This window comes from Streptomyces sp. NPDC030798 (assembly GCF_055572275.1).
This window is the reverse complement of sequence record NZ_JBVIDR010000027.1, coordinates 1-46910: the sequence shown is the minus strand read 5'-3', so window position 1 is coordinate 46910 and position 46910 is coordinate 1. Positions and strand designations below refer to the sequence as shown.

Annotated in this window: 36 protein-coding genes and 1 pseudogene; 7 read left to right on the top strand and 30 right to left on the bottom strand. The window is 71.3% G+C overall.

Features of this window, described 5'->3' with window-relative positions:
• Positions 1 to 197, bottom strand: a pseudogene (locus ACZ404_RS36525) (serine hydroxymethyltransferase); the annotation flags it as partial.
• A gap of 306 nt (positions 198 to 503) precedes the next feature.
• Between ACZ404_RS36525 and ACZ404_RS36520 the strand changes: the two are divergent.
• Positions 504 to 1301 (top strand): IclR family transcriptional regulator, encoded by a 798-nt coding sequence (locus ACZ404_RS36520; RefSeq protein WP_468447650.1) that lies wholly within the window; start codon positions 504 to 506, stop codon positions 1299 to 1301.
• Positions 1302 to 1535: 234 nt separating this feature from the next.
• On the opposite strand, the gene ACZ404_RS36515 is transcribed toward ACZ404_RS36520, so the two are convergent.
• The 9 genes from ACZ404_RS36515 to ACZ404_RS36475 all read right to left on the bottom strand — a co-directional run bounded on the left by ACZ404_RS36515 (position 1536) and on the right by ACZ404_RS36475 (position 15775).
• The gene (locus ACZ404_RS36515; protein ID WP_468447648.1) at positions 1536 to 2141 is read right to left on the bottom strand and encodes a sarcosine oxidase subunit gamma; all 606 of its coding nucleotides are present in this window, start codon (positions 2139 to 2141) and stop codon (positions 1536 to 1538) included.
• Positions 2134 to 5397 carry a sarcosine oxidase subunit delta family protein gene (locus tag ACZ404_RS36510; protein ID WP_468447647.1) on the bottom strand — a complete coding sequence of 1088 codons (3264 nt, stop codon included), beginning with the start codon at positions 5395 to 5397 and terminating at the stop codon, positions 2134 to 2136. Before ACZ404_RS36510 ends, ACZ404_RS36515 begins: the two co-directional genes overlap by 8 nt.
• A gap of 11 nt (positions 5398 to 5408) precedes the next feature.
• A complete protein-coding gene (locus tag ACZ404_RS36505; protein ID WP_468447645.1) occupies positions 5409 to 6641 on the bottom strand; it encodes a sarcosine oxidase subunit beta family protein in 1233 nt (410 codons plus the stop codon).
• A gap of 22 nt (positions 6642 to 6663) precedes the next feature.
• Positions 6664 to 7524 (bottom strand): bifunctional methylenetetrahydrofolate dehydrogenase/methenyltetrahydrofolate cyclohydrolase, encoded by an 861-nt coding sequence (locus ACZ404_RS36500; RefSeq protein WP_468447643.1) that lies wholly within the window; start codon positions 7522 to 7524, stop codon positions 6664 to 6666.
• A 36-nt stretch (positions 7525 to 7560) separates the two neighbouring features.
• On the bottom strand, positions 7561 to 9999 hold the full coding sequence (locus ACZ404_RS36495; RefSeq protein WP_468447642.1) for a GcvT family protein: 2439 nt from the start codon (positions 9997 to 9999) through the stop codon (positions 7561 to 7563).
• 215 nt (positions 10000 to 10214) lie between these two features.
• Entirely contained in the window at positions 10215 to 11183 is a 969-nt protein-coding gene (locus ACZ404_RS36490; protein ID WP_468447641.1) for an ABC transporter substrate-binding protein, read from the bottom strand.
• Positions 11184 to 11196: 13 nt separating this feature from the next.
• Entirely contained in the window at positions 11197 to 13197 is a 2001-nt protein-coding gene (locus tag ACZ404_RS36485; RefSeq protein ID WP_468447639.1) for an ABC transporter permease, read from the bottom strand.
• Positions 13197 to 14285, bottom strand: coding sequence for a quaternary amine ABC transporter ATP-binding protein (locus tag ACZ404_RS36480; RefSeq protein WP_468447637.1), 1089 nt, complete (start codon positions 14283 to 14285; stop codon positions 13197 to 13199). The genes ACZ404_RS36485 and ACZ404_RS36480 overlap by 1 nt, the downstream gene beginning before the upstream one ends.
• A gap of 20 nt (positions 14286 to 14305) precedes the next feature.
• Positions 14306 to 15775, bottom strand: a complete 1470-nt coding sequence (locus tag ACZ404_RS36475; RefSeq protein ID WP_468447635.1) for an aldehyde dehydrogenase family protein — start codon at positions 15773 to 15775, stop codon at positions 14306 to 14308.
• Positions 15776 to 15994: 219 nt separating this feature from the next.
• On the opposite strand from ACZ404_RS36475, the gene purU reads away from it, so the two are divergent.
• On the top strand, positions 15995 to 16867 hold the full coding sequence (purU, locus tag ACZ404_RS36470; RefSeq protein ID WP_468447634.1) for a formyltetrahydrofolate deformylase: 873 nt from the start codon (positions 15995 to 15997) through the stop codon (positions 16865 to 16867).
• Between the two features lie 60 nt (positions 16868 to 16927).
• On the opposite strand, the gene ACZ404_RS36465 is transcribed toward purU, so the two are convergent.
• Both ACZ404_RS36465 and betA read right to left on the bottom strand, forming a co-directional pair.
• Positions 16928 to 17803 carry a methylenetetrahydrofolate reductase gene (locus ACZ404_RS36465; RefSeq protein WP_468447654.1) on the bottom strand — a complete coding sequence of 292 codons (876 nt, stop codon included), beginning with the start codon at positions 17801 to 17803 and terminating at the stop codon, positions 16928 to 16930.
• A 2-nt stretch (positions 17804 to 17805) separates the two neighbouring features.
• Complete coding sequence (gene betA, locus ACZ404_RS36460) at positions 17806 to 19476, bottom strand: choline dehydrogenase (protein WP_468447632.1); 1671 nt, start codon at positions 19474 to 19476, stop codon at positions 17806 to 17808.
• A gap of 202 nt (positions 19477 to 19678) precedes the next feature.
• Here betA and ACZ404_RS36455 point away from each other — a divergent pair, with 202 nt between their 5' ends.
• Positions 19679 to 20425, top strand: a complete 747-nt coding sequence (locus tag ACZ404_RS36455; protein ID WP_468447652.1) for an IclR family transcriptional regulator — start codon at positions 19679 to 19681, stop codon at positions 20423 to 20425.
• A gap of 1 nt (position 20426) precedes the next feature.
• On the opposite strand, the gene ACZ404_RS36450 is transcribed toward ACZ404_RS36455, so the two are convergent.
• The 6 genes from ACZ404_RS36450 to ACZ404_RS36425 all read right to left on the bottom strand — a co-directional run bounded on the left by ACZ404_RS36450 (position 20427) and on the right by ACZ404_RS36425 (position 27315).
• Positions 20427 to 21557, bottom strand: coding sequence for an aromatic ring-hydroxylating oxygenase subunit alpha (locus ACZ404_RS36450; RefSeq protein ID WP_468447630.1), 1131 nt, complete (start codon positions 21555 to 21557; stop codon positions 20427 to 20429).
• Positions 21558 to 21688: 131 nt separating this feature from the next.
• Positions 21689 to 22852, bottom strand: a complete 1164-nt coding sequence (locus ACZ404_RS36445; RefSeq protein WP_468447628.1) for an NAD(P)/FAD-dependent oxidoreductase — start codon at positions 22850 to 22852, stop codon at positions 21689 to 21691.
• The gene (locus ACZ404_RS36440; protein ID WP_468447626.1) at positions 22849 to 23211 is read right to left on the bottom strand and encodes a bifunctional 3-phenylpropionate/cinnamic acid dioxygenase ferredoxin subunit; all 363 of its coding nucleotides are present in this window, start codon (positions 23209 to 23211) and stop codon (positions 22849 to 22851) included. Before ACZ404_RS36440 ends, ACZ404_RS36445 begins: the two co-directional genes overlap by 4 nt.
• 214 nt (positions 23212 to 23425) lie before the next feature.
• Positions 23426 to 24058 (bottom strand): MBL fold metallo-hydrolase, encoded by a 633-nt coding sequence (locus tag ACZ404_RS36435; protein ID WP_468447624.1) that lies wholly within the window; start codon positions 24056 to 24058, stop codon positions 23426 to 23428.
• A complete protein-coding gene (locus ACZ404_RS36430; protein WP_468447622.1) occupies positions 24058 to 25143 on the bottom strand; it encodes an S-(hydroxymethyl)mycothiol dehydrogenase in 1086 nt (361 codons plus the stop codon). The genes ACZ404_RS36435 and ACZ404_RS36430 overlap by 1 nt, the downstream gene beginning before the upstream one ends.
• A gap of 276 nt (positions 25144 to 25419) precedes the next feature.
• Positions 25420 to 27315 (bottom strand): CASTOR/POLLUX-related putative ion channel, encoded by a 1896-nt coding sequence (locus tag ACZ404_RS36425; RefSeq protein ID WP_468447620.1) that lies wholly within the window; start codon positions 27313 to 27315, stop codon positions 25420 to 25422.
• 291 nt (positions 27316 to 27606) lie between these two features.
• On the opposite strand from ACZ404_RS36425, the gene ACZ404_RS36420 reads away from it, so the two are divergent.
• The 3 genes from ACZ404_RS36420 (at position 27607) to ACZ404_RS36410 (ending at position 31295) form a co-directional block, all read left to right on the top strand.
• Positions 27607 to 29613: a flavin monoamine oxidase family protein gene (locus ACZ404_RS36420; protein ID WP_468447618.1), complete on the top strand. Its 2007-nt coding sequence runs from the start codon at positions 27607 to 27609 to the stop codon at positions 29611 to 29613.
• A 176-nt stretch (positions 29614 to 29789) separates the two neighbouring features.
• Complete coding sequence (locus tag ACZ404_RS36415; protein ID WP_468447616.1) at positions 29790 to 30518, top strand: SDR family oxidoreductase; 729 nt, start codon at positions 29790 to 29792, stop codon at positions 30516 to 30518.
• A gap of 51 nt (positions 30519 to 30569) precedes the next feature.
• Positions 30570 to 31295, top strand: coding sequence for an SDR family NAD(P)-dependent oxidoreductase (locus ACZ404_RS36410; protein WP_468447614.1), 726 nt, complete (start codon positions 30570 to 30572; stop codon positions 31293 to 31295).
• 63 nt (positions 31296 to 31358) lie between these two features.
• Here the strand turns inward: ACZ404_RS36410 and ACZ404_RS36405 are convergent, their stop codons facing one another.
• The 8 genes from ACZ404_RS36405 to ACZ404_RS36370 form a co-directional block, all read right to left on the bottom strand.
• Positions 31359 to 33212 carry an RICIN domain-containing protein gene (locus ACZ404_RS36405; RefSeq protein WP_468447612.1) on the bottom strand — a complete coding sequence of 618 codons (1854 nt, stop codon included), beginning with the start codon at positions 33210 to 33212 and terminating at the stop codon, positions 31359 to 31361.
• A gap of 68 nt (positions 33213 to 33280) precedes the next feature.
• On the bottom strand, positions 33281 to 34999 hold the full coding sequence (locus ACZ404_RS36400; protein WP_468447611.1) for an amylo-alpha-1,6-glucosidase: 1719 nt from the start codon (positions 34997 to 34999) through the stop codon (positions 33281 to 33283).
• Positions 35000 to 35057: 58 nt separating this feature from the next.
• Positions 35058 to 35888, bottom strand: a complete 831-nt coding sequence (locus ACZ404_RS36395) for a carbohydrate ABC transporter permease (RefSeq protein ID WP_468447609.1) — start codon at positions 35886 to 35888, stop codon at positions 35058 to 35060.
• Positions 35885 to 36871, bottom strand: coding sequence for a carbohydrate ABC transporter permease (locus ACZ404_RS36390; RefSeq protein ID WP_468447607.1), 987 nt, complete (start codon positions 36869 to 36871; stop codon positions 35885 to 35887). The genes ACZ404_RS36395 and ACZ404_RS36390 overlap by 4 nt, the downstream gene beginning before the upstream one ends.
• 20 nt (positions 36872 to 36891) lie before the next feature.
• On the bottom strand, positions 36892 to 38130 hold the full coding sequence (locus ACZ404_RS36385; protein WP_468447605.1) for a sugar ABC transporter substrate-binding protein: 1239 nt from the start codon (positions 38128 to 38130) through the stop codon (positions 36892 to 36894).
• 176 nt (positions 38131 to 38306) lie between these two features.
• Complete coding sequence (locus tag ACZ404_RS36380; protein WP_468447603.1) at positions 38307 to 39344, bottom strand: LacI family DNA-binding transcriptional regulator; 1038 nt, start codon at positions 39342 to 39344, stop codon at positions 38307 to 38309.
• Positions 39345 to 39551: 207 nt separating this feature from the next.
• Positions 39552 to 40463 carry an RNA polymerase sigma factor gene (locus tag ACZ404_RS36375; RefSeq protein WP_468447601.1) on the bottom strand — a complete coding sequence of 304 codons (912 nt, stop codon included), beginning with the start codon at positions 40461 to 40463 and terminating at the stop codon, positions 39552 to 39554.
• Between the two features lie 47 nt (positions 40464 to 40510).
• Positions 40511 to 40672, bottom strand: a complete 162-nt coding sequence (locus ACZ404_RS36370) for a hypothetical protein (protein WP_468447599.1) — start codon at positions 40670 to 40672, stop codon at positions 40511 to 40513.
• 430 nt (positions 40673 to 41102) lie between these two features.
• On the opposite strand from ACZ404_RS36370, the gene ACZ404_RS36365 reads away from it, so the two are divergent.
• Entirely contained in the window at positions 41103 to 42491 is a 1389-nt protein-coding gene (locus ACZ404_RS36365; protein WP_468447597.1) for a Tat pathway signal sequence domain protein, read from the top strand.
• A gap of 7 nt (positions 42492 to 42498) precedes the next feature.
• Here the strand turns inward: ACZ404_RS36365 and ACZ404_RS36360 are convergent, their stop codons facing one another.
• The 4 genes from ACZ404_RS36360 to ACZ404_RS36345 form a co-directional block, all read right to left on the bottom strand.
• On the bottom strand, positions 42499 to 43548 hold the full coding sequence (locus ACZ404_RS36360) for a LacI family DNA-binding transcriptional regulator (protein WP_468447595.1): 1050 nt from the start codon (positions 43546 to 43548) through the stop codon (positions 42499 to 42501).
• A gap of 220 nt (positions 43549 to 43768) precedes the next feature.
• Entirely contained in the window at positions 43769 to 44062 is a 294-nt protein-coding gene (locus ACZ404_RS36355) for a hypothetical protein (protein ID WP_468447593.1), read from the bottom strand.
• A gap of 323 nt (positions 44063 to 44385) precedes the next feature.
• Positions 44386 to 45492: an SDR family oxidoreductase gene (locus ACZ404_RS36350; RefSeq protein ID WP_468447591.1), complete on the bottom strand. Its 1107-nt coding sequence runs from the start codon at positions 45490 to 45492 to the stop codon at positions 44386 to 44388.
• Positions 45489 to 46910 (bottom strand): thiamine pyrophosphate-dependent enzyme (locus tag ACZ404_RS36345; RefSeq protein WP_468447589.1); only part of this gene is annotated, 1422 nt, incomplete at its 5' end. The genes ACZ404_RS36345 and ACZ404_RS36350, both read right to left, overlap by 4 nt.

Here is a 46910-nt window from a genome sequence, read left to right as displayed (position 1 = left end):
CCGTAGTAGCGCCGGCCCGGATAGCCCTCGGCGTACTTGTTGGTCAGGACCGAGCCCTGCGCCTCCATCACCGCGAGCGGCGCGAAGTTCTCGGAGGCGATCATCTCCAGCGTGGACTGCTGCCGGTTCAGCTCGGCGTCGACCGCCGCGGCGACCTCCGGGTCCAGCTCGTGCAGGGACTGGTTGAACAGGGTCATCGGCGCTCTCCTCGGGTGGGGGCACAGTGGGCGGCTGGGCGGAGTGACATCCAGGACCGGGCCGGGAGGTTGACGACCTTGCCGAGTCGTCTCGCATAACACAACGCAATTCGTTATATGAAACATGCTTTCCACCGGCGCCGGGGGCTGTCAAGGGAGCTGCAGCACGAGTTCGTACGGCCGCAGAGGCACCGCGGTCTTCCGCCGGCGGGCGGGCCGTGCGATCATGCGGGCGGCCGGATCCCGTCCGCGACGACCCCTTCCGCAACTCCCACGAACTCGCGGACCCGACCGTATAGTTGCGCCATGAGCAACCAAGCGGCAGAAGGCGCAACGTCAGAGGCCGCGGTGACCGGCGTGCAGTCCGTCGACCGTGCCGTCAGCGTCCTGGAGATCCTCGCCCGGCGCGGCGAAGCCGGTGTCAGTGAGGTCGCCGCCGAGATCGGTGTCCACAAGTCGACCGCGTTCCGCCTGCTCGGGGCGTTGGAGTCACGCGGTCTGGTGGAGCAGACGGCCGAGCGGGGCAAGTACCGGCTCGGCTTCGGGCTCGTGCGGCTGGCCGGCGCGGTCACGGGCCGCCTCGACATCACCCAGCAGGGCCGCCCGGTGTGCGAGCGCCTCGCCGAGGAGATCGGCGAGACCGTCAACATCGCGGTCCTCCAGGAGCACTACGCGGTCAACCTCTACCAGGTGCGCGGCCCCGGCGCGGTCGGCACGCACAACTGGGTCGGACAGCTCACCCCGGTGCACGCCACGTCGAGCGGCAAGATCCTGCTGGCCCACCTGCCGGAGAAGGAGCGGTCCGAGGTGCTCGCGGCGTCCGGGTTGCGGAAGTTGACACCACGCACTCTGACCGCCAGGACCAAGCTGGAGAAGAACCTCGCCGAAGCGCGGGAGCGCGGGTACGCGGTGACGCTGGAGGAGCTCGAGATCGGACTGCAGGCCCTGGCCGCCCCGATCCGCTCCCGCGACGGTGAGGTCATCGCCGCGCTCAGTGCCTCCGGCCCCGCCTACCGCTTCACCGAGGAGCGCATCCACGGGCTCGCGCCCGCGCTGATCAAGGGCGCGGAGGAGATCAGCCGCCGGATGGGCTACCTGGGCTGAGCCGCGCCCGCCGTACGACGATCACCGTGCCGGCGGACCCGTCCCGGCGCCCCAGCGGGCCGTCACCCGAACCGCGTCGAGCGTCGAGACGACGTCGTGGACGCGCAGGCACCAGACGCCCTGCGCCGCGGCGAGCACGGACGCGGCGGTGGCCGCGGCGTCCCGCCGAAGCGCCGGGCGACTCCCTGCTGGAGCAGCGCGAGTCAGGACGCCCACTACGGAGGCGTTCACGGCTCAGGCGAGGTACTCCGTCGCCGCGTCGAGCAACCAGTCCGCCAGATAGCCGGCGAACGACGAACGGACCAGCACCCAGAATCCGGCCCTGGGTTCGTCCCGGGCGACCAGGACGACCTGGGTGCGGCCCAGCGTCGTCTGCGCGCAGCGTCCGGAGCCGAAGACCCGCGGATGCAGGTCCAGCGCGCAGCCGTGGGCCAGCAGGTCGCGGGCGTCCGGGCCCGATACGAGGAGCGTGGTGCGCTGGGCGGAGACGTCGGTGACGGAGACGAACTCGTCGCCGGCGGCCTCCCGGATCCGGTTCTCCAGGTCCCGCTCGCTCCCCGGCGGTCCCACCAGCAGCCATTCGTCCGGGCCCAGCCACAGCACCGTGGACTCCCCGGCGCGCACCGCTGTGTTGGGCTGGAGGGGCAGGTGGAGGCCCAGTGCGAGGCCGACTGCCTCCGCCGCCGCCCCCTTGGCGTCGAGGCGCACATCGAGCTGGGCCAGGAAGGGGAGTTCGGCCAGCCGGATCGCGCCCCCGGACGCACGTGTCGCGGCGGCCAGGCGACCCGCGGCATGCGACAGGGGGCTGCGGAGCTGGGCGGTCAGGGCGTTGTCAGCCATCGCGGCGGGCTCCCTCGGGGTCGTAGAGGACGGGGCCGGCGACGGTCACCGGCACCAGTTGGTCGCCCACGGGGGCGTAGAGCCGCTCGCCGATGCGGTCCCGGCCGCCCTTGATCAGGGCGAGCGCGAAGGTCCGGTTGAGGGCCGCGCTGCGGTAGCTGGACGTGACGTGCCCGAGCATCGGGACCGGCGGTGCCGGCAGCACACCGTCGGCGATCACGTGGGTGCCCTCCGGGAGGAGGGTGCCCGGGTCCTCCGGCAGCAGACCGACCAGGTGCTTGCGGTCGCGGCGGACGGTGTCCGCGCGGGCGTGGGACCGCTTGCCGATGAAGTCCGGTTTCTTCTTCGACACCACCCAGCTCATGCCGAGGTCCTGCGGGGTGACGGTGCCGTCGGTGTCCTGCCCGATGATCGGGTAGCCCTTCTCGGCGCGCAGGACGTGCATGGTCTCCGTGCCGTAGGGGGTGATGCCGTACGGGGCGCCGGCCTCGTACACGGCCTCCCACAGGGCGAGGGCCTGCCACGGGGAGACGTTGATCTCGTAGGCGAGTTCGCCGGAGAAGCTGATCCGGCAGACACGGGCGTCGATGCCGGCGACGGTCGCCGCACGCCAGGCCATGAACGGGAAGTCGTCGTTGGACACGGCCAGTCGGGGTGCGAGCGAGGCGAGCACCTCGCGGGACCTCGGACCGACCAGGGCGACGGTGGCCCACTGCTCGGTCACGGACGTGCAGTGGACCCTCAACTCGGGCCACTCCGTCTGCAGCCACTCCTCCATCCAGTCCAGGACCGCGGCCGCATTGCCCGTCGTGGTGGTGACCAGGAAGCGGTCCTCGGCGACGCGGACGACCGTGCCGTCGTCGAAGACCATCCCGTCCGGGCGGCACATGACGCCGTAGCGGATCATGCCGGTCTTCAGGGTGCTCATCATGTTGGTGTAGAGCCGATCGAGGAACACGCCGGCGTCCGGGCCCTGCACGTCGATCTTGCCCAGGGTGGAGGCGTCCATGAAGCCCACGCTCTCGCGGGCGGCCCGGCATTCGCGCAGCACGGCGGTCTCCATGTCCTCGCCGCCGCGCGGGTAGTACCAGGGGCGCTTCCACTGGCCGACGTTCTCGAACAGGGCGCCGTGCGCGGCGTGCCACTCGTGAAGGGCCGTCGTCCGGATCGGATCGCTGAGCGCGCCGCGGTCGCGGCCGGCGAGTGCGGCGAAGGAAACCGGGGTGTACGGCGGCCGGAACGTGGGCAGGCCGAGCGCCGAGATGTCCACGCCGAGCAGTTCGGCGACGACACCGCTCGCCAGGACGCCGGAGGTCTTGCCCTGGTCGTTGGCGGTGCCGGCCGTGGTGTAGCGCTTCGTGTGCTCGACCGAGCGCAGGCCGGCGCCCGTCGCGCGGGCCAGGTCGTCGACGGTGACGTCGCGTTGGAGGTCGACGAACCGGGGAGAGTCCGAGGCGCCCGGCACGACGTACACGTGCATCGGTGGTGTCGGGCGCGGCTGTGCGGTCACCTCCGGGAGGCGGGGCGCCTCGGGCGTGTAGCCCTCGGCCTCGACGGCGCGGGCACCGGCGGCCGCGCCCTGTGCCAGGACGGTGGCCGGGTCGAGGACGCCGCTCGCGCTGCCCACCACCTCGACCGCCTGGTGGCAGGTGTCGGGGACGAAGGCGCCGAGCGCCTCGTCGTGGCGCAGCTTGCCGCCCGACTGGCTGAACAGGTGGGCCACCGGGTTCCAGCCACCGGAGACCAGCAGCAGGTCTGCTGCCAACTCCCGCTGTCCTCCGGCTTCTCCGTACGGCGCGACGGTCACGGCGGTGAGGCGGGCCTCCCCCTGGGTGCCGGTGACGGCGTGCCCGGCCAGCACCTCGATGCCGGCCGCCCGCGCGCGCTCGGCCCACTCCCCCGGTGCGGGGCGGGTGTCGACGATCGCCCCGACGTCCACACCGGCGGCGGCGAGGTCCAGTGCCGCCGCGTAGGCGCTGTCGTTGGTGGTGAAGACGACCGCGTGACGGCCCGGCAGGGCGCCGTGGCGGTTGACGTGGCTGCGGGCCGAGGCGGCCAGCATCACTCCGGGGCGGTCGTTGTCCGCGAAGGCCAGCGAGCGCTCGTGGGCTCCGGTGGCGAGGACGACGCGTCGGGCGCGGATGCGGTGGACGCGTTCGCGGGAGACCGTCTCCGGGGCGCCGGCGCCGAGGTGGTTGGTGCGGCGCTCGACGGCGAGGAGGTGGTTGTCGTCGTAGTAGCCGAAGACCGTGGTGCGGCGCAGGATGCGGACCTCGGGTTCGGCCTCCAGTCTCCCGACGACGTCCGCCACCCAGTCGAGGTGTTCGCCCGTGCCGAGGAGGCTGCCGCCCGGCTCCGGCCGGTCGTCGGCGAGGATGACGCGGGCGCCGCTCTTCGCGGCGGCGGCCGCTGCCGCGAGGCCGGCCGGGCCCGCACCGACGACGAGCAGGTCGCAGTGCTCGTGTACGGCGTCGTAGCGGGCGGGGTCCGGATCGGTGGCGAGGCGGCCCTGGCCGGGGAGGCTGGTGGCGACCAGGCCGTCGTAGAGCTCGACGGTCGTCGCGGGGAGCATCGGCTCGGGGAAGGGCTCCTCGATCTGGACGACCGCGTTGGGCTCTTCGGCGCCGGCGGAGAAGATGCCGCGGGGGCGGCCGAGCTTGATGCTGGTGGCGGCCTGGATGACGCCGTTGGCGAGGAGGGCGGAGGCGAGGGTGTCGCCCCGGAAGCCTTGGTACGCGGTGCCGTCGAAGGTGAAGGTGAGGGGGGTGGTGCGGTCGATTCGGCCGCGGGTCGGGTGGCGGAACGGCTGACCCGCGGCGGAGCCGCTGTTCGATGCAGCGCCCCCGCCGCCCCTGCCCTTCCCGTCCTGAAGGGGCTCCGCCCCTTCGACCCCGCTGGGGGCTGCGCTCCCGGACCCCCCTTCGGCCCGAACGGCCTCGTCCTCGAACGCCGGACGGGCTGGTACAGCCGCCCTCGGCTCGATCGTTGCCGGGCGTTCCTCCCCCGGCCGGTACACCGCGAGGATCTCGTTCGTCGACGTGTCCCGTACCGCGTTGAACCAGCGGCGGCAGCCCGCCGCGTGGCTCCAGCGCTCGGCGAAGGGGCCCTTGGGATTGTCGCGGAAGAACAGGTAGCGGGCCCACTCCTCGTCGGTGAGGGACGCCGGGTCCTGCGGGTACGGCACATGGGCCTGGCCGCCGTAGTGGAACTCGGCCTCGTCGCGGGGCCCGCACCACGGGCAGGGGATGAGCAGCATGGATCGGCTCCCTAGTGGGCCACCGCGGCCGCGCCGTGCTCGTCGACGAGCGCGCCGGTGGTGAAACGGTCGAGCGAGAAGGGGGCGTTGAGGGCGTGCGGGGTGTCGTGGGCGATGGTGTGGGCGTAGACCCAGCCGACGCCCGGGGTGGCCTTGAAGCCGCCGGTTCCCCAGCCGCAGTTGAGGTAGAGGTTGTCGACGGGGCTGAGCCCGACGATCGGCGAGGCGTCGGGGCTGACGTCGACGATGCCGCCCCAGGTGCGCAGCACATGGGCGCGGGCGAAGACCGGGAACAGCTCCAGGGCCGCCGACATCTGCTCCTCGATGATGTGGAAGGCGCCGCGCTGGGTGTAGGAGTTGTACGCGTCGATGCCCGCGCCCATCACCAGCTCGCCCTTGTGGGCCTGGCTGACGTACACGTGGACCGCGTTGGACATCACCACCGTGGGGTGCACGGGCTCGAGGAGTTCCGAGACCAGGGCCTGCAACGGGTGGCTCTGGACGGGCAGTTCGATGCCGGCCATGGCGGCGAGGACCGAGGTGTGGCCCGCCGAGCAGAGCGCCACCTTGCCGGCGGCGACGGGGCCCAGGTTCGTCTGGACACCGACCACCCGGCCGCCGACCACGTCCAGGCCGGTGACCTCGCAGTTCTGGATGATGTCGACGCCCGCCGCGTCCGCCGAGCGGGCCAGGCCCCACGCGACGTGGTCGTGCTTGGCGATGCCCGCTCGCGGCTGGTAGGTGGCGCCGAGGACCGGGTAGCGCACGTCCGGGGAGATGTTGACGATCGGGCACACCTCCTTGACGCCGTCCGCGTCGAGCCACTGCGCGTCCACGCCGTTGAGGCGGTTCGCCTCGACGCGGCGCACGCTGTCGCGGACGTCCTGGAGGCTGTGGGCCAGGTTCAGCACGCCTCGCTGGGAGAACAGGATCGGGTAGTCCAGCTCCTCCGCCAGGCCCTCCCAGAGCTTGAGGGCGTGCTCGTAGATGCCGGCGCTCTCGTCCCACAGGTAGTTGGAGCGGATGATCGTGGTGTTGCGGGCCATGTTGCCGCCCGCGAGCCAGCCCTTCTCCAGCACCGCGACATTCGTGATGCCGTGGTTCCTCGCCAGGTAGTGGGCGGTGGCGAGACCGTGTCCGCCGCCGCCGACGATCACCACGTCGTACGACCGCTTCGGCTCGGGCGTACGCCAGAGGAAGTCCGGGTGGTCGGGGAGGTCGGCGCCGGGCGTGCGGGGGCTCATCGGACAACTCCGTTCAGCACGTTCATACGGTGTTCGCGTTCCTCTCGGCGGCCTCGACGACATTGGCGAGCAACATCGCCCGGGTCATGGGGCCCACGCCACCGGGCATCGGCGCGAGCCATCCGGCGACCGCGGCGGCCTCCGGGTGCACGTCGCCGGCCAGGCCCTCGTCGGTGCGGGTGATGCCGACGTCCAGGACCACCGCGCCGGGGCGCAGCATGTCCTTGGTGACCAGGCCGGGCGAGCCGGCGGCGGCGACGACGATGTCCGCCTCGCGTACGTGCCGGGCCAGGCCCTTGGTGCCGGTGTGGCACAGGGTGACGGTGGCGTTCTCGGAGCGCCGGGTGAGGAGGAGGCCGATCGGGCGTCCTACCGTGATGCCCCGGCCGATCACGCAGACGCGGGCTCCGGCGAGGGGCACGTCGTGGCGGCGGAGCAGTTCGACGATGCCGCGCGGGGTGCACGGCAGCGGGGCCTCGACGCCCAGGGTGAGCCGGCCGAGGTTGACGGGGTGCAGGCCGTCGGCGTCCTTGGTCGGGTCCATGCGTTCCAGTACGGCGTTCGCGTCCAGGTGGCGCGGGAGCGGGAGCTGGACGATGTAGCCGGTGCAGGCCGGGTCGGCGTTGAGTGCGTCGATGGTCTCCTCGACCTGCTGCTGCGAGGCGTCGGCGGGCAGCTCGCGGCGGATCGAGGCGATGCCGGCCTGTGCGCAGTCGCGGTGCTTGCCGGCGACGTAGGCGCGGCTGCCGGGGTCGTCGCCGACCAGGACGGTGCCCAGGCCCGGCGGGCGGCCGGCGGTGGCCGTCAGCTTGGCCACACGCTCCGCGAGTTCGCGGCGGATGTCGGCGGCGGTCGCCCTGCCGTCGAGCAGCTGTGCGTTCACCGGCGGTGTTCCTTCCCTCGGAGTCGACGCGGAGTGTCAGCCACGGAGGCGGGACATGGTGGGGTCGAACAGGGGTTCCTCGGTGACGACCGCCTCGACACGCTGGTCGAAGTAGCCGATCCACACGGGCGTGCCGGGGGTGGCCAGCTCGGCCGGGAGCCACGCGTAGGCGATGCCCTTGCCGATCGTGTAGCCGTAGGCGGCGCTGGTGACGTAGCCGACCGCGCGGTCGCCGTCGTACACCGGCTCCTTGCCCATGACGACCGACCACGGGTCGTCGATGGTGAGGCAGGTCAGCCTGCGCCGCACGTTCTCCCTGCGGCGCTCCAGCGCGGCCCTGCCGATGAAGTCGCCCTTGTCGGGCCTGACGGCGAAGCCGACGCCGGCCTCGTACGGATCGTGCTCGTAGGTCATGTCGGTACCGAAGGAGCGGTAGCCCTTCTCCAGGCGCAGGCTGTTGAAGGCGCCGCGGCCGGCGATGACGCCGCCGAGGGGCCCCGCGGCCCGCCACAGGGTGTCCCACAGCTTCTGGCCCTGGTCGGCGGTGGTGTAGAGCTCCCAGCCCAGTTCGCCCACGTACGACAGGCGCATGGCGGTGACGGGCACCGAGCCGATGTAGGCGCGCTTGGCACGGAAGTACTTCAGGCCGTCGGCCGAGAAGTCCTCGTCCGTCAGCGGCTGCAGGACCTTGCGCGCCAGCGGGCCCCACAGGCCGATGCAGCAGGTGCCGGGCGTGATGTCGCGGACCTGGACGGTGCCGTCGGCGGGGAGGTGGCGGGAGAACCAGTCGAGGTCGAGATTGCCGTTGGCGCCGACCTGGAAGAGGTCGGGGGCCAGGCGGGCCACGGTGACGTCGCTGCGGATGCCGCCGTCATGGTCGAGGAGCAGGGTGTAGGTGACCGAGCCGACGGATTTGGCGACCTTGCCGGTGCACAGGCGTTCCAGGAACGCTCCCGCCCCGGGGCCGCTCACCTCCAGGCGCTTGAGGGCCGTCATGTCGTACATCGCGACGGTCTCGCGGGTGACCTGGGCCTCGGCGCCGACGATGGGCGACCAGAACCGGGCGGCCCAGTCGTTGGGGGTGGGGATGGTGCGGCCCTCGACGAGCTTCGCGTTGGCCTCGTACCACTGCGGGCGCTCCCAGCCGTTCGCCTCCAGGAAGAACGCGCCGTGCTCCTGCTGGCGGGTGTGGAAGGGGCTGGTGCGGATCGGGCGCGGGTCCCCGGACGGCTGGAGGGGATGGAGGATGTCGTAGACCTCCACGAAGTTCCGGCAGTCGCGCGCCAGGACGTACTCCGGGGCCAACTGGTGCGGCTCGAAGCGGTTGACGTCGCACTCGTGCAGGTCGAAGGACGAGCAGTAACCGTCGACGAGCCACTCGGCCATCGCCCGGCCCACGCCCGCGGAGTGGGTGACCCACACGGCCTCGGCGACCCAGAAGCCCTTGACGTCCCGGGACTCGCCGAGCAGCGGGAAGTTGTCGGTCGTGAAGGAGAACAGGCCGTTGATGCCCTCCTCGACCTTGGCCTCCTGCGTGGCGGGGAGCAGGGACTGGGTCTCGGTCCAGGCGGGCGCGAAGTCGTCCTCGGTGAACTTCAGCACCGACGGCATCCGGTCGGCCTCGTCGACGGAGAGGATCTCGTCCGCGGTGACGGGCATCGGGCGGTGACCGTAGTAGCCGATGCCCAGGCCGTCGAAGCGGTCGCGGTAGTACAGGTCGGCGTCCTGGTGGCGCAGGATCGGGCGGACCGCCTCCTCCGTCTGGCCGGCGAGGGCCGGGACGGGGCCGGTCCAGGCGAGCTGGTGGGCCAGTGGGGTCAGCGGGAGGTTCATGCCGGCCATGCGGGCGATCTTCGGGCCCCAGATGCCGGCGCAGCACACCACGATGTCGGCGGGGATCTCGCCCTGGTCGGTGCGGACGCCGGTGACGCGGCCGTCGGCCTGCTGGACGTCGAGCACCTCGTGGCGGGCGAGGAAGGTCACGCCGCGCTCGGTGGCCCGGCGGATCTGCGCCTCGACGGCGAGGACCGCCTTGGCGAGGCCGTCGGTCGGAACCAGCAGGCCGCCGAGGACCCTTGCGGGGTTGACCAGCGGGTGCTGCTCCACGCACTCGTCGGGGGTGAGCAGCCGGGCCGGTACGCCCCAGGCCGTGACCCAGCCGTGGCGGCGGTGCAGCTCCGCCAGACGCTCCGGGGTGGTCGCCACTTCGAGGCCGCCGACCTGCAGGAAGCAGGGCTTGCCGTCGACGTCGAGAGAGCAGAACTTCTCGACGGTGTAGCGGGCCATCTCGGTCATGGTCTTGGAGGAGTTCGTCTGGAAGACCAGGCCGGGAGCGTGCGACGAGGATCCCCCGGTCGCGGGGAGCGGGCCCTGGTCGACCACGGTCACTTCGGTCCAGCCTCGCGCGGAGATCTCGTCCGCGAGCGCCGCTCCCACGACACCCGCTCCGATGATCACCACTCGGGGTCCCGCCATCGCCGCACCTCCGAAATCAAGAACCGCTCAGTTGCTTGTTGCGCAACGTGATTCAGGTTGCGCAACTCAGCGTGCCTTCCGCGCGAGGGGGTGTCAAGGGGTCCGTGACGTCGGGGAACGACCCGGTGGGCGCCCTGGACACGGCAATGCCCGGCGGGCGGTGCACACGGGTGCGCACCGCCCGCCGGGCGTGTTCGACCGACGCGGGAATCCGGCTACTTGAGCCAGGCGTCCACCTTGTCCTTGTTGGCCTCGACCCACTTCTTGGCCGCCGCCTCGTCGGACATCTTGTCCTGGGCGATGTACTTGGCGACGGTGTTCTGGTCGTCGTTCGTCCAGTTGAAGTTCTTCACCAGGTGATAGGCGGGGCTGTCGGACTTGGCGAACTTCGTGCTGACGATCTTGTTGAGGTCGTACACGGGGTAGTCGCAGGCGATCTTCTCCGGGTCGGCGTCGCAGCCCGTCTTGTAGGCGGGCAGGGAGACCTTCTTCAGCGGGACCTCGGACAGGAACCACTGCGGCTCGTAGAAGTAGCCGATGACCCACTTCTTGTTCTTCTCGGCGTCCCGGAAGGACTGGATGAGCGCGGTCTCGCTGCCCGCGTACACCACCTTGAAGTCGAGCTTCAGGTTCTTCACCAGCGCGGCGTCGTTCGTGACGTACGAGGGGTCGCCGTCCAGGAGCTGGCCCTTGCCGCCCGACTCGGAGGTCTTGAACTCGGACGCGTACTTGTCGAGGTTCTTCCAGTCGAGGATGTCGGGATGCGCCTTGGCCAGCCACGGCGGCACGTACCACCCGATGACGCCCTTGTTGCCGGTCTGCCCGGCGTCCACGGCCGTCTTCTGCTGGTCGATGTACTTCTTCACCAGGTCGGGGTGGCCCCAGTTCTCCAGGACGGCGTCCACCTCGCCGGTGCCGAAGCCCTGCCAGGCGATCTCCTCCTTCAGGTTCTTCTTGGTGACCTTGCAGCCCAGGTTGTGCTCGGCGACGTACGCGACGACCGCCGCGTCGGCCTCGTAGCCCACCCAGGGGTTGACCGCGAGGTTGAACGTGCCGCACGTGCCGGAGCTGCCCGCGCTGTCCGAACCCGAGGCGGTGTCGCCGACCTTCGCGCCGCCGCACGCGGTGAGAGTGAGGCCGAGGACGGCCAGGCCGGCCGCGCCGGCTCGCCAGTGTCTTGCCATGGTGTCGTGCTCCTTAAGCGCCGGCGCGGCGCGCCGCGGCCTGAGTGATCCGGTCGAACATGACTCCGAGCAGTACGATGGCGAGTCCTGCCGCCAGCCCCTTGCCGTACAGCTCTCCCTGAGAGAATCCGGCCACGACGTCGTAGCCGAGGGCGCCCGCTCCCACCAGGCCGCCCACAACAACCATCGACAGCACGTAGATCAGGCCCTGGTTGGTGGCGAGTGTCAGGGCACTGCGAGACATCGGCAGTTGAACCTTCGTGATGATCTGCCAGGTGTTGCACCCGGCGGAGGTGGCCGCCTCCACGGTGGTCGCGGGCACCGCCCGGATCCCGTCCGCGATGATCTTCATGGCGACGGGCGCCCCGTAGACGATCGCGGCCACGATGGCCGTGAAGCGGGAGGCGCCGAACAGCGCGAGGAACGGCACGAGGTAGACGAACGGCGGCATGACCTGGGCCGCGTCCAAGGTCGGCCGGATCACCCGGTCCACGGTCGTGCTGCGCCCCATCCACACCCCGAAGACGACACCGAGGATCATCACCAGCACCGTCGCCACGAGCGTCGAGGCCAGCGTGGTCATCGCGTCCGACCACACGCCGGTGGCCACCAGCAGACCCACGCACACGCCCGTGGTGATGCCGGCCTTCCAGCCACCGAGCACCACGGCGAGCGCGAGCAGCACCGCGCCCACGAGCCACCACGGGGAGTCGGTGAGCAGTGTCTGGAACGGGTTGAGCAGGCCGTTGGTGAGGGCGTCACGCAGGGCGTTGGTCAGACCCGAGAAACTGTCCTGCGTCCAGTTGGTCGCGGTGTCGGTCGCGTCGGCGATGTGGGTGCCGACCGTGCCGTCGCCGGGGAAGTCGGCCGCCCACAGATAGGTGTGCGACAGGTGGACGAGGACTGCCGTGACCACGGCACCGACGCCCAGCAGCGGCCGCCGCCACCTCGCGAAGCGGTTGCCGGCCCGGCGCGCGTTCTCCTCGCGTGCGGCGGCCGCGGTGGTGACCCGGTCCAGGACGATTGCCATGACCACGATGGCGAGGCCCGCGTTGAAGGCCGTGCCGACGTCGAGCGACTGCAGCGCCTGGATGACGACCGGGCCGAGGCCGGGCGCATTGATCAGGGCCGCGATGGTCACCATCGCCAGGGCGGCCATGATGGTCTGGTTGACGCCCATCACCACGGTCCGCTTGGACATCGGCAGCAGGACCTTCAGCAGCGACTGGCGGCGGGTGGCGCCGAGGGAGTCGGCCGCCTCGACCGTCGTCCTGGACACGTTGCGGATGGCGTGCGCGGTGATCCGGATCGTCGGCGGCGCCGCGTAGATCACGGTGGCGATGGTGGCGGAGGCCCCGCCGATGAGGAAGAACAGGGTCAGCGGCGCCAGGTAGACGAAGGTCGGCATCGTCTGCATGAAGTCCAGGAACGGCGTCATGATCCGGTTGAACCGGTCCGACAGCCCGGCCCACACCCCGAGCGGGATCGCGAACAGCAGGGCCACGAACACCGCGGACAGGGTGAGCGCGAGGGTGTCCATGCTCTCCTGCCACAGCCCCTGCAGCCCGAAGAAGGTGAAGCCGGCCACGGCCAGCAGGGCGACCCGCCAGTTGCCCACGGCCCAGGAGACGTAGCCGGCGAGGCCGACGACGCCCAGCCAGCCGATCTGCGGGACCGGGCGGGCCCCGGACGGTTGGGAGATCAGGTGCTGGATGAAGGTCACCAGGTTGTCGATGACCAGCCGGATCTCGTTGAAGAAGTACAGGAAGAGCGGGTTGGAGTTGCGGTGGGCGCCGACGGAGTCGTTGAAGTCGTTGATCCAGCGGTGCAGATCGGTCAGATCGGCCGTCGCCAGGGAGAGCGTCTGCTTGCCGCGCAGCACGGCGAACAGCACCAGCCAGACGACGAGGATGGCGCCGATCACCAGGGGCCGGCCGACTCCCCGGGCGCGCTTGACGGGTTCGGGGGCCGGTGCCGCCTGGGTCTTCTGCGGTTTCTCCACGGCGACGGCCATCACACGCCGCCTTCCTGCCCGGCGACCACCGCGAGGATCTCCTCGTCGCCGACGATGCCGAGCAGCTTGCCGTTCTCCACGACCTTGACCGGCTTCTCGGCCGCGAGGACGACCCGGGTGGCCTCGCGCACCACGACGTCCGGGCCCAGCTCGGGACCGTCCAGGTCGTCGCCGGCCTCCGGCGCCCGCATGATCCAGCGCAGGGTGAGGACCTCGCCGCGCGGCACGTCCTTGACGAACTCGCGGACGTAGTCGTCGGCGGGGGCGCCCACGAGCTCGTCGCCGGTGCCGCACTGGACCATCTTGCCGTCGCGCATGATCAGGATGCGGTCGCCCAGCTTGAGGGCCTCGGACAGGTCGTGGGTGATGAACACCATGGTCTTGCCGACCTCGTGGTGCAACCGGATGACCTCGTTCTGCATGTCGCGGCGGATCAGCGGGTCGAGCGCGGAGAACGGCTCGTCGAAGAAGAGCACGTCGGGGTCGCCGGCCAGCGCGCGGGCCAGGCCGACACGCTGCTGCATACCGCCGGAGAGCTGGTCGGGGTAGGCGTTCTCGTACCCGGCGAGGCCCACCAGCTCGACGACCTCCAGGGCCCGCCTGGTGCGTTCCGCCCTGCCCGTCCCGCGGATCTCCAGGCCGAAGGCGACGTTGTCGACGACCCGGCGGTGCGGCAGCAGCCCGAAGTGCTGGAAGACCATGGAGAACTTGCTGCGGCGCAGCTCACGCAGGCGCGCGGCGTCCGCCTGGCGGATGTCCTGGCCCTCGAAGACGACCTCGCCCGAGGTGGGTTCGATCAGCCGGGTCAGACATCGCACCAGCGTGGACTTGCCGGAGCCGGACAGGCCCATGACGACGAAGACCTCGCCGGGCGAGACGTCGAAGTGCACGTCGCGTACGGCGGCGGTGCATCCGGTGCGGTCCATGAGCTCGCGGCGGCTGAGTCCGCACAACTCCTCGGATCCCGGGACCTTCTCGGCCTTCGGCCCGAACACCTTCCACAGATTGCGCACGGAGATGACCGGAGCGGCGTCCGAGTCCTGGGGTGTACCGCGCCGCTGCGGCACCTCGGTCTGTGTGGGGGTCACGATCGACCTCTTTTCGGCGTTCAGCCGCTGAACCAGCGCTGCGGCCGGGGGTGGATGTTCTGCCAGATGTGTTTGCGCTCTCGGTACTCGTCCAGGCCGGCCGGCCCCAACTCCCGGCCCACGCCCGAGTGGCCGAAGCCGCCCCATTCGGCTTGCGGCACATAGGGGTGGTAGTCGTTGATCCACACCGTGCCGTGGCGCAGTCGGCGGGCCACGCGCTGGGCCTTGCCGGCGTCCTGCGTCCACACGGCGCCGGCCAGCCCGTACTCGGTGTCGTTGGCGATGCGGACGGCGTCGTCCTCGTCCGTGAAGCGCTCGACGGTCAGCACGGGCCCGAAGGACTCCTCGTGCACCACGCTCATGTCCTGCGTGCACTCGTCGAGCACGGTCGGCGGGTAGTAGTGGCCGCCGGCCAGCGCGGGGTCGTCCGGCCGTGCGCCGCCGCAGCGCAGCAGGGCGCCCTCGGCGATCCCCGCGGCGACGTACGCCTCGACCTTGGCCAGGTGCTGCGCGGAGATCAGCGCTCCCGTCTCGGCCTCGGGGTCGAAGGGCCCGCCCAGGCGGATGCGTGCCGCGCGGCGGACGACCTCGTCGACGAAGCGGTCGTGCAGGCCGTCCTCGACGATCAGCCGGGCGCCGGCCGAGCAGACCTGCCCGGAGTGCAGGAAGACGGCGGTGAGGGCGAAATCCACGGCCGTCTCGAAGTCGGCGTCGGCGAAGACGACGTTCGGGTTCTTGCCGCCGAGCTCCAGTGCCACCTTCTTCACCGTCGACGCGGCGGTGGCCATGATCCGCTTGCCGGTCTCCAGGCCGCCGGTGAAGGAGACCATGTCGACGGCCGGGTCCTCGGCGAGCGGGGCGCCGACCTCCGGTCCGGTGCCCAGCACGAGGTTGGCCGCGCCGGCCGGCAGCCCGGCCTCCTCGAGCGCCTTCATCAGCAGGATGGAAGAGGAGGGAGTGAGCTCGCTGGGCTTGAGGACGATCGTGTTGCCGGCGAGCAGCGCCGGGGCCACCTTCCAACTGGCTTGCAGCAGCGGGTAGTTCCACGGGGTGATCAGCCCGCACACGCCGATCGGCTCGTGGACGACGCGACTGACGGCGTCGTCGCGGCCGGTGTCGATCACCCGGCCGGCGTCGGTGCCGCCGAGTCCGCCGTAGTATCGGAGGCAGGAGACCACGTCGGCGATGTCGTACTCGCTCTCGACCAGCCTCTTGCCGGTGTCCAGCGACTCCGCACGTGCGAACTCCTTCGCGTCCCGCTCGATCAGGTCGGCGGTGCGCAGCAGCAGGGCGCCGCGCTCACGCTCCGGGGTGCGGGGCCAGGGCCCCTCGTCGAAGGCGCGGCGAGCCGCGGCGATCGCCGCCTCGGAGTCGGGACGCGTCCCTTCCGACACGGTCGCCGAAAGGGTGCCGTCGGCGGGGCAGCGGATCTCCCGGAGGCCTCCGGCCACCGGCTTCCGCCATTCACCGTCCACATACAGGTCTGCCACGCGCCAAGCCCTTCAGCTGAAATGCGTTGCGCATCGTGCATCAAATTGCTTGTGGTGGAACACCCTGGCGAATGTCCAGACAGACGTCAAGTGGTTGGGGAATGACGATTTCACAAGAGGCCGGATGACCCTCGCTCCTCTTGACCGGGGGCCCCGTCGACACCGACGATGTTGCGCATCGCTCACTGAGTTGTGCATTACGCACCGACGGAGGCCGACATGTCACCTCGACCGCAACCTGGCCGCGAGTACGTCCTCACCCTCTCCTGTCCCGACAGCGCCGGCCTGGTCCATGCCGTGAGCGGTTTCCTCGTCAGGAACTCCGGCAACATCCTGGAGAGCCAGCAGTTCGACGACCGCCTCCAGGGCCGCTTCTTCATGAGGGTCCACTTCGACGTTTCCGACCCAAACGCGGACCTGAAAAATCTGCGTTACCGGTTCGGTCCGGTCGCCGAGGCCTACCGGATCTCCTGGACGCTGCGGGACGCCTCGACGCCGACCCGCACGCTCATCATGGTGTCCAAGTTCGGGCACTGCCTCAACGATCTGCTCTTCCGCCGGCGCACCGGCGCCCTCAACATCGAAATCCCGGCGATCGTCTCCAACCACCGTGACTTCGAAGGCCTGGCGGAGACGTACGGCATTCCCTTCCACCACATCCCGGTGACCGGGGAGACCAAGCCGGAGGCCGAGGCGCGGCTGCTGGAGCTGGTGCGCGAGCTGGACGTCGACCTGGTGGTGCTGGCCCGCTACATGCAGGTGCTCTCCGACGACCTGTGCAAGCAGTTGGAGGGCCGGGCGATCAACATCCACCACTCCTTCCTGCCCAGCTTCAAGGGGGCACGGCCGTACGTCCAGGCCTACGACCGCGGGGTGAAGCTCGTCGGCGCGACGGCGCACTATGTGACGTCGGACCTCGACGAGGGGCAGATCATCGAGCAGGACGTGGTCCGGGTGGACCACTCGCTCGACCCCGGAGAGCTGGTCACGGTCGGCCGGGACGTGGAGGCCCAGGTGCTGGCGCACGCGGTGAAGTGGCACAGCGAGAGCCGTGTGATGGTGGACGGCAACCGCACGGTGGTCTTCCGCTGAGCGATGACACGAGGGGTGGGCGGGGCCGGTTCTCCGGCCCCGCGTCGTCGTATACGGCCCTCATCGGGCGCGACGGTCAGCGGCTCCGCCGTGGACACCTCGGCCGGCGAGGCGCTCCAGGAGCGCGCGGCGCCAGGCCTCCGTCTCCGCGATCTGGTTGAAGGTGAACAGGTGCAGCCCGGCCACCCCGGCCGAGGGCGCCGTGAGAGCCGCCTCGGTGCCCCTGAGGAGTCTCTCCGGTGCATAGCCGCCGGGAGCCGCGAAGCGCAGGAACCACGAGGTGTGCCTGGTCAGGAAGCGCGTCGACTCCCCCACCCCGATCTTCGTGGCCGTCGCCAGCAGCTTCGCGCGCTGCACGGGCCCCGCGACGCCCAGGTGGACGGGCAGGGTGACGTCCCGGCACCGTATCCGCGCCACCCACTGCGCCAGCACCCGCGGGTCGAAGCAGAGGTTGCTCACGATGTACGTGGCGTGCTCGCGCTTGTCCCACATCGACTGGATGGTGACGTCGTCGTGGATGAGCGGATGGCTCTCGGGATAGCCGGTGACGCCGACCCGGGTGAAGGGCCTGCCCAGCTCGCTCAGCCGGCGCAACACCGGCAGCGCGCCCCGGTAGGCCCCGGCGGGCGGGTCGGCGTCCCCCGCGGGGACGAAGACGTCGTCCACGCCCGCCTCGCGGAGCCGGTCGACCACGTCCTTCAGGTGCGCGTCGTCCCGCAGCAGCCGCGCGGGCACGTGCGGGACGACACGGTAGCCGTGCGCCGCGAGCCGGCCGGTGAGAGCGAGGGTCGGCTCCAGGCCCTTGACCGGTGACGCCGTGACCGTGACCACGACGTCGCGCGGGACGTGGGCGAGGACCTTGTCCTCGGTCGCCTTCGCCGGCAGCACCTCGTAGCGGACGCTGCCGAGCAGCGCCCTCAGACCGGTGGCGCCCAAGGTCATCCGGCCTGGCTCTCGGCGTCGCGCAGGCGGTAGTACGCGGCCTTCGAGGGGGGCAGCGGCTCCTTGCCGAGGATGAGGTCGGCGGCCTTCTCGGCGACCATCATGACCGGCGCGTAGATGTTGCCGTTGGTGACGTACGGCATCACCGACGCGTCGACGACCCGCAGGCCCTCCACGCCGTGCACGCGCATGCTGGTGGGGTCGACGACGGACATCTCGTCGGTGCCCATCTTGCAGGTGCAGGAGGGGTGCAGCGCGGTCTCGCCGTCCTTGGCGACCCAGGCGAGGATCTCCTCGTCCGTCTCCACGGACGGCCCGGGCGAGATCTCGCCGTCGTTGTAAGGGGCGAGCGCGGGCTGGTTGAGGATCTTCCGCGCGACCCGGATCGCCTCGACCCACTCGCGGCGGTCCTGCTCGGTGGAGAGGTAGTTGAAGCGCAGCGCCGGGTGCTCGCGGGGGTCCGTGCTCTTGATCTTCACCGAGCCGATGGCGTCGGAGTACATGGGGCCGACATGAACCTGGTAGCCGTGGCCGCCGGCGGGCACGGAGCCGTCGTAGCGGACCGCGATGGGCAGGAAGTGGAACATCAGGTTGGGGTAGTCCACGTCCTCGTTGCTGCGGGCGAAGCCGCCGGCCTCGAAGTGGTTGGTGGCGGCCGGGCCCTGCCTGAACAGCCACTGCAGGCCGATGAACGGCGCCCGCCACTTCGCCAGGTACGGCTGCATGGAGACGGGCTGCTTGCAGGCGTACTGGATGTACACCTCGAGGTGGTCCTGCATGTTCTCGCCGACGCCCGGCAGGTCGTGCACGACGTCGATGCCGAGGGCGCGCAGCTCTCGCGCGTTGCCGACACCCGACAGCTGCAGCAGCTGCGGGGAGTTGATCGCGCCGCCGCAGAGGACGACTTCCCTGGCGCGCACCTGCTGCGGGGCCCCCTTGCCGCGCTGGAACTCCACACCGACCGCCCGCTTGCCCTCGAAGAGGACGCGGGTCACCAGGGCGCGGGTCCGGACGGTGAGGTTGGAGCGCTTCCTCGCGGGCTTGAGGTACGCCTTCGAGGCCGACAGCCGGCGTCCGCGGTGGACGTTGCGGTCGAACCGGGCGAAGCCCTCCTGCCGGTAACCGTTGACGTCCTCCGTGGGGGCGTAGCCGGCCTGCTGGGTGGCCTCGAGGAAGGCGCCGAAGAGCGGGTTGGTGGCCGGGCCGCGCTCCAGGACGAGGGGGCCGTCGTGACCGCGGAACTCGTCGTCCGGGTCGGCCGCCAGACAGTTCTCCATCCGCCGGAAGTACGGCAGGCAGTGCGCGTAGTCCCAGGTCTCCATGCCCGGGTCGGCCGCCCAGCGCTCGTAGTCCATGGGGTTGCCGCGCTGGAAGATCATGCCGTTGATGCTGCTGGAGCCGCCCAGCACCTTGCCGCGGGCGTGGTAGATGCGCCGGCCTCCCATGTGGGGCTCGGGCTCGGATTCGTACTTCCAGTCGTAGAACCGGCTGCCGATCGGGTAGGTCAGCGCCGCGGGCATGTGGATGAAGACGTCCCACGGGTAGTCGGGCCGGCCGGCCTCCAGTACCAGCACCTGGTTCGCCGGGTCCGCGGAGAGCCTGTTCGCCAGTGCACTGCCGGCCGAACCGCCGCCGACGATGACGAAGTCGTATTGCAGGGGAGCCATGGGGCCTCGTCTCGCTCGCGCCGTAGATACGCGAGGCATGGTAGTACCAGTAGCGCTATACGCACTAGGTTGCGTGGCACGCAACTTGCAGGGTCACCGTTCGGGCGTGGTCGCTTGCATCCGTGTTGTTTACTACGCGTATAGTTTCGTTGTGAGCAACCACAGCCAAGACACCGAAACGCCACCTTCGCAGGCCGGCGGAGTGCAGTCCGTCGACCGTGCCATCAGCGTCCTCGAGATCCTGGCCCAGCGGGGCGAGGCGGGCGTCAGCGAGGTGGCCGCCGAGATCGATGTGCACAAGTCCACCGCCTTCCGCCTGCTCGGCGCCCTGGAGGCGCGCGGCCTGGTGGAACAGGCGGGCGAGCGCGGAAAGTACCGGCTCGGCTTCGGCATCGTACGCCTGGCCGGCGCGGTCACGGGCCGCATCGACATCACCCAGCAGGGACGTCCGGTGTGCGAGCGCCTCGCCGAGGAGATCGGCGAGACCGTCAACATCGCGGTGCTGCAGGAGCACTACGCGATCAACCTCTACCAGGTGCGCGGCCCGGGAGCGGTCACCGCGCACAACTGGGTCGGTCAGCTGACCCCGTTGCACGCGACGTCGAGCGGCAAGGTCCTGCTGGCGCACCTGCCCGCCAAGGAGCGCGCCGCGCTGCTGGCCGAGGCCGGGCTGAAGAAGGTCACGCCGCACACCATCACGTCGAAGGCCAAGCTGGAGAAGCAGCTCGCCGAGGCGCGGGAGGCCGGCTACGCCTGGACCAAGGAGGAGCTGGAGATCGGTCTGCACGCCATGGCCGCGCCGGTCCTCGACCGGGAGGGCCGGGTCATCGCCGCCGTCACCGCCTCCGGCCCGTCCTACCGCTTCACCGAGGAGCGGATGCGGGAGCTCTCCCCGGTGCTGGTCAAGGGCGCCGAGGAGATCAGCCACCGCATGGGCTACCTGGGCTGAGTCACCCCTGGACAGTGCCCAGGCGCTCGTTCACCCAGTCGTGGAAGGCTCCGATGTGGTGCTCGCTCGGCACCAGCACACCGCCCTTGGCGTACATGCGGGAGCCCATCCCGGGCTGCGTGCGCTCGCAGGCGTCGAAGTCCTGCTGGTTGACCCGGTGGAACAGCTCCACGGACCGGCTGACGTCCTTGCCGCTCTCGACGACGTGCGGGAGGTAGAGCCAGTCGCACGCGACGATCGTGCGGTCCACGGACACCGGATACATCCGGTGGAAGATCACGTGGTCGGGTACGAGGTTGACGAACACCTGGGGCTTGACGGTGATCGCGTAGTAGCGCCGGTCCTGGTCGGCCGCGACCCCGGGAATGCGGTCCAGGCCCGCGGAGCCGTCCACGGTGAACCCCTGGACGTCCTCGCCGAACTCTGCGCCGTGGCCGACGTAGTACTGGGCGGCGTAGCCGTCCGCGAACTCCGGGAGCACCTCGGTGAGCTCGGGGTGGATCGTGGCGCAGTGGTAGCACTCCATGAAGTTCTCGATGATGAGCTTCCAGTTGGCCTTGACGTCGTAGACGATCCGCTTGCCCAGGGAGAGGTTGTCGATGTCGTAGCGCTCGATCGACTCCACGTCGCCGAGCCGCTCCACGACCGCGCCCATGACGTCCTCCTCGAAGGAGGGCGGGTTCTCCGCGAGGCAGACCCAGACATAGCCGAGCCATTCGCGCACGGCCACCCCCACCAAGCCGTACTCGGTACGGCCGACGTCGGGCATCTTGGTGAGGTTGGGGGCCGCGACGAGTTTGCCGTTCAGGTCGTACGTCCAGGCGTGGTAGGGGCACTGGAAGGCCCGCTTGACCTCGCCGGTCTCCTCCGTGCAGAGCTTGGCTCCGCGGTGCCGGCAGACGTTGAAGTACGCGCGGATCGAGTTGTCCCGGGCCCGGGTGACGAGGATGCTCTCTCGGCCCACGTCGACGGTGCGGAAGGCGCCGGGCTTGCCCAGTTCACAGGCGCGCGCGACGCAGAACCACATCGTCTCGAATATGCGCTCCTGCTCCTGGGCGAAGATCTGCGGATCCGTGTAGGAGGAGCCGGGGAGGGTGGCGATCAGGCTGTCCGGCAGGCTGGTCGAGGTCACGGTGCACTCCTCGGGAGAACGTCATGGAGGGGTCATTCACGCGCCGGGAAGAACGGCTCCGGACGACGTCGTTGGGCATCAAGCAGCGGTTTGCGCAGTGCGGCAGCAGCGTGGGACGCCGCTGGGGCGGGTCAGGACCTGGTGGCGGCGAGTTGCTTGCGCCAGCGCAGGAACAGCCGCGGCTGGTTCATCCCGAGCACGGCGACCGGGTTCCCGGCCCGCCGGTAGACGGCGAGGACGTCGCGATCGTCCGCGGCCCCCGCCTCGATGGTGACGCTGTCGGCGCCGGCCGCATGACCGGCGAACTGGATCGTCACACCGTACTGGTCGGACCAGAAGTACGGCGGCCGGGGCACACCCGGTTCCACCGCACCGCCGGCCAGCAGCGTGGCGATCGCGGCGTCGGGACGCTCCCGCGCGCCGGTCCAGTGCTCGACGCGGCGGTGGTGACCGACGCGCGGGTCGTACCAGTTGGCGCAGTCCCCGACCGCGACCACACCGGCCAGGCTGGTGCGGCCGTCCGCGCCGCACTTGACGCCGTTGTCGAGCGCGATGCCGGAGCCTTCCAGCCACTCGACGCAGGGACGTGCACCGACACCGACCACGACGATGTCGGCGGGGAGGGTACGGCCGTCCTCGAGCAGGACGGCGTCGACACGGGTCTCCCCGCTCAGTCCCTTGACGCCCACGCCGCACAGCAGCCGTACACCGTGGTCGGCGTGGAGAGCGGAGACGAGGGCGCCCATGGTCTCCCCGAGCGGTCCGGCAAGCGGGGTCGGGGCCACCTCCACGACGGTCACCTCGAGCCCGAGGCCGTGTGCGGTGGAGGCGACCTCCGCACCGATGAAGCCGCCGCCGATCACCACCAGCCGCCCACCGCGGGCCAGTTCGTCCCGCAGGGCGCGGGCGTCGTCCAGGGTGCGCAGGGTGTGCACTCCGGCCAGGCCCGCGGAGCCGGGGAGGCTGCGCGCGGCGGCGCCGGTCGCGATGACCACGCCGTCGGCCCGCACCTCCCGGCCGTCGGCGAGCCGGACGGCGCGGTCGCCGTGGTCGAGGCCGACGGCACGGGTGCCGAGCAGCCACGTCGCCCCGAGGTCCTCGTCGTCCGTCTCCAGGGCCAGTTCCGACTCGGCGAGAGTGCCGGCCAGGAACTCCTTGGAGAGCGGGGGGCGGTCGTAGGGGCGGTGCGGCTCCTCCCCGATGACGACCAGCCGGCCGTCGTAGCCCTGCTTGCGCAGCGAGCGCGCCGCCGACAGACCGGCCAGCGAGGCGCCGACCACGGCGACCGTCCTCACGCGGGACCCCCGGCGAGCCGGGCTGCGATGCAGGGCGGCAGGTTGGGCGCCTCCGTGGACAGCCGGACGTAGATCACGCCGTCCTCGACGGCGACCTCGTGCGTCCGGACCGGCAGCTTGGCCGGCGGGGCGTCGACCGCGCCGGTCCTGAGGTCGAACGTGGAAGCATGCAGCGGGCATTCCACCTCGCGGCCCTCCAGCCAGCCGTCAGCGAGCGACGCGTCCTGGTGGGTGCAGGTGTCGTCGATGGCGAAGAGCTCGCCGTCATCGGTGTGGAACACCGAGACCGGCGGATCGATGTCGAGCCGGTGGGCCTCGCCTCGTGGGAGATCCTCGAGACGGCACGCGGGAATCATCATGACACCTCGGTGCGTATAGCGAAACGGATTGCAGTAAGCGCAACATCAGTCTGGGGTCGCCCCGAACCCTTGTCAAGGCGTTCAGAGGGCACGCCGAGCCGTTCTTGGCGTTGCGTGATAAAGAACTTGATTCACATAGAGCAACTCGGGCGCCGCATCGGCTCGCGAGGGCCGCGAGCCGATGCGGCGGGCACGTGAGGATCGCCGGCGGGCGTCAAAAGCCGCGGTCGATCCACTCCTTCAGGTGCGGGGCCTCGGCGGCGACGGTGGTCGTCTCCCCGTGTCCGGTGTGCACGACGGTGTCGCCCGGCAGCGTCAGCAGCCGGTCCCGGATCGACTCGATGATGGTCGGGAAGTGGCTGTAGGACCTGCCGGTCGCCCCCGGGCCGCCGGCGAAGAGCGTGTCGCCGCTGAAGAGGGCCGCCAGCGCCGGCGCGTAGAGGCCGACCGCGCCGGGGGCGTGGCCGGGCGTGTGCAGCACGGTCAGCTCGATGCCGGCCACCGCGATGCCCTGGCCAGCGGCCAGTTCGGCGTCCGGCGCCTTGTCGGGATGGGTCTGCTTCCACAGCGGCAGATCGTCGGGGTGGAGCAGGATCGGGGCGCCGGTGCGCGCCGCGAGCGCGGGTGCGGCGTCGATGTGGTCGTTGTGGGCGTGGGTGCACACGATGGCCCTCAGGGTGCGCTCGCCGACGGCCCGGGCGATCGCCTCCGCGTCATGCGCGGCGTCGATGACGACCGCCTCGGTGTCGTCGCCGACGATCCAGACGTTGTTCTCCACGTCCCAGGTGCCGCCGTCCAGGGAGAAGGTCCCCGACGTGACGAGATGGTCGATCCGCGCGCGGGCCATCAGAGGACGACCACCGAGCGCAGCACGTCGCCGTGGTGCATCCGCTCGAAGGCCTTCTCGACCCCGTCCAGGGCGATGGTCTCCGTGACGAACGCGTCCAGGTCCAGTCGGCCCTGGAGATACAGATCGATGAGCATCGGGAAGTCCCTGGTCGGCAGGCAGTCGCCGTACCAGGAGGACTTCAGCGCGCCGCCGCGGCCGAAGACGTCCAGCAGGGGCAGCTCCAGCTTCATCTCCGGGGTCGGCACGCCGACCAGGACGACCGTGCCGGCCAGGTCGCGGGCGTAGAAGGCCTGCCGGTACGTCTCGGGGCGGCCGACCGCCTCGATGACCACGTCGGCGCCGTGGCCGCCGGTCAGCTCGCGGATCGCCTCCACCGCGTCCGCGCTCCTGGAGTTCACGGTGTGGGTGGCGCCGAGCTTCTTGGCGGTCTCCAGCTTCCGGTCGTCGATGTCGACCGCGATGATCTTCGCCGCGCCCGCCAGACCGGACCCGGCGATCGCGGCGGCCCCGACACCGCCGCAGCCGATGACGGCGACCGAGTCGCCGCGGCCGACGTTCCCGGTGTTGATGGCGGCACCGATACCCGCCATCACGCCGCAGCCGAGCAGCCCGGCGGCTGCCGCCGACGCGGCCCGGTCGACCTTGGTGCACTGCCCCGCCGCCACCAGCGTCTTCTCCGCGAACGCGCCGATGCCCAGCGCCGGGGAGAGCTCGGTGCCGTCGGTCAAGGTCATCTTCTGCTCGGCGTTGTGGGTGTTGAAGCAGTACCAGGGCCGTCCGCGCAGACAGGCCCGGCACTGACCGCACACGGCACGCCAGTTGAGGACGACGAAGTCGCCGGGGGCGACGTCGGTGACCCCCTCCCCCACCGACTCCACGACTCCCGCCGCCTCGTGGCCCAGCAGGAACGGGAAGTCGTCGTTGATGCCGCCCTCGCGATAGTGCAGATCGGTGTGGCAGACCCCGCAGGCCTCGATCCTCACCAGCGCCTCGCCCGGACCCGGGTCGGGCACGATGATCGTTTCCAGGCTGACGGGGGCGCCCTTGCCCCGCGCGACGACAGCACGGACCTGGTGCGTCATGGCCACTCCTCGGCTGATCGAGACCTGATTCAGATGTTGCTCAATGCGGCACACATCTCATGTTTCGCAACACAGCATCATGGAGCGCCGACGCGGGGTCAAGGATCTCGACGGGGCTTCCCTCGGCCGCCCCACGGGGTCACACGCCGACGGAGACGGGTTCCAGCCGTACGACGACGGACTTCGACGTGGGGGTGTTGCTGATGGCCGCCGTGGAGTCCAACGGCACGAGCACGCTGCGCCCGCTCACCGCGGACGAGTGCCCGGGAACCGGGGTCAGTCCTTGCCGACGACGACCACTTCGTCCTCGACCGCCCAGCGGCGCCGCTCGGCCTTGGCCGGGTTGATCCGCACGCCGTAGCCGGGGCTCTTCGACGAGTCGTGGCTTCGGTAACCGATGGCGCATTCGCCGCGACGACGTGCCGCGGCGACGACGGTGGCGAAGGACGTCTCGAGCCCCGGCAGCACGTAGTCGGTGGCGGGCCGCAGGCGCACCCCGGTTCCGTCGGCGGAGAACAGCTCCTCGAACACCGCTGCCAGGTGCCGGTTCTGGGAGATCTGTGCCATGAGCAGGCCGATGAGCTTGCCACTGATGATCACGTCGGCTCCGGGGCTGATCGGGGCCAGCGCCCGGTTGCGGTCGTCGATCAGTTCGGTGACGACCGGCAGTTCGCGTCCGGTGGCCTCCTCGAGTTGACGCAGCAGAAGAAGGGTGACGAGCGTGCGGTTGTCGGGGTCCTCCGGCGGCTGACCGGGGGCGGAGTCCTGACCGAGCACGATGATGCTGTCGTAGGAGTGCACGTCCAGACGTCGGAGGGTCTCGGGCCGGGTGACGTCCCCGTGATGCAGTGTCAAGGTCAGGTCGGTGCCGCTGCGTGCGGCGGCCTCGTTCACCTGCCGGACGGTCGCCTCACCACCGTCCGCCACCACGTCGACGGCCGAGCCCGGCCGGGCGCGGCGGCGCAACTGGTCGACTATGAGCGACGCTCGCCGGTTCCAGCCCAGCAGGAGAACCCGCTCCGGTCGTGCCGGTGTCGAGGGACCGGACGCCATCGCCGCCTTCTCGACCAACTCCGCGCAGTCGTCCATGCAGGCCGTGTCGTCGTCACGGGAGATGACGACGAGCGCGTCGTCCGGGCCCACGGGGGTCTGCGGTGCCGGGTTGAGCAGCGGCGTGTCTCCTCGCAGGATCCCGACGACGCTCGACGTCGGATAGGACAGCAGCGCGTCGCCGAACGGCCGGCCGGTCAGGGCCGGCTCGCTGACCAGGTAGAACTCGTCGCCGGCGAAGTCGAGGAGTTCCTGGTGGACGAGGGAGAGCCCGGGGCGGCGCGCCGCCTGGACGATCAGCCGGGCGGTGACCGTGTCGCTCTCCAGGACGATGCCGCCCGGTCCGGCGGCGAGACGGGCGGCCAGGCGGTAGCGGTCGTCCCGGACAGCGGCGACGACGGGCGGACGGGACGGCCTCCCTGCCAGGGCTGCCCTGAGCGCCAGCAGCGTCTTGACCACCTCGGCGTCGGCGTCGGGTGCGTCGTGCGGCAGGACCAGCACGACACCGGCCGTGGCCGGACTGGCCAGGGTGAGCACGGCCGGGTCTGTGGTGGGGCCGCTGCGGCAGATCAGCCGCGTACGGCCGGCAGGACCCACCTTCGTGCTCAGCGCCTCCTCCATGGCGGTCTTGTCCCGGGCGGCCAGCACGGCCACAGCCGCCCGCCGCTGGTTGGCGTTGGCGGCCACCAGTTCACTCACCACCGTGAAGACCTGTTCGGACCATCCCAGGACCACGGCGTGCCCGTGTTCGAGCACCGTGGAACGGCCCCGTCGCAACGCGGTGAGCCGCTCCGTGAGCGCCGTCGTGATGAGGCCGACCAGCGTCGAGACGTACAGGAGAGCGACCAGGGCGAGCAGCACCGACATCGTCACCCGGAGCGGCGTACCCGTCGTACCGCCCAGCCGCAGTGTCTCCCCGGTGAGGTGCCACACCTGCGCCGCTCGGTCCGCCAGGGACGCCGGTGCATCCGGATCGGTCCACACCAGCACCGCACTGGCCGGGACGACGACGGCCAGGCAGACCAGCGCCATCCAGCCGACGAGTGCGGAGGCGCCACGGGCCAGTGTGCTGTCGAACCAGTAACGGGCTCTGTCCCCGAACGGAGTGCGCCGCTGCGCCATCCTTCCCCCTCCGTCGCCCCGCGCTCTCGCCGGGGCCGGGCCGGCACCGCGTACGCGATGCCCCGCGCAGGCCCGGCGGAGAGCACGGATGTGGATACGCATGGGGAGTGTGGGGGTTCGGTCGCGGCCGCGGGCGGGGGTTCGCGCAGCATTCATCCCTTCGGGTTTCCCGGGCCGTCCACGTCGGCGGACCTGTCGTGACGTCAGGGTTTGTCGCGGTCTTCGCTCCTTCGAGTCAACGCCGGAGCGAAGGGCGGGCGCCCGGTCACGGCCGCCAGTACAAAGGCCGCCATGACTGACGATCACGCGGTGGTGCCTTCGGATGACGGTCTCTCCCGGCGGAGCTTCGCGGCGGTGGCCGGCACGGCCACGGTGGCGGCGACGGCCTTGACCAGCGGTACCGCCTCGGCTCTGCCCGCCCCGGCCGCCCCGGCCGCCCCGCCCGAGCGCCGTGGCACCGACTTCGACCGGTGCCTCGCCGTCGCTCGCGCACTGCTCGTACTGGATTCCGACGACCGCCCCCTCGTCCCGCGCTACCAGCGCCTGCTCCACCAGGGACTGCCTGCTCATCGACGGACAAGCGTCAAGAACGTACTGGTCATCGGCGCCGGTCCGGCCGGGCTGGTGGCGGCCTGGCTGCTGAAGAGGGCCGGACACCGGGTCACGGTGCTGGAGGCCAACGGCAATCGCGCGGGCGGGCGCATCAAGACCTTCCGGGCCGGCGGCCACGAACAGGCCGAGCAGCCCTTCGCCGATCCCCGCCAGTACGCCGAGGCGGGCGCCATGCGCATTCCCGGCAGTCATCCCCTGGTGATGGAGCTGATCGACCAGTTCGGGCTGAAGAAGCGGCGTTTTCACTACGTCGACGTCGACAAGGAGGGACGTCCCGCCAACCACACCTGGATTCACGTCAACGGCATCCGTATGCGGCGCGCCGACTACGCCCGCGCGCCCCGGCGCATCAACCGGTCCTTCGGCGTGCCCCGGGCCCACTGGGACTCCCCCGCTGCGGCCATCCTGCGCGCTGCGCTGGACCCGGTGCGCGACGAGTTCAGCCACGTCGACAGCGACGGCAAACGGGTGGACAAGCCGCTCCCGGAGCGGCTGCGGGGCTGGGCCCGCGTGGTGCAGCGGTTCGGTGACTGGTCGATGTTCCGTTTCCTCACCGAGCACGCCGGCCTCGACGAGCGGACCATCGACCTGATCGGCACCCTGGAGAACCTCACCTCGCGTCTCCCCCTGTCCTTCATCCACAGTTTCATCGGCTCCTCCCTCATCAGCCCCGACACGCCTTTCTACGAGCTGGAGGGCGGCACCGCCGTACTGCCGGACGCCCTTCTGGACCGCGTGCGCACCGACGTGCGGTTCGACCGCCGGGTCACGCGGATCGAGTACCACCACCCCGACCGGCCCGGTCCGGACACCGAGCACGTGGGGAGCAAGGGCCCGCACGTATGGGTCGACACCGTGTCCGAGGGCCGTGGCGGTCCCGTCGTACGCGAGCAGTTCACCGCGGACGTCGCCGTGGTCACGGTGCCCTTCTCCGGACTGCGCCACGTACAGATCGCCCCGCCGATGTCGTACGGCAAGCGCCGCGCGGTCTGCGAACTGCACTACGACAGCGCGACCAAGGTGCTGCTGGAGTTCAGCCGCCGCTGGTGGGAGTTCGACGAGGCCGACTGGAAGCGCGAGTTGCACGCCGTCGACCCCGGCCTGTACGACGCCTACCGCACCGGCCGCGCCGCCGCGGACGGCAGCCTGCTCGGCGCCCATCCCTCCGTGCCCGGCGGGCACATCACAGCCGGACAGCGCACCCACTACACCGCCAACCGCGCGATCGCGCGCGACCAGCCGGAGGCGGTCGACGTCGTGGGTGGCGGCTCGGTGTCGGACAACGCCAACCGGTTCATGTTCCACCCCTCGCATCCGGTTCCGGGCAGCGCGGGAGGCGTGGTCCTGGCCTCCTACAGCTGGGCGGACGACGCACTGCGCTGGGACTCCCTGGACGACGAGGCGCGGTACCCACACGCTCTGTGCGGCCTCCAGCAGGTCTACGGCCAGCGCATCGAGGTCTTCTACACCGGCGCCGGCCGCACGCAGAGCTGGCTGCGCGACCCCTACGCCTACGGGGAGGCGTCCGTGCTCCTGCCCGGGCAGCACACGGAGTTGCTCCCCGCCATCCCCGTGCGCGAAGGTCCGCTGCACTTCGCCGGGGACCACACGTCCCTCAAGCCGGCCTGGATCGAGGGGGCCGTGGAGTCCGCCGTGCGTGCCGCCCTGGAGATCCACACGGCATGAGCCGCGCGCTGCGCGGGGTCACGACGCAGACGCGGGTCCCGGCCCACCGGCGCCGAACCGGTGGGCCGGCGTCGACCGTACCGTCACGGCCCGGCACCTCGTCGAGGTCGTCCTCGCCGCGCCCCATGGCCCCTTTTGTGCCATATTGCGCCCATGCCCCCGGCGAAAGGTGAGTCATGAAGTTCGCGGTCATCGGCGGTACCGGACTGATCGGGTCACAGGTCGTCACGAAGCTGAACGCCGCCGGCCACGAGGCGGTACCGCACTCGCAGTCCACCGGAGTCGACGTCATCAGCGGCCGGGGACTGGACGAGGCCGTGGCGGGCTCGGACGTCGTCGTCAATCTGACGAACTCCCCCACCTTCGACGAAGCCTCCCTGGCCTTTTTCCAGACCTCGATGGACAACCTCCTGGCCGCCGCTCGCAAGGGCGGCGTCGGCCACGTCGTCATCCTCTCGATCGTCGGCGCGGAACAGGTTCCCGAGCTGGACTACTACCGGGCCAAGGTGCTCCAGGAGAACATCCTCGCGGCCGGGCGGATCCCGTACTCGATCGTCCGGGCGACGCAGTTCATGGAGTTCATGGACGCCGTCCTGTCATGGACCGCCGACAACGGCACCGTCCGGCTGCCCGCCACCCCGATCCAGCCGATCGCCTCCAAGGACGTGGCCGCCGCGGTGGCGGAGGTGGCCGCGGGCGCTCCGCTGAACGGTGTGCGCAACATCGCCGGTCCCGACATCTTCCCGCTCGACGAGCTGGGCAGGATCACGCTGTCCCACAAGGGCGACAGCCGTACGGTCGTGACCGACCCCACCGCCGGGATGCTCGCGGTCGTCCGGGGCGACGTCCTCACCGACAAGAACGCCCACCTCGCTCCCACCCACTACACCGACTGGCTGTCCTGACTCGCTCGTACGATCTTCTGTGGAGCCGGTCGACGGGTCGGAGGTGACGGGATGAGCCGGATTCTGGTGACCGGGTCCGCGGACGGGCTCGGGCGTGCCGCTGCCGATGCGCTGCTGGCCGCCGGCCACGACGTGGTGGTGCACGCCCGGAATCGCGAGCGGGCGGCGGTGCTCGGCGCGCTGGTCGGCCGTGGGGCGGGTCTGGTGGTGGGCGACTTCGCGGACCGTGACGCCGTCCTGCGCATCGCCGCCGAGTTGGAGGGCGCGGAGCCCCTCGACGCGGTCATTCACAACGCCGGTGTGTGGAGCGGACCGGCGGTCATGCCGGTCAACATCGTCGCGCCGTACCTGCTCACGGCCCTGCTCCGAGGGCCGGGCCGGCTGGTGTACCTGAGCAGCGGCTCGCACTTCAGCGGGCGTCCGTCGCTCGCCGGGGTCGACTGGCGGGGCGCGAGCGCGGGGTCGTATGCCGACAGCAAGCTGTTCGTGACGACGCTCGCGGCCGCCGTGGCTCGCCTGCGGCCCGGGGTGCTGAGCAACGCCGTGGATCCGGGCTGGGTGCCCACGAGGATGGGCGGCCCCGGCGCACCGGACGATCTCGAGCTCGGCCATCGCACACAGGAGTGGCTCGCCTCGAGCGATGATCCCGAGGCCCTGACCACCGGCGGGTACTGGTACCACCACCGGCGGCAGCAGCCGCACCCCGCGGTCCACGACGAGGCGTTCCAGGACCGGCTGGTGGAGGTGCTGGCCGGGGAGACGGGCGTTGCGCTGTGAGCGGGCGCCCTGCCCAGCCCCTCGGGCCACTCGGTCTCGTGCGGCCCGAGGGGGGTGCGGGTGTCAGCTCTTGCCGAGCAGGCGCCAGATCTGGTTCTTCTTCGTGGTCAGGGCACTCGCGGGGTCGCAGGTCCACTGGTGGATCAGGGCGCGGGGCGCGGTGGAGACGTCGGAGACGTCCACGCACTTGCCGCTGTGCACGGCGACCAGTTGGTAGTCCTGACCGTTGCCGAGGGCGCTGACCGGGTGGAGAGTGAACTGCTGGTTGGTGCCACCGGTGCAGCTCCACTGCTGGACGGCCGCCCCGTCGGCGGTGGAGGCACGGGAGACGTCCAGGCACTTGCCGCTCAGCTCGTTGACCACGGTGTAGGTGTCGGCCTTGCCGCCGACCGGCTTGAGGTCGAGCATCTGCTGGTAGCCGCCCTCGCAGTAGTACTGCTGGTACTGGGTGCCGTCGGAGGTGCCGAGGTTCGTGTCGTCCAGGCACTGGCCGCTGTTCTCGCTGACGGCGACCGTGGAGATCGTGGCGTTGGACGGCGGGAGCAGGGTGACGGTGTAGCCGTCCTTGGCGTTCGTCCACGGCAGGGTCACCGAGGCGGCGTTGTTGCCGACCGTCAGGGTGGTGTCGGAGACGGTGACGGGGCCGGTGACGGCGGCTCCGTTGTTGTGGGGGATGCGCTGGACGACGGCACGGACCCTGCCGTTCTCCACCACCGACGTGCTGTTCAGACCGGTCAGGTCGACGGTGACGTTGCCCGTGTTGCCGTTGCTGCCGAGCAGCAGCTTGGTGTTCTTGGCGGTGTTGTCCTTGGTGGCCAGGCCGTCGACGCCGCTGCCCGGCGTGAGCTTGACGACGGTCCCGCTCTGCGAGCCGTAGTAGCGGTACATGAACCACTCGCCCAGCGGCAGGTACTGGCCGGCGCTGTTCCTGGTGAGCAGGTTCGCCTCGTCGTCGTGCAGGGCGGTCCCCATGGCCCAGTTGCCGCGCAGGCCGTCGGCGCCGGCCCGCTCCAGGCGGCCGATGAACCAGGCGCCGCCGCCCGGGGACTGCATGGACGCGGTGGCGTACTCGTTGATCTGGTACGGGCGGGAGTTGGTCAACCCGGCCGCGGCGAGCGAGGAGTTGGCGCGGCCCACGTCGGTGACCGGGTCGCCGGGTTCGTCGTGCCAGCTGTAGATGTCGGGGGCGACGTTGTTCGCCTTGACGTGGTTCAGGTACGTGGTCCACCACGTGTTGGAGGAGTTGGGCTGGCTCGCGATGCTGGGCCCGACGATCAGCTGGCCGGGGAACGCGGCCCGCACCCGGGCGTAGAAGCGCGACCACATCTGGAGGTACTGCGCCTGCGACGGCTTCCAGAAGCCGCTGCCGTCGGGCTCGTTCCACAGGTCCCACTCGACCGTCATGTTGTTGGCCCTGACGTCGCCGATGAGCTGGTCGAGGAAGTTGTCGAACTGCGTCCAGTCGCCGTTGTCACCGGGGAAGGCCTGGCTGGTGGTGCCGTCGGCACCCCAGAGGTCGTGCGGCAGGAGGACGAACGTGCCGCCGAGTGCCACCGTGCGCCTGTACTGGGCGAGGGTCGAGTTCCAGCGGGTCCGGTAGTCGGCGAGGCTGGTGGCGTAGCCGCCGCTGTTGAGCTGCGCTCCGCCGGCCCGCATGAAGTGCCACTTGATGTCCTTGAAGAAGTGGTCCTGCGGGAGTGAGCCGTCCGGCGTCATGCCGTAGATCATTCCGGAGGCGTGGTGGGTGGGGGCCCCGCCGGCGGTGGCGAAGTCGACGGTGACGCTGGTGTCCGCGGCCTGGGAGGGGGCGGTGGGCACCAGCGTCGCGGCCAGGGCGGCGAGGATGACGGTGGCGGACGAGGCGGCCCTGCGTCCGGTGCGGGTTCCGGCTCCGGAGGCGGTCCTGGGTGACTTCATGGTGCGGCTCCTGGGGGAAGGCTGACCGGGGCCTTTGCGGTCCCGGGGCTGTGGGGGGGGACGGCAGCTCAGTGGCCGTCACGGTGTGCGTGCGCTTCGGCGAGCAGGAGGTAGGCGGCGGCGGTCCAGGTGTAGGCGCGGTCGCGCAGGCCTGTGCCGGTCAGGGCGTCGAAGTTCTCGGCGAAGCCGTGGGTCTCGCACAGGGCGCGGAAGCGGGCGCTGATGTCGTCGGCGAGGCGGTGGTGGCCGGCGCGACGCAGGCCGTCCTCGATCAGGACGGTGACGGGAGCCCAGATCGGGCCGCGCCAGTATCCGTCGGCGAGATAGTGCGGGGAGGTGGTCAGCTCGGTGGCCAGGCCGTACGGAGTCAGGTGGGCCTTGATGCGGTCGGCCAGGGCGCTGCTCGTCTCGGCGGGCAGGTGTTCGCCGAGCGCGATGGGCATCAGGTCGAGGAGCCCGGCGCTGCTCCAGGTGTCCCCGCTGCGGGCTCCCCGGACGACGAACCGTTCGCCGGTCCAGAGCTGGTCGAGCAGCGCGGCCTTGATCTCCCGTGCGGTGCGTATCCACCGGACGGCGTCGCCCGGTCGATCCAACTCCCGGGCCAGGTCGGCCAGTTCGTGCAGCTGGAGGACGAGGAAGGAGGCCAGGTCGGCGGTGACGGCGACGCGTTCGGGGTCGAAGGTGGTGGCGTTGTCCCAGCCGCTGTCGTTGCCGTGCTGGTAGTGGGGCAGAGCGGCGCCGGGGGCGCGGCGCGCGGTGAGCCAGAAGTCCGTCCAGCGTTCCAGTCGGCGGTAGGTCTCGGCGAGTTCGGCGCGGCCGGGGGGTTCGGGGAGGCGGCGGCGCAGCCGGCCGAGGGCCCAGCCGTGGATGGGGGGTTTGACGAAGTTGCGCAGGACCTCGGAGTGGGTGACCGAGTCGGGCAGCGCCCCGCTCTCGTCCTGGTGGTCGAAGGGGAGGGCGAACTGGTCCCAGGCCAGTGCGGGTGCTCCCGGCGCGAGGGCCAGGGCGTTGAAGCAGTGGTCCCAGCTCCACACCTTGTCCATCCAGTGCTTGGACATCAGCACGGCGGGGCGGGTGACCAGACCCGCCGGCCGCACCGTCGCGGACCACAGGACGTAGACGGCGAGTTCGGCGGCCGGGGTGCCGGGCGAGCGCCAGGGGGCCACCGCGTCGGCGAAGGCGCCGAACGCGGTGCGGGCGGCGGCTGTGACCTCGCCGAAGGTGAGCGGGGAAGTGTAGGGGCGGCGGGCGCTGTCCAGTTCCTCGACGGCCGCCTCCCACCACTCGCCGGCGAGCGTCACGGCGCGTTCGGCGGTGCCCAGGTCCTGGCTGCCGGTGACCTCCGCGGTGCCGGTCAGCACGGTGACGCGGTAGCGGCGCCCGGTCTCGTAGGAGGTGAACACGTACGAGCCGTCGACGGGGTCGGCGTAGAAGTAGGTGCCGCTGAACGGCGTCAGGGTGCCGGCCGCGGCGGCGATGCGCAGGGCGGCACCGCTGCCGCGCAGGCGCACGGTGTCCGGTGCGGCGTAGGCGACGTCGATCCGTCCCCCGCCGGGCAGCAGCCAGCTCAGCAGCGCGGGTGTGGCCTGTACGGCCGTCTCGGCGCGGGCGCCGCCGGCCAGCGGGGTGAACCGCAGGACGGGGTGCATGCCGTTCTGGTGGGAGACGAGGTGGAGGTCGTCGGCGACGGTCTTCTCGGCGATCACGGGGCTGATGCCGAACCAGGACCCGTGGGTGCTGAACGGTATCTCGCGCACGGAGAAGGCCGGGCCGGAGGCGGCGGTCATGAAGCGGTACTCGTTTCTGCAACGGAGGGAGGCGGTGGACGGCGCGCGGCGGCCGGACTCAGTCCTTGACGGCGCCGGCGGTCACGCCGGCGGCGACGTAGCGCTGGGCGAGGACGAGGATCACCGCTGCCGGGAGGGAGGCGACGACGGCGGTGGCCATGATGGCGTTCCACTCCTGGTTGTTGTTGCCGATGTAGTGGTAGATGCCGAGGGTGATCGGCTCGTGGGGGCCGCCGTTCGCGAGGGTGCCGGCGAAGACGAAGTCGGACCAGGACCACAGGAACGCGAACAGGGACACCGTGACGACGGCGTTGCGGCTCATCGGCAGCACGATGGACCAGAAGGTGCGCAGCGAGCCGGCGCCGTCGGTCCTCGCCGCCTGGAGCAGCTCACCCGGTATCCCGGACATGAACGCGGTGCAGATGAGCACGCCGAACGGGACGGAGAGGGTGGAGTCGGCGACGATCAGGCCGGGCACGGACTGGAGGAGGCCGAGCTGGAGGTAGATGGCGTAGAAGCCCATCGCCATGATGATGCCGGGGATCATCTGGGCCGCGAGCAACAGGAAGTTGAGTATGCCGCCGCCGCGGGGGCGCAGCTTGGCCAGCGCGTAGCCGGCGGGTGCGGACAGGGCGACGGTCAGGGCGACCGTGCCCAGGCCGATGACCAGGCTGGTGCCGAGGTAGGGCAGTTGCTGGTCGAGCACCGATCGGTAGCCGGCCAGGGTGGGGTGGACCGGGAACCAGTCCGGCGGGGTCTTGCGCATGTCCTGCTCGCGGGTCAGGGACACGTTGATCATCCAGTACACCGGGAAGAGCATGACCGCGGTCAGCAGCAGGCCGACGGCCGTCCTCCATCCCGTACGCCCGCGTCCGTGCCTGGGGTTCATGACAGTGCCTGCTTCCGCTGGATCCTGACGTGGATCAGGCCGAAGACCAGAGCGGCTGCGACGAGCAGGTTGCCGACGGCCGCGCCGGGGCCGAAGGCGGGCAGCAGGTTGCCGAAGCCGAGCTGGTAGGACCACGTGGCGAAGGTGGTGGAGGAGCCGGCCGGGCCGCCCTTGGTCATGATCCAGATGATGTCGAAGACCTTGAGCGTGTAGACGAGCCCGAGCAGCAGGGTGATGGCGGACACCGGGCGCAGCAGCGGGAAGGTGATCCGCCGGAACTGCTGCCAGGCGTTCGCCCCGTCGAGGGCGGCGGCCTCGTACAGGCTGCGCGGGATCGACTGCAGGCCGCTGTGGAGGACGACCAGGTTGAACGGGACGCCGATCCAGATGTTGGCGAGGGTCACCGACGCCAGCGACCAGGACGGTGAGGTCAGCCAGTTGACGGGCCCGATGCCCAGCGCGTGCAGGACGGCGTTGACCAGGCCGGACTCGCTGCTCAGCATCCACGACCAGGTGGAGGCGGACACGATCAGCGGCAGCAGCCAGGGCACCAGGAACAGGGCGCGCAGCGTGGCCGAGAGCCGGAAGCTGCGGTTGAAGAAGACGGCGAGGGCCAGCCCGATGGCGTACTGGAAGACCAGCGAGACGGCGGTGAACACGACGGTGTGCAGCAGTGCCGGAGCGAAGGTGGGGTCGTCGAGGACGGTCCGGTAGTTCTGCAGGCCGGTGAACGGCGCGTCGCCCTGGACGAAGGAGCGGACGGTGTAGTTGCGCAGGGACAGGTCGATGTTGCGGTACAGGGGACAGGCGTAGAAGAGGACGAGGTAGAGGGTGACCGGGGTGAGGAAGCCCCAGGCGGCCCACTGCGGTGAGGTCCGCCGGCGCCGTCGGGCGGCGGTGCGGGGCGGGGGCGGGGCGGCGTGGGCCGCCCCGTTCCGCTCGCGCGGGGCCCGGGCGTCCGGCAGGGGCGCGGTGCGGTTCATCGACTGGCTCCCGACCGTGCCTACTTGACCGCGGCCTGGGCCGCGGCGAGCGCGTCCTTGGGCGACTGCGCTCCGCTGAGCGCGGACTGCACGGCCTTCCACATCTGCTCGGAGATCTTGGGGTACTTGGTGCCGAGGTTGTCACTGGTGCGGCCCTTGGCCGACCGCACGGCCGCCACCCAGGGCTTCAGGCCGGCGTCGGCGGCCACCTGCTGCTTCTGCACGGCCCGGGTGGGCGCGACGTAGGAGAGCGTCCGGTCGGTGAGGTACAGGTTCTTGTCGCTGCTGACGCAGGACACCAGCTTCTGCGTGGTGGCGTAGCGGCCGGTGTCCTTCTGCACCGGTACGGTGACGAACTCGCCGCCCGTCGGGGCCGCCGCGGTGCCTGAGCCGGCTGCGGGGACGGGCAGGACGCCGTAGTCGAGGCCGTCCTTGCGGGCGCCTGCGAGCTGCCAGGTGCCGTTCTCGGCGAACGCGTAGTCGCCGCTCGCGAACTCCTGCCAGCTCGTGGTCTGGGTGTTGTTGAGCACCGAGTTCGGGGCGTAGCCCTTCTTCAGCCAGCCGGCCCACAGGGAGAGCGCGGAGACACCCTCGGAGGAGTCGAGCTGCGTCAGCTTCGCGCCGGAGCCCCAGAACCAGGGCAGGAACTGGAAGCTGCCCTCCTCGGTGCCGATCGCGGAGAAGGTGATGCCCTTCTTGCCCGCCTGCTCGACCTTCGCCAGCGCCGCCGTCAGCGACGCCCAGTCCTTGACCGAGGAGACGTCCACGCCGGCGGCCTTGAGGACCTTCTTGTTGTAGTAGAGGGCGAGGGTGTTGGCGCCGATCGGCGTGCCGTACGTCGTGCCGCCCACCTGGCCGGCCGCGAGCAGGTTGGGGTCCACCTTCGAGGTGTCGATCTTGTTGTCCTCGGTCGTGGTGAGAACCCCGGCCTCCGCCAGGGTCGACACCACGGGGTTGTCGACGATCATCACGTCCGGGGAGTTGCCCTGCTGCGCGGCGAGCAGTGCCTTGTTCGTCAGGTCGCTCGTGTCGAACGCCGTCCGCTTGACCTTCACCCCGGCGTCCTTGCCGCAGGCGTCCAGCAACTTGGCCCAGTCCGAGCCCTTGTCGAACTGCGGGTACGGGTCCCAGACGGTGTACGTGCCGCTGTCCGCGCCGTTGGCGTCGGTGCTGCCCGAGCCGGAGCAGGCGGTGCCGGCGAGGGCGACGACGGTCGACACGGCGACGGCGGCGAGGCGCCGTCCGGCGGAACTCTGCATGGCGGATCCTTCGTTCCGGGCACAGGGGTGCCGTGGGAGGGTGACGGGGAGGCGAGCGGGCACGCCGAAGGGGTGCGGGTGCTCCGAGCGGGGTGCTGCGGGCACGCCGAAGGCAGGGGCGGGTGCTCAGTGCGGAGAGGTGCGGGAAGTGGTGCGGGGGTGCCGGGGTCCTGGGGTCAGGAGCGGTGGCCGTCGGCGGAGGGTGTGCCGGTGGCCGGTGCGGTGCTGGCCCGCAGGGAGATCGGGGGGGTGAGCAGATGGTGCCGGGGTGGTGCCTCGGGGTGGTCGAGCCGTTCGACGAGCAGGTCGACGGCGCGCCGGCCCATCTCCTCGGCCGGTACGTCCGCCGCGGTGAGCTGCGGGGTCACCGTCTCCGCCCAGCGGCCGGCCACGACGCCGGTGACGGAGAAGTCGCGCGGCACATGGCGGCCCGCCTGGGCGAGCCCCCGGTAGAGGCCGCCCAGGGCGGCCTCGTTCAGCGTGACCAGGGCCGTGGTGGCCGGGTCGTCGTGCAGGATCTGCTCCAGGCATGCCTGGCCGGAGGCGGCGTCGTCCCCGCAGCAGTACGTCCGCACGGTCAGCCCGCGCTCGGCGGCGGCCTTGGTGAAGCCGTCCAGTCCCCGCTGCGCCGACTCGTACCCGGCGCGCAGGAGCTGCTCGGGGCGGTTGACGAAGGCGATCCTGCGGTGGCCGAGGTCCGCGAGGTGGTGGACGCACGCCGCCGCGAGCGCGGTGTGGTCCAGGCCGACCCACCAGCCGCCCTCGGGACGGGCGGTGCGGCCGATGGCGACGGCAGGGAAGTCCAGGGCGGCCAGGTGATCGACCCGGTCGTCCTCCAGCCTGATCTCCATCAGGATCGCGCCGTCGACCCGCCGCTCCCCCAGCAGCCGCTGGAAGGAGCGGTCGCTGTCCACGCCGCTGGGTGACAGCAGCACGTCGTAGTCGTGGGCCGCGGCGGCCTCCACCACGCTGCCGATGAAGTCCAGCTGCATCCCGGTGTAGTGGTTGCCGGCCGGCGGGAAGACCAGCCCGATGGTGCTGGTCCGGCCGTTGGCCAGGGCACGGGCGCTGGCGTTGGGCCGGTAGCCCAGCTCGTCGATGACCTGCTGGATCTTCCGGCGGGTGTCCTCCGAGACGGGACGCTTGCCGCTCAGCGCGTACGACACGGTGCTCCGTGAGACACCGGCCCGCCGGGCGATCTCACCGATGTTCACGGGGACTCCTTGCTCGAACCGGTTCGGCGCTCGGGGTGAGCGTACCGGCCCGGTCGTGTCTGTGCCGAGAGTGGGGAAGAGGTGCTGCCCGGTTGTCGAACCGGTTCGCGTAGAGTGAAGTTAGGAAGCCGTCCGGGAAGCTGTCAACACCTCGCACAGCCCCGATTCTCCTGCTGTGCGAGGTGTTGCTGGGGGATTTCGCCGGTGCTACCGTCCCTCGAACCGGTTCGACCGGTCCCCTTCGCCCGTACCCACGACGCGAATGCTCTGCCGTACGGCGATGCGCCTGGCGGGCCGGGAGTCCAGGTAGGCCCGGGCGCCCGGGACGAGGACGGCCTCGGCGATCAGGACGCCCCGCCGGTCGCCGGTGTGGTCGAGCTGGTCCGCGGCGTGGCGGCAGTGGGCACAGCCGGTGAGGTGACGCTGGAGGTCGGGCACGAGATGCGTGCCGCCACGGTGGACGCTGACGTCCAGCAGCCGGGTGAAGCAGCGGCACGTCTCCTGGACGGCCAGCTCGCGGTGCGCCACGACGCACGCCTCCCGGAACTGGGTGCGGGAGGTCTCCAGCTGGGCCGCCGCCGTGGCCGGGTCGACGCCGAGGAGGGTGGCGGCCACCTGAGGCCCCTCGGCCTCGACGTCGCTGTGCCACAGCAGGCAGCGCGCGGGTTCGGGCAGCCGCTGGAAGGCCCGGTGGGCGATGCGGCGGTGTTCGGGGACGGCCACCGGGACCCCGGACCACCCCTGCGGCGCGCGGAAGGCGGGGCCGACCGCGGCCTGCCGTCCGGGGTCCGCGGCCCACTGGGCGGCGGTGTCGCGGACGGCGGCCAGCAGGCCGGGGCGCCAGGCGGCCCTCGGCCCGGCCCGGCGGAGCGAGGCGGCGAAGACCTGCGTGAAGACGGCGGTGGCGAGGATGCCCGCGGTGTGCGAGGACACCGTGCACACCTGGGCGTAGTCGAAGACCGGTTGCCAGTGGCGGGCCAGCAGCTCCTCGGTGGCCCGCTGGTGCGACGTCTGCCCCGAGGGTTCTCTCAGGACCGCGGACAGTGCCTCGTCCGACAGCGACAGGTCGGCCCGGCGCCCCTGGTGGGGTGCGCGCGGATGCGGTGTGTGGTGGAACACGTCCTTCTCCCCGTGCGTGCGCGGCCGGGCACCGCATCGTGCGGCGCTCAGCCCGCCTTGCCGTCGCTGCCGTTGGTGCCCGTGGCGCCGGCGCCGGAGCTGCGGACGGCCACCCAGGTGGCCGCGTCGAGCCGGGAGGCGTTCACCGAGTCGTACGGCGCGTCGTCGACGTACGAAGGTGCCGGCGCAGGCCGTCGCGGGGCAGGCACGGCTCGCGAGGGCCGGGCGTGGGTGCGGCGGGCAGAGGGCGTTGGGGGCGTCAAGGGATGACCTCCGCGAGGGCGGCTCGGACGGGAGACCGGCGACGCGGCTGCCGGAACTGGAGGGGCCTCCCGAAAGGTTTGAGCCACTGTGATCCCTCGGCTCGGACGACGTCAACAGTGCGTGCTGAGAGCGCTCCCAAAAACACAAAACGTTCAGATGGTGAAGATGAGCCGAGCCGGAGTCAGATGTCCGGGCTCCGTGGGGTCGGCCGACTCAATCAGCCGTGGTGAGGCCTCACTTGGTACGCGATCACCGACTCCGCCACCGATCCCTTGCCGCTCTCCTTCCTTGACCGGTCCGCCTGCGGACAGCACAATGTGGGCCCTCTTGAGAGCGTTCTCACGCTCACGGTGACAGCACCCTGGGAGGGGCTCCATGTCCGGTTCGGCACGTCATCACGAGAACCGCGTCTCGCGGCGGACACTGATCGGCGCCGGTGCGGCCACCGCGGTGCTGTCCCTGGCCGGCGCGGGCCCGGCCCTCGCGGCCGGCGGTGTCAAGGGCGGTGCCGGCGCGCGCGGTTACGCCTTCCTGGACGCGGCCATGGACGGCTATCCCGAGCACGGGACGACCCGCCTGGCCCAGAGCTACGCCGACCAGGCGGGCCTGTTCAGCACTGCCTTCACCTACGACAACGCCCTCGCGGTCCTCGCCTACCTCGCAAGCCCCGGCCGCGCAGCGCGGGCCAGAGCCGTGGCACTCGGCGACGCACTGCTGTACGCGCAGGCACACGACCCGCAGTACGACGACGGCCGGCTGCGCCAGGCGTACAACGTCGGCCCGTACGTCTTCTACGACGGCTCGCCGCAGCCGGACGGGTTCGTCCGCCCGGACGGCACGGTGAACGTCGGCACCCAGTTCGGCTTCACCGGTACGGCCGTCGGGGACATGGCGTGGGCGGGCATCGCCCTGGCCGCCCTCGCCGCCCGTACCGGCGCGGACCGCTTCCTGACCGGCGCCGTCCGCATCGGCGAGTGGATCGAGACCAACGCCCGCACCGACGAGCCCCTGGGCGGCTACAAGTTCGGCGTCGACGGTGGCAACACCAAGCTGCCCTTCACCGCCACCGAGCACAACATCGACCTGACCTCTCTCTTCGGGCGGCTCGCGCGCCTGACCGACGAGCGGGTCTGGCTGGAGCGGCGCGACCGTGCCGTGGCGTTCGTGCACCGGATGTGGGAGGCCTCCGGCGGCTTCTTCTACACCGGCACCAACGACGGCGTCACCGTCAACACCTCCGCCGTGCCGGAGGACACCCAGACCTGGAGCTACCTGGCCCTGCGCGAGCGCCGCCACGCCGGCTCGCTCGACTGGGCCTCGGCCCACCTGAAGGTGCTGGACACCGCGGACCGGACCAACAGCACGGTGCCGGCCGGGCAGTCGTACGAGGGCGTCACCTTCAGCTCGGCGTCCCTGACGGCGAACGAGGACGCGCCCATCGCGCCGTCCCAGCCCAGGCCGGACCGCAACGGCGTGTGGTTCGAGGGCACCGCCCACCTCGCCCTGGCCCTGCGCGAGCGCCGCGCACCCGGCGACGCCCGGCGCGCGGCCCGCCTCCTCGCCTCGCTGGAGCAGGCCCAGGACAAGCTCGGCCAGGGGCAGACCATCGGCGGCAGGGCGCTTCCCGAGCAGTCGGGCGTGGTGTCGGCCAGCAGCCCGCTCGACACCGGTTTCGGCTTCGGCTACTACCCGTACCGGCACACCGGCGCCACCGCCTGGTACCTGATGGCCGCCGCGTGCGCCAACCCGCTGGGCGGGTGCTGAACGCCGGTCAGGCGGTGGCCCGGCGGATCAGCCGGGTGGGTATGACCAGGGAGGTCAGGGGGCGGTCCGAGCTGCTCCCCTTGGCCCGCTGGTCGAGGTCGCGCACGAGGAGCCGTACCATCAGCCGGCCCATCTCCTCGATCTCCTGACGGACCGTGGTCAGCGGCGGGTCGGTCAGCTCGGCCACCGAGGCCACGTCGTCGAAGCCGACGACCGCGACGTCCTCCGGCACCCTGCGCCCGCGCTCGCGCAGGAGGCGCAGGGCGCCCGCGGCCATGAGGTCGGAGGCGACGAAGACGGCGTCCAGGTCCGGGACCCGCGCCAGCAGCTCGGCCATGGCGCGGGCGCCGCCCACCTCGGTGAAATCGCCTTCTACGACGAGCCTCCGGTCGGCGTCCATGAGCAGGTCGTGGAAGCCGTCGAGCCGGTCGACGGAGGCCGTCTGGTCCATCGGGCCGGTGATCGTCGCGATGCGCGAGCGCCCCAGGGACAGCAGGTGGCGGACGGCCTCGCGGGCGCCGCCGCGGTTGTCGGAGTCGACGTAGAGGATGCTGCGGTCGCCCTGTGCACCGCGCCAGCCGGGGCGGCCGCCGAAGACGGTCGGGATCCCGATGCGACCGGTGATGGCGGGCAGCGGGTCCTCGTTGTGCAGGGAGAACAGCAGGGCGCCGTCCACGTGGCCGCCGGCGAGGTAGCGGCCCACGCGGTCGTAGTCCGCGTTGCCCTCCACGAGCAGCAGGACGAGTTGCAGGTCGTGGGCGGTCAGTTCGCGGCTGATGCCGAGCAGTTGCTCGGCGAAGAACGGGTTGGCGAAGACCTTGGTCTCCGGCTCGGCGACGATGACGGCGACCGCTCCGGTGCGCCGGGTGACCAGGGTCCGGGCGGCCTGGTTCGGTACGTAGCCCAGCTCGTCCACGGCCCTGCGGACCTTCTCGACCAGGGCTTCGCGCACCCCGCTGCCCCCGTTGACGACCCGGGAGACGGTGGCCCGGGACACCCCGGCCCGTTCGGCGACGGCTTCCAGGGTGGGGCGGGGCGCGGCGGTCTGGTCGGACAAGAAACGCTCCTCTCGGGGACGGCAACAGCGTAGCTTCCCCGGAGGGAGCGGGAACGCCTGCGTCGGGAGCGCTCTCACCTGCGCCGCTTCCGGCACGGAACCGGTGTCGGGCGTGCGGCCGCCGGCCGGGCCTGCCGTGGGTCCCGCGTTCGATGCGGCACACGAGGGTCCCGGCGCCGCCCGCGGCGAACGGCCGCCGGGACCGGGGCGGAGGGCCGTCTCAGGCCCGGGTGCCGCCGCCCGGCATGCCGCCGAGCGTGGTCGTGTCCCGGGGGCCGCGCCGGTTCAGGTGCCGGGGGCCGTGGTGGCCGCTGGTCGCCACGAGGGCGAGGCCCAGACAGAAGATGAGCGCCAGGGCGAGACCCGCGCTGAAGATCGCGAGGGTGTTCATCGTGGCGATGTCGTTGCCCAGCACGGACACGGTGTACGAGGGGCCGCCGAGCATGTTGTCGGCGATCACCAGTCCGGTGAACGCGGCGGCCCCGGCCAGGAGGAGCAGTCCGACGAAGCGCATCCGAGTCATCTCCTCAGGTCCTCGGGTGAGGTCTCTTCGCCGGCCGAGTACCCGCGCTTCCCCGCACGTCCCCCGACGGGGCCGGACGGCGTGGGACGCCCCCCGGCGGCGCCGCCCGGAGCCGCGCCGCGCGAGGGCCGACGGACGTCACCGCGGCTTCCCGGGGGTGCCGAGACGGCGGCGCCGCCTCCCGACGCGTCCCGCGGCGTGGGGCGGTGCGAGGACGATGGCTCTCGGTGCCCCTCCCCGAAACGTCCCGGTCGCGGGGCCGGGGGGAGCATCGGCGTCCGCCGTCGTGGCCGGAACGGCGTGGGCGGCAAGGTTCAGTGGTGGTCGGGCAGGGCTGTCCGGGTCCTGGTCCAGGGGCTGGTTCCGGTGCGGGCCGGGTTGAGCGTCGCCGCCACGCCCGCGGCGGCTGCCGCTCCCGCCGCACCGAACGCCAGCGGGCGCCGGTGGCGGGAGAGCCAGAGCTGGAGGCTGCGGGCGTGGGCCTCGCCGTCGAAGGCACCGTGCGCGCCGTGGTCGGCGCCGTGCGCCTCGTCGACCGGCTTCCAGAGGTTGACCGGACGGGACGGGTCCACGGGCTCGTCCGTCTGCTGGGAGTCGTATCCGGTCCGGGCCAGGTACCGGTCGAGCAGCGCGGGGGCGATCCTCTGCGCGAGCAGCGTGCCGACCGTGGAGCCGCCGATCCAGTACTCCCGGCGCTCGGGATGGTCGGCCGCGTGGAGGATGCCCGCCGCGGCGACCTCGGGCTGGTAGACCGGGGCCACCGGCCGGGGTCGGTGGGGCAGCCGGGTGAGGACCCAGCCGAACTGGGGCGTGTTGACGCCCGGCAGGTGGGCCGTGGTCACCCGGACGTGGCTGCCGTCGTGCAGCAGCTCGCAGCGCAGGGCGTCGGTGTACCCGCGGATGGCCGCCTTGGCGCCGCAGTACACGGCCTGCAGCGGCACGCTGCGGTACGCGAGGGCCGAGCCGACCTGGACGACGGTGCCGCAGTCGCGCGGCAGCATGCGCCGCAGGGCGGCCTGGGTGCCGTGGACGAAGCCGAAGTACGTCACCTCGGTGGCCCGCTTCAGCTCCTCCGGCCGGACCTCGGAGGCGGGCGAGAAGACGGTGGTGAAGGCGGCGTTGACCCATACGTCGATGGGGCCGAGCTCCTCCTCCACCCGCTGTGCGGCGGCGTCCACCGCGTCGGCCTGGGCGACGTCGACCACCAGCGGCAGCGCCTGCCCGCCGGCCGACCGCACGTCGTGGGCGGCCTGTTCCAGCCCCTGCTGGCCGCGCGCGAGCAGCGCCACCGAGGCCCCGCGCGCGGCGAACGCGCGGGCCGTCGCCCGGCCGACGCCCGCGCTCGCGCCGGTGACCACGACCACCTGGCGGTCTTCCGCGCGGTGGCCCGCTCCGCCGCCGGGTCGCCCGGCCGGGCTCACTTGTGCCCCCGGCCGGGGAGGTGCTCGGCGTACTCGGTCAGCTTCTGCCGTACGCCCTTGGCGATGATCCCCGCCCTCTCGGGATCGTGCAGCATCGCCTTGGCGGCCTTCTTGCCCTGGGCGGTCGTGATGTGGGGCGGGATCGGCGCGATCTCCTGGTCCACCTTGAACTCCAGCACCACCGGCGTCCCGGAGGACAGGGCCTCGTCCCAGGCCGAACCGATCTTCTTCGGCCGGTCGCAGATGATGCCCTTCAAACCCAGCAGCTCCGCGAACGCCGCGTACGGCACGTCCGGGATCGCCTGCGAACCCGGATACTTCGGATCACCGGCCATCGCCCGCTGCTCCCAGGTCACCTGGTTCAGATCCTGGTTGTTGAACACACAGAACACGAACGGCGCCCTCCCCGACAACCGGTCCAGATACCGCTTGACCGTGATCATCTCGTTCATGCCGTTCATCTGGAACGCCCCGTCCCCCACGAACGCGATCACCGGCCGGTCCGGATGGGCGAACCGCGCCGCGATCGCATACGGCGTACCCGGCCCCATCGTCGCCAGCGTCCCCGACAACGACGCCCGCATCCCCTGCCGCAACTTCAGATGCCGCGCCCACCAGTTCGTCCCCGAACCCGAATCAGCCGTCAGAATGCACCCCTCCGGCAGACGCGGCGACAGTTCGGCCGCCACAGCCTGGGGGTTGATGGTGTCTCCGAAGTGCTGGCTCGACCACCGGTCGCACAGGTCGTTCCACTCGCGGACGTCCTTCTCGATCTGCTTGCGCCAGCTGCGGTCCTCCTTGCGGTGCAGCATCGGGATCAGTGCCCGCAGGGTTTCCTTGGCGTCGCCGACGAGGTGGGCGTCCATGGGATAGCGGATGCCGATCATGCGGCCGTCGATGTCGATCTCCACCCCCCGCGCCTGCCCCTCGTCCGGCAGCCACTCCGCATAGGGGAAACTCGTGCCGACCATCAGCAGCGTGTCGCAGCCCTGCATCATGTTGTCGCTCGCCTTGCTGCCCAGCAGACCGATCGGCCCGGTCACGAACGGCAGATCGTCCGGCAGCACCTCCCGCCCGAGCAACGCCTTGGCCACACCCGCGCCGAGCAGTTCCGCCACCTCGGTGACCTCCTCCTGCGCCTTGGCCGCCCCCTGTCCGATGAGCATGGCGACCTTGGTGCCCTCGTTGAGGATGTCGGCGGCCCTGCGGAGCTCGTCGGGATTGGGAAGCACGCGTGGCCGGCTCCAGCCGACGCTGGAGAAGACCGAGCCGTGCACCTTCGGCGGCGACGGCACGGCCTGCGACTCCTGGATGTCCTCCGGAATGATCACCGTGGCCACCCCGCGCATGGTCAGCGCGGTCTTGAACGCCCGGTCCAGGACATGCCGCATCTGCCCCGGATGCACCACCATCTGGCA

Coding starts and splice junctions, on each gene's coding strand:
- ACZ404_RS36505 (WP_468447645.1), bottom strand. CDS start 6,641: ATGAGCCCCCGCACGCCCGGCGCCGACCTCCCCGACCACCCGGACTTC.
- ACZ404_RS36410 (WP_468447614.1), top strand. CDS start 30,570: ATGAGCCGGATTCTGGTGACCGGGTCCGCGGACGGGCTCGGGCGTGCC.
- ACZ404_RS36420 (WP_468447618.1), top strand. CDS start 27,607: ATGACTGACGATCACGCGGTGGTGCCTTCGGATGACGGTCTCTCCCGG.
- ACZ404_RS36425 (WP_468447620.1), bottom strand. CDS start 27,315: ATGGCGCAGCGGCGCACTCCGTTCGGGGACAGAGCCCGTTACTGGTTC.
- ACZ404_RS36495 (WP_468447642.1), bottom strand. CDS start 9,999: ATGGCGGGACCCCGAGTGGTGATCATCGGAGCGGGTGTCGTGGGAGCG.
- ACZ404_RS36390 (WP_468447607.1), bottom strand. CDS start 36,871: ATGAACCGCACCGCGCCCCTGCCGGACGCCCGGGCCCCGCGCGAGCGG.
- ACZ404_RS36520 (WP_468447650.1), top strand. CDS start 504: ATGAGCAACCAAGCGGCAGAAGGCGCAACGTCAGAGGCCGCGGTGACC.
- ACZ404_RS36405 (WP_468447612.1), bottom strand. CDS start 33,212: ATGAAGTCACCCAGGACCGCCTCCGGAGCCGGAACCCGCACCGGACGC.
- ACZ404_RS36385 (WP_468447605.1), bottom strand. CDS start 38,130: ATGCAGAGTTCCGCCGGACGGCGCCTCGCCGCCGTCGCCGTGTCGACC.
- ACZ404_RS36395 (WP_468447609.1), bottom strand. CDS start 35,888: ATGAACCCCAGGCACGGACGCGGGCGTACGGGATGGAGGACGGCCGTC.
- ACZ404_RS36440 (WP_468447626.1), bottom strand. CDS start 23,211: ATGATGATTCCCGCGTGCCGTCTCGAGGATCTCCCACGAGGCGAGGCC.
- ACZ404_RS36400 (WP_468447611.1), bottom strand. CDS start 34,999: ATGACCGCCGCCTCCGGCCCGGCCTTCTCCGTGCGCGAGATACCGTTC.
- ACZ404_RS36365 (WP_468447597.1), top strand. CDS start 41,103: ATGTCCGGTTCGGCACGTCATCACGAGAACCGCGTCTCGCGGCGGACA.
- ACZ404_RS36485 (WP_468447639.1), bottom strand. CDS start 13,197: ATGGCCGTCGCCGTGGAGAAACCGCAGAAGACCCAGGCGGCACCGGCC.
- ACZ404_RS36355 (WP_468447593.1), bottom strand. CDS start 44,062: ATGCGCTTCGTCGGACTGCTCCTCCTGGCCGGGGCCGCCGCGTTCACC.
- purU (WP_468447634.1), top strand. CDS start 15,995: ATGTCACCTCGACCGCAACCTGGCCGCGAGTACGTCCTCACCCTCTCC.
- ACZ404_RS36515 (WP_468447648.1), bottom strand. CDS start 2,141: ATGGCTGACAACGCCCTGACCGCCCAGCTCCGCAGCCCCCTGTCGCAT.
- ACZ404_RS36435 (WP_468447624.1), bottom strand. CDS start 24,058: ATGGCCCGCGCGCGGATCGACCATCTCGTCACGTCGGGGACCTTCTCC.
- ACZ404_RS36415 (WP_468447616.1), top strand. CDS start 29,790: ATGAAGTTCGCGGTCATCGGCGGTACCGGACTGATCGGGTCACAGGTC.
- betA (WP_468447632.1), bottom strand. CDS start 19,476: ATGGCTCCCCTGCAATACGACTTCGTCATCGTCGGCGGCGGTTCGGCC.
- ACZ404_RS36510 (WP_468447647.1), bottom strand. CDS start 5,397: ATGCTGCTCATCCCCTGCCCGTGGTGCGGGCCCCGCGACGAGGCCGAG.
- ACZ404_RS36430 (WP_468447622.1), bottom strand. CDS start 25,143: ATGACGCACCAGGTCCGTGCTGTCGTCGCGCGGGGCAAGGGCGCCCCC.
- ACZ404_RS36490 (WP_468447641.1), bottom strand. CDS start 11,183: ATGGCAAGACACTGGCGAGCCGGCGCGGCCGGCCTGGCCGTCCTCGGC.